At 62.5% G+C, this 57671-nt stretch carries 48 protein-coding genes (1 of these 48 running past the window's edge); 18 read left to right on the forward strand and 30 right to left on the reverse strand.

Features of this window, described 5'->3' with window-relative positions; genetic code table 11:
• Nucleotides 1-301: 301 nt before the first annotated feature.
• Complete coding sequence (locus tag VGD45_RS29065; protein ID WP_331158901.1) at nt 302-1024, reverse strand: DUF899 family protein; 723 nt, start codon at nt 1022-1024, stop codon at nt 302-304.
• A 151-nt stretch (nt 1025-1175) separates the two neighbouring features.
• Nucleotides 1176-1790: a glutathione S-transferase gene (locus tag VGD45_RS29070; protein WP_331158902.1), complete on the reverse strand. Its 615-nt coding sequence runs from the start codon at nt 1788-1790 to the stop codon at nt 1176-1178.
• Between the two features lie 134 nt (nt 1791-1924).
• On the opposite strand from VGD45_RS29070, the gene VGD45_RS29075 reads away from it, so the two are divergent.
• The 3 genes from VGD45_RS29075 to VGD45_RS29085 all read left to right on the forward strand — a co-directional run bounded on the left by VGD45_RS29075 (nt 1925) and on the right by VGD45_RS29085 (nt 4455).
• A complete protein-coding gene (locus VGD45_RS29075; protein ID WP_331158903.1) occupies nt 1925-2398 on the forward strand; it encodes an Lrp/AsnC family transcriptional regulator in 474 nt (157 codons plus the stop codon).
• 69 nt (nt 2399-2467) lie between these two features.
• Nucleotides 2468-3520: a pyridoxal-phosphate dependent enzyme gene (locus tag VGD45_RS29080; protein WP_331158904.1), complete on the forward strand. Its 1053-nt coding sequence runs from the start codon at nt 2468-2470 to the stop codon at nt 3518-3520.
• A gap of 68 nt (nt 3521-3588) precedes the next feature.
• Nucleotides 3589-4455 (forward strand): SDR family oxidoreductase, encoded by an 867-nt coding sequence (locus VGD45_RS29085; RefSeq protein ID WP_331158905.1) that lies wholly within the window; start codon nt 3589-3591, stop codon nt 4453-4455.
• An 81-nt stretch (nt 4456-4536) separates the two neighbouring features.
• On the opposite strand, the gene VGD45_RS29090 is transcribed toward VGD45_RS29085, so the two are convergent.
• The 5 genes from VGD45_RS29090 to VGD45_RS29110 are packed head-to-tail and all read right to left on the reverse strand — an operon-like array spanning nt 4537 to nt 8350.
• The gene (locus VGD45_RS29090) at nt 4537-5709 is read right to left on the reverse strand and encodes a zinc-dependent alcohol dehydrogenase (protein WP_331158906.1); all 1173 of its coding nucleotides are present in this window, start codon (nt 5707-5709) and stop codon (nt 4537-4539) included.
• Nucleotides 5706-6602 (reverse strand): SRPBCC family protein, encoded by an 897-nt coding sequence (locus VGD45_RS29095; protein WP_331158907.1) that lies wholly within the window; start codon nt 6600-6602, stop codon nt 5706-5708. The genes VGD45_RS29090 and VGD45_RS29095 overlap by 4 nt, the downstream gene beginning before the upstream one ends.
• Nucleotides 6603-6638: 36 nt before the next feature.
• Nucleotides 6639-7406 (reverse strand): DUF3618 domain-containing protein, encoded by a 768-nt coding sequence (locus VGD45_RS29100; protein WP_331158908.1) that lies wholly within the window; start codon nt 7404-7406, stop codon nt 6639-6641.
• The gene (locus VGD45_RS29105) at nt 7403-7819 is read right to left on the reverse strand and encodes a phage holin family protein (protein ID WP_331158909.1); all 417 of its coding nucleotides are present in this window, start codon (nt 7817-7819) and stop codon (nt 7403-7405) included. The genes VGD45_RS29100 and VGD45_RS29105 overlap by 4 nt, the downstream gene beginning before the upstream one ends.
• Before the next feature lie 3 nt (nt 7820-7822).
• Complete coding sequence (locus VGD45_RS29110) at nt 7823-8350, reverse strand: hypothetical protein (protein WP_331158910.1); 528 nt, start codon at nt 8348-8350, stop codon at nt 7823-7825.
• Between the two features lie 951 nt (nt 8351-9301).
• On the opposite strand from VGD45_RS29110, the gene VGD45_RS29115 reads away from it, so the two are divergent.
• Nucleotides 9302-9544 carry a hypothetical protein gene (locus VGD45_RS29115; protein ID WP_331158911.1) on the forward strand — a complete coding sequence of 81 codons (243 nt, stop codon included), beginning with the start codon at nt 9302-9304 and terminating at the stop codon, nt 9542-9544.
• A 326-nt stretch (nt 9545-9870) separates the two neighbouring features.
• Entirely contained in the window at nt 9871-10299 is a 429-nt protein-coding gene (locus tag VGD45_RS29120) for a hypothetical protein (RefSeq protein ID WP_331158912.1), read from the forward strand.
• A gap of 24 nt (nt 10300-10323) precedes the next feature.
• On the opposite strand, the gene VGD45_RS29125 is transcribed toward VGD45_RS29120, so the two are convergent.
• Nucleotides 10324-11718 (reverse strand): peptide MFS transporter, encoded by a 1395-nt coding sequence (locus VGD45_RS29125; RefSeq protein ID WP_331158913.1) that lies wholly within the window; start codon nt 11716-11718, stop codon nt 10324-10326.
• A gap of 187 nt (nt 11719-11905) precedes the next feature.
• Here VGD45_RS29125 and VGD45_RS29130 point away from each other — a divergent pair, with 187 nt between their 5' ends.
• A complete protein-coding gene (locus tag VGD45_RS29130; protein WP_331158914.1) occupies nt 11906-12895 on the forward strand; it encodes a LysR substrate-binding domain-containing protein in 990 nt (329 codons plus the stop codon).
• A gap of 65 nt (nt 12896-12960) precedes the next feature.
• Here VGD45_RS29130 and VGD45_RS29135 read toward each other — a convergent pair whose 3' ends face one another.
• From VGD45_RS29135 to VGD45_RS29150, 4 genes are all read right to left on the reverse strand, one after another.
• Nucleotides 12961-14334, reverse strand: a complete 1374-nt coding sequence (locus VGD45_RS29135) for an aspartate aminotransferase family protein (protein ID WP_331158915.1) — start codon at nt 14332-14334, stop codon at nt 12961-12963.
• Nucleotides 14335-14387: 53 nt separating this feature from the next.
• Nucleotides 14388-16472 (reverse strand): TonB-dependent receptor, encoded by a 2085-nt coding sequence (locus VGD45_RS29140; RefSeq protein ID WP_331158916.1) that lies wholly within the window; start codon nt 16470-16472, stop codon nt 14388-14390.
• A 61-nt stretch (nt 16473-16533) separates the two neighbouring features.
• Complete coding sequence (locus VGD45_RS29145; RefSeq protein ID WP_331158917.1) at nt 16534-17706, reverse strand: serine hydrolase; 1173 nt, start codon at nt 17704-17706, stop codon at nt 16534-16536.
• A 137-nt stretch (nt 17707-17843) separates the two neighbouring features.
• The gene (locus VGD45_RS29150) at nt 17844-19229 is read right to left on the reverse strand and encodes a P1 family peptidase (RefSeq protein ID WP_331158918.1); all 1386 of its coding nucleotides are present in this window, start codon (nt 19227-19229) and stop codon (nt 17844-17846) included.
• A 204-nt stretch (nt 19230-19433) separates the two neighbouring features.
• Here VGD45_RS29150 and VGD45_RS29155 point away from each other — a divergent pair, with 204 nt between their 5' ends.
• Nucleotides 19434-20075 (forward strand): hypothetical protein, encoded by a 642-nt coding sequence (locus VGD45_RS29155; RefSeq protein ID WP_331158919.1) that lies wholly within the window; start codon nt 19434-19436, stop codon nt 20073-20075.
• Here the strand turns inward: VGD45_RS29155 and VGD45_RS29160 are convergent, their stop codons facing one another.
• From VGD45_RS29160 to VGD45_RS29180, 5 genes are all read right to left on the reverse strand, one after another.
• Entirely contained in the window at nt 20076-21455 is a 1380-nt protein-coding gene (locus VGD45_RS29160) for an FAD-containing oxidoreductase (protein ID WP_331158920.1), read from the reverse strand.
• A gap of 40 nt (nt 21456-21495) precedes the next feature.
• A complete protein-coding gene (locus VGD45_RS29165) occupies nt 21496-21957 on the reverse strand; it encodes a hypothetical protein (RefSeq protein WP_331158921.1) in 462 nt (153 codons plus the stop codon).
• 110 nt (nt 21958-22067) lie between these two features.
• Nucleotides 22068-22811 carry a GntR family transcriptional regulator gene (locus VGD45_RS29170; RefSeq protein WP_331158922.1) on the reverse strand — a complete coding sequence of 248 codons (744 nt, stop codon included), beginning with the start codon at nt 22809-22811 and terminating at the stop codon, nt 22068-22070.
• Nucleotides 22812-22863: 52 nt separating this feature from the next.
• A complete protein-coding gene (locus VGD45_RS29175; RefSeq protein ID WP_331158923.1) occupies nt 22864-26646 on the reverse strand; it encodes a translocation/assembly module TamB domain-containing protein in 3783 nt (1260 codons plus the stop codon).
• Nucleotides 26643-28424 carry an autotransporter assembly complex family protein gene (locus tag VGD45_RS29180; RefSeq protein ID WP_331158924.1) on the reverse strand — a complete coding sequence of 594 codons (1782 nt, stop codon included), beginning with the start codon at nt 28422-28424 and terminating at the stop codon, nt 26643-26645. The genes VGD45_RS29175 and VGD45_RS29180 overlap by 4 nt, the downstream gene beginning before the upstream one ends.
• 153 nt (nt 28425-28577) lie before the next feature.
• Between VGD45_RS29180 and azu the strand changes: the two genes are divergently transcribed.
• Nucleotides 28578-29039: an azurin gene (azu, locus tag VGD45_RS29185; RefSeq protein ID WP_331158925.1), complete on the forward strand. Its 462-nt coding sequence runs from the start codon at nt 28578-28580 to the stop codon at nt 29037-29039.
• A 4-nt stretch (nt 29040-29043) separates the two neighbouring features.
• Here the strand turns inward: azu and VGD45_RS29190 are convergent, their stop codons facing one another.
• The 4 genes from VGD45_RS29190 to VGD45_RS29205 all read right to left on the reverse strand — a co-directional run bounded on the left by VGD45_RS29190 (nt 29044) and on the right by VGD45_RS29205 (nt 36892).
• On the reverse strand, nt 29044-30549 hold the full coding sequence (locus VGD45_RS29190) for an MFS transporter (protein WP_331158926.1): 1506 nt from the start codon (nt 30547-30549) through the stop codon (nt 29044-29046).
• On the reverse strand, nt 30546-32363 hold the full coding sequence (locus tag VGD45_RS29195; protein WP_331158927.1) for an alpha-amylase family glycosyl hydrolase: 1818 nt from the start codon (nt 32361-32363) through the stop codon (nt 30546-30548). The genes VGD45_RS29190 and VGD45_RS29195 overlap by 4 nt, the downstream gene beginning before the upstream one ends.
• A gap of 25 nt (nt 32364-32388) precedes the next feature.
• A complete protein-coding gene (locus VGD45_RS29200) occupies nt 32389-35169 on the reverse strand; it encodes a TonB-dependent receptor (protein ID WP_331158928.1) in 2781 nt (926 codons plus the stop codon).
• A gap of 103 nt (nt 35170-35272) precedes the next feature.
• Nucleotides 35273-36892, reverse strand: a complete 1620-nt coding sequence (locus VGD45_RS29205; protein WP_331158929.1) for an alpha-glucosidase — start codon at nt 36890-36892, stop codon at nt 35273-35275.
• Between the two features lie 229 nt (nt 36893-37121).
• Between VGD45_RS29205 and VGD45_RS29210 the strand changes: the two genes are divergently transcribed.
• From VGD45_RS29210 to VGD45_RS29220, 3 genes are read left to right on the forward strand one after another with little or no spacing between them, the layout of a single operon-like run.
• Nucleotides 37122-37757 (forward strand): 2Fe-2S iron-sulfur cluster-binding protein, encoded by a 636-nt coding sequence (locus VGD45_RS29210; RefSeq protein ID WP_331158930.1) that lies wholly within the window; start codon nt 37122-37124, stop codon nt 37755-37757.
• On the forward strand, nt 37754-38743 hold the full coding sequence (locus tag VGD45_RS29215; protein WP_331158931.1) for a xanthine dehydrogenase family protein subunit M: 990 nt from the start codon (nt 37754-37756) through the stop codon (nt 38741-38743). Before VGD45_RS29210 ends, VGD45_RS29215 begins: the two co-directional genes overlap by 4 nt.
• Nucleotides 38743-41034 (forward strand): xanthine dehydrogenase family protein molybdopterin-binding subunit, encoded by a 2292-nt coding sequence (locus tag VGD45_RS29220; RefSeq protein WP_331158932.1) that lies wholly within the window; start codon nt 38743-38745, stop codon nt 41032-41034. Before VGD45_RS29215 ends, VGD45_RS29220 begins: the two co-directional genes overlap by 1 nt.
• Before the next feature lie 139 nt (nt 41035-41173).
• Here the strand turns inward: VGD45_RS29220 and VGD45_RS29225 are convergent, their stop codons facing one another.
• From VGD45_RS29225 to rocD, 3 genes are all read right to left on the reverse strand, one after another.
• Nucleotides 41174-41539: a PRC-barrel domain-containing protein gene (locus tag VGD45_RS29225; RefSeq protein WP_331158933.1), complete on the reverse strand. Its 366-nt coding sequence runs from the start codon at nt 41537-41539 to the stop codon at nt 41174-41176.
• 148 nt (nt 41540-41687) lie between these two features.
• Complete coding sequence (locus VGD45_RS29230; protein ID WP_331158934.1) at nt 41688-42938, reverse strand: DUF1624 domain-containing protein; 1251 nt, start codon at nt 42936-42938, stop codon at nt 41688-41690.
• A 155-nt stretch (nt 42939-43093) separates the two neighbouring features.
• Nucleotides 43094-44296: an ornithine--oxo-acid transaminase gene (gene rocD, locus VGD45_RS29235; protein ID WP_331158935.1), complete on the reverse strand. Its 1203-nt coding sequence runs from the start codon at nt 44294-44296 to the stop codon at nt 43094-43096.
• A gap of 128 nt (nt 44297-44424) precedes the next feature.
• On the opposite strand from rocD, the gene VGD45_RS29240 reads away from it, so the two are divergent.
• Nucleotides 44425-45189: an N-formylglutamate amidohydrolase gene (locus tag VGD45_RS29240; RefSeq protein WP_331158936.1), complete on the forward strand. Its 765-nt coding sequence runs from the start codon at nt 44425-44427 to the stop codon at nt 45187-45189.
• Here VGD45_RS29240 and VGD45_RS29245 read toward each other — a convergent pair.
• The 4 genes from VGD45_RS29245 to dgcA form a co-directional block, all read right to left on the reverse strand.
• The gene (locus VGD45_RS29245; protein ID WP_331158937.1) at nt 45186-46847 is read right to left on the reverse strand and encodes an amidohydrolase; all 1662 of its coding nucleotides are present in this window, start codon (nt 46845-46847) and stop codon (nt 45186-45188) included. The two genes, VGD45_RS29240 and VGD45_RS29245, sit on opposite strands and share 4 nt — an antisense overlap.
• 15 nt (nt 46848-46862) lie before the next feature.
• A complete protein-coding gene (locus VGD45_RS29250; RefSeq protein WP_331158938.1) occupies nt 46863-48122 on the reverse strand; it encodes an FAD-dependent oxidoreductase in 1260 nt (419 codons plus the stop codon).
• 13 nt (nt 48123-48135) lie between these two features.
• Entirely contained in the window at nt 48136-50775 is a 2640-nt protein-coding gene (locus VGD45_RS29255) for a M1 family metallopeptidase (RefSeq protein WP_331158939.1), read from the reverse strand.
• Between the two features lie 91 nt (nt 50776-50866).
• Nucleotides 50867-51847, reverse strand: a complete 981-nt coding sequence (dgcA, locus tag VGD45_RS29260) for an N-acetyl-D-Glu racemase DgcA (RefSeq protein ID WP_331158940.1) — start codon at nt 51845-51847, stop codon at nt 50867-50869.
• A 154-nt stretch (nt 51848-52001) separates the two neighbouring features.
• On the opposite strand from dgcA, the gene VGD45_RS29265 reads away from it, so the two are divergent.
• Nucleotides 52002-52619, forward strand: a complete 618-nt coding sequence (locus tag VGD45_RS29265; protein ID WP_331158941.1) for a TIGR02466 family protein — start codon at nt 52002-52004, stop codon at nt 52617-52619.
• Here VGD45_RS29265 and VGD45_RS29270 read toward each other — a convergent pair.
• The gene (locus VGD45_RS29270; RefSeq protein WP_331158942.1) at nt 52616-54292 is read right to left on the reverse strand and encodes an FAD-dependent oxidoreductase; all 1677 of its coding nucleotides are present in this window, start codon (nt 54290-54292) and stop codon (nt 52616-52618) included. The genes VGD45_RS29265 and VGD45_RS29270 overlap by 4 nt on opposite strands.
• Nucleotides 54293-54305: 13 nt before the next feature.
• On the reverse strand, nt 54306-54845 hold the full coding sequence (locus VGD45_RS29275) for a DsbA family protein (protein WP_331158943.1): 540 nt from the start codon (nt 54843-54845) through the stop codon (nt 54306-54308).
• 187 nt (nt 54846-55032) lie between these two features.
• Between VGD45_RS29275 and VGD45_RS29280 the strand changes: the two genes are divergently transcribed.
• The 5 genes from VGD45_RS29280 to VGD45_RS29300 form a co-directional block, all read left to right on the forward strand.
• Nucleotides 55033-55902 (forward strand): DNA ligase, encoded by an 870-nt coding sequence (locus VGD45_RS29280; RefSeq protein ID WP_331158944.1) that lies wholly within the window; start codon nt 55033-55035, stop codon nt 55900-55902.
• A gap of 51 nt (nt 55903-55953) precedes the next feature.
• Nucleotides 55954-56232 carry a type II toxin-antitoxin system Phd/YefM family antitoxin gene (locus VGD45_RS29285; RefSeq protein ID WP_331158945.1) on the forward strand — a complete coding sequence of 93 codons (279 nt, stop codon included), beginning with the start codon at nt 55954-55956 and terminating at the stop codon, nt 56230-56232.
• 8 nt (nt 56233-56240) lie between these two features.
• Entirely contained in the window at nt 56241-56651 is a 411-nt protein-coding gene (locus VGD45_RS29290; RefSeq protein WP_331158946.1) for a type II toxin-antitoxin system VapC family toxin, read from the forward strand.
• Nucleotides 56652-56714: 63 nt separating this feature from the next.
• Nucleotides 56715-57173 carry a PH domain-containing protein gene (locus VGD45_RS29295; RefSeq protein ID WP_331158947.1) on the forward strand — a complete coding sequence of 153 codons (459 nt, stop codon included), beginning with the start codon at nt 56715-56717 and terminating at the stop codon, nt 57171-57173.
• Nucleotides 57163-57671, forward strand: the start of a protein-coding gene (locus VGD45_RS29300; RefSeq protein ID WP_331158948.1) for a PH domain-containing protein. 1000 nt of this gene lie beyond the right edge of the window; only the first 509 of its 1509 coding nucleotides appear in the window; it begins with the start codon at nt 57163-57165; the stop codon falls past the right edge of the window. The genes VGD45_RS29295 and VGD45_RS29300 overlap by 11 nt, the downstream gene beginning before the upstream one ends.

Consider the following 57671-nt stretch of genomic DNA (forward strand, 5'->3'; position numbering starts at 1 on the left):
TCAGCTCAGCCTTCCGACCTCACCAGCCGCCGAGCTGCAAACCGTCGCGCGGCGGCGGCCGCCAAATGTCCGCCCGCCCACCCCGACCGCGCAGAGCCAGGACCGTGGTAACTTGAAACGGCCACCGGACTCAGAGTGGCAATTTGGAACAACCGCGGGTTTCAGCAGCGGCCCTTCGGCTGAAGAACCAGCGCACATCTGCGCTTTCTTCCGCCCGCAGGGAAAAAGAAAATAAAAATCACATTCCCCCTCTCCCAACGGGAGAGGGGGCCAGGGGGTGAGGGTCTTCTTTAGCGCAACTTCACCGCGGATATTCGAGACTGGGGTACCAATCGGGTCTGCGCCCTTCGGGGGTGCAGTCGAGGACGGTCCAGATGGGCATCAGGTCGGGTGCGCCGCGAGGGTCTTGGCCGGGGTCGGCTTGGGCGAAGCCCATTTCGCCGGCCCAGAAATGACGGATCACGCCGTCGCGGCGGGTGAATACGTTGATAGCCGCGGTGTCTTCGAACTCCGGTGTGTTCGCGAGATAGTCCTTGCTGTATTCGCCATCCGTATCCGAATACAACTTGAGATTCCGCCAGCCGCGCGCCTTGGTGAACTCCAGCACTTTCTCGAGCGGCGACTGCGCGATGATGGCGAGTGCGACGTTCTGCTCGATGTCCTGCGCCTCTCCTTCCCACGCACTCAGCAATGAAGTGCACATGGGGCATGGCTTGGCCCGTTGAGGGCCGAACATGTAGCTGTACACGACGAGCGTCTGCTTGTCTCCGAACAAGTCAGCGAAGCTCACCGGCCCACGCTCACTCTGAAAGCGATACTTCTTTTTCACCTCGCCGCCCGGCGGCAACGCGCGACGCATCTCCGCCACGCGTTCGATGTGACGCCGCAGCTCGATTTCTTCCGCCAGCAGCGCCGTACGAGCCTTGCGATATTCGGCGCTCTCGTTAGGAAGGCTGATCTTGCTCCGAGCCGCCAGTTCCGCGGCAGGGACGAGAGCTTGAGGTTTGGTCTGTGTTTGGGCCATGTCGCGTCTCCTTCGAAAAAGGAACAAGGATCGACGCCCGAGCCCGCCCCGGTGCCAATCCTTCATCGTCCTCATACCCTAAGGACGGCCCGCGGCCGCCCAAAACGACAGCCGCCCGGAATTTATTTCGGCCTAGCCGGCGAAAAGCCGCCTAGTCGTGCGTCTGTCCCCACAGCGGTGTCGCCAACATCGAGGGTCGGTTGCTGAACTCATCGAACCACCGCGTCAGTCGCGGGCGGGGCCGGAACGTGGGTAGCTCGCGAAATTCGAGCCAGCTGAGCGCGGTAGCGAGGGCGATATGGCCGACGTGCAAGGGCGCATCGATATCGAGCGACTGTTCCAGCCAGTCATAACTGGCGAGTAACTTCTCGACATAGCCATCGCGCAGCGGCGGATACCGCAGTTCCTTGGGCCGACGTTGCGTTTCCCAGCGAATCGCGATGCCCGCATCGGCCACCCCCTGCGCGACCGCCTGCAACTGCAACGCTCGCCAGCGAGCCTCGCCATCGGCAGGAATCAGTTTGGGACCGGCATGCAAAGTATCCAAATAAGCGCAGATCACATCGGAATCGAAAATCGCCGGCAACCCAGGCCGCAGCAGCACGGGCACTTTCCCCAAAGGATTCGCCGCGAATACCTCTTCATTCCGACGCAGCGGGCTGGTCTCGTGATGCACGACCTCGATCCGGTCAGCCAGCCCGGCCTCATGAGCGAACACCAGCGCCTTGCGAGCATAAGGAGAATGAGTTTGATAGAGCAGTTTCATCGGCAGATTCACCACGGTAGCGACGTGAGCTAGGATGGTAAGAGCACCGACGCGCGCAACGGCCGCGATTCGGTCCGGCGCGATGCGGCTTTTCCGCGGAGTCGGGCTACATTCATCACATCAAACTGCACGACATGGATCTGGACCGCTTCGACCGCCAACTGCTGAACCTGGTACAGCAGGACTCCTCGCAAACCGCCGAGCAACTGGCCGAGCACGTGGGCTTGTCGCCCTCGGCGATTCAGCGCCGGTTGAAACGAATGCGGGAGCAAGGTGTCATCATCCGTGACGCCTCCGTCCTCGATCCACGCGCCGTGGGAAGGCCGACCTTCTTCGTCGTGTCATTGGAGATCGAGCGCGAGCGCCCGGAATTGCTGGCGCAGCTGCGCGAGTGGCTGACAAAGCGCGTCGAGATCCAGCAGGTGTTCTATGTCACCGGCGAAACAGACTTCGTGATCATCGCCACCGCCCGCGACACGGAAGCCTTCGACGCGATGATGTCGCAGTTGATGCAGGAGAATCCCAACGTGCGCCGCTTCACCACCAACGTCGTGCTCGGCCTGGTGAAGCAGGGACTGACGATTCCAATCCCACCAACGGAGGAATGAGCTGTTTCGCCGCCACCGAGCGGCAGGATTTGCGGCTTGTCAGCGCCACGCGGCGTTCATAATCGGCGCATGAAAAACCTCGCAGATCTCTGGCGCCTGCTCTGGCCGCAGGCCGAACCCACACCGCTGCTCGAGCTCCCTGCACTTGCCAGCCTGACCGGTGTCGGCCGCGTGTTCGTCAAAGTCGAAGGCGAACGCCCGCTCGGCAGCTTCAAATCGCTCGGCGGCATGACAGCCGGCGTGCGCGCACTGGCGCAGGCGAGCGGCATCGATGATCCGCGCGATTTGTTTTCTGACGCCAGATCGCTGCCCCGATTGATCTGCGCGAGCGAAGGCAATCACGGCCTGGCAGTCGCCGCAGCCGCGCACAAAGCCGGAACCAGAGCCATCGTCTACCTTCCGGCGGAAGTTACCGAAGCACGCGCCGCGCGAATCGAAGCGCAGGGCGCAGAAGTAATGCGCGTCAGTGGCACGTACGACGACGCGGTGCTAGCCGCTGAAGCAGCCGCCGAAAGAGGCGACGGCTTGCTGATCTCCGACACCTCCAGCGATCCGAACTCCGCTGTCGTGAACGCCGTGATAGAAGGTTACGGGCTGTTAGCACAAGAGCTCATCGCACAATTTCGCGAGCCGCCTCGCGAATCACCCTCTCATCTGTTCGTGCAAGCCGGCGTCGGCGGCCTTGCGGCAGCCATGGTCGAAGGATTGCAATCGCTGTTGCGCGCACCCGCCAGATTCATCGTCGTCGAGCCCGAATCAGCGCCCTGTGTCGCGCAAGCGCTGGAGCTCGGACAACTCACGCGAGTCGACGGACAATTACATACATCCGCTTCGATGCTGGCTTGCGGCGTTGCCTCCGCCCCAGCGCTGCGGATTCTGCAGCGGCACGCCGTTTCGACGATGTCGGTTTCCGAAGCCGAGTTGCGAATGGGCAGGGCCGGATTGCGCAACGTCGGCGGCCCGAGCACGACGACCTCCGGAGCTGCGGGCGTCGCCGGCTTGTTGCGCGCGGCGGCCCGCCCCGAGCTGCGGGAATTACATCGCCTCACATCCGACAGCGTCGTGCTGCTCATCGCCAGCGAGCGAGATTTATCAATCGTCGGCAGGCCCGCCGACGATTGACCGGAACTTTGCGTTCCACTGCTCGATTTTTCGGACTCAACGTTCGCCGTTTGCAGGCAGGAGCCGTCATGAGTTCGCAAAAAGAGTTTCCCAAACCGCCCTTCCCCAAGCAGTCCCAATCCCTGCCCGGCTCGAGCAAGGCCATGAAGCCGGAGCCGGACTACGGCGAGGACAGCTACAAAGGTGCGAATCGTCTGACGGATAAGAAGGCGCTGATCACCGGCGCGGACTCCGGCATCGGTCGCGCCGTCGCACTCGCGTTCGCACGCGAAGGCGCGGACGTCGTCGTCAGCTATCTCAACGAGCACGAAGACGCCAAAGAAACACAGCGTCTGGTCGAGTCGGCCGGCCGCAAATGCCTGCTCGTGCCAGGCGACATCGCGCAAGCCGAACATTGCCGCACGCTGGTGAAAAAATCGGTGGAGGCGCTCGGCCGGATCGATATTCTGGTCAACAACGCCGCGCATCAAATGACATACGACGCGCTGGAGAAGATCCCCGACGAGGAATGGGACAAGACGCTGGCCACGAACCTTTCAGCGATGTTTTACATCACCAAAGCGGCCATGCCTCACATGAAGCCTGGCAGCAGCATCATCAACACCGCCTCGATCAACGCGGATGTTCCCAATCCCACGCTGCTCGCCTACGCGACGACCAAGGGCGCGATTCAGAACTTCACCGCGGGACTGGCTCAGTTGCTCGCCGAGAAAGGAATTCGCGCCAACACCGTGGCGCCCGGCCCGGTCTGGACGCCGTTGATCCCAGCGTCCATGTCCGAGGACAAAGTGCAGAACTTCGGATCGCAGGTGCCGATGAAACGGCCGGCGCAGCCCTGCGAGCTGGCGACCGTGTACGTCATGCTGGCGAGCGATGAGGCGAGTTATGTTTCAGGCGCGACGGTCGCGGTGACTGGCGGCAAGCCGCTGCTCTGAGGATTCCATCGCGCAGGCGCGACCAGACAAGCAGGATCCGGTCGCGACCGGCGCGCCGCCGGCCTCATTACGAGGCCACGGTCAAGACGATAAGTTGACCACCACTTTCACGCATTCGTCCTGCTTGTCGCGGAACATCTGAAACGCATCCGGCACTTCGTCGATGCTGACGCGATGGGTGATGATCATGGTCGGATCGATCTCGCCCCGTTCGATGCGCGCGAGCAGCGGTTTCATATAGCGCTGCACGTGAGTCTGTCCCGACTTGATGGTCAACGCCTTGTTGACGATGGCGCCGAGCGGAATCTTGTCGGCCATTCCGCCATACACCCCAGGCACCGACACGGTGCCGCCGTTGCGACAGGCCTGGATGCACTCACGCACCACGCCCGGCCGGTCCGTCTCCATGCGGAATGCCTGCTTCACCTTGTCATAGGCATGTTGAACGCCATGCATGTGCGCCTCCATGCCGACCGCGTCGATGCACGCATCCGGCCCGCGCCCGCCAGTCAACTCCTGCAGGGTGTCGAGCGTATCTTCTTCGTCGTAGTTGATGGTCTCAGCGCCAGCACGTCGCGCCAGGGTCAGCCGCTCCGGAAAACGATCGATGCCGATGACCCGAGCAGCCCCGAGCAACTTGGCGCTCATGATTGCAAACAAACCGACGGGGCCGCAGCCCCAGACCGCCACGGTATCGCCTTCCTTGATATTGCAATTCTCGGCGGCCATATAACCCGTGGGGAGAATGTCGCCGAGAAACAGGGCCTGCTCATCGCTGACCGAATCGGGAATCTTCAGCGGTCCCACGTCCGAGAACGGCACGCGCACATACTCGGCCTGGCCGCCCGCGTAGCCGCCGAGCAGATGCGAATAGCCGAAGATGCCGCATGGCGAGTGGCCCCAGAATTTTTCGGCGAGGCGCGCGTTCGGGTTGGAGTTCTCGCATAGCGAGTACATCTCCTGCTCGCAGAAGAAACAATTGCCGCAAGCGATGGGGAACGGCACCACCACGCGATCGCCGGCGGACAGGTTGCTCACGCCGGAACCGGTTTCCACCACTTCGCCCATGAACTCGTGGCCGAGGATGTCACCGCGCATCATGGTGGGCACATAGCCGTCGTACAGATGCACGTCCGAGCCGCAGATCGCCGCCTTGCGCACCTTGATGATGGCGTCGCGCGGATTGATCAGCCGCGGATCCGGCACGTCCTCGACACCGACCTTGTGAACACCCTGCCAGCACACCGCTCTCATGACTCACTCCTGCTGAACGCGCGACCCACCAGGCTGCGAGTGCCTGACGGCTGGCCGCGCGTCGTGGCGATCTCGCCGGTCTCGATCAGTTGTTTCAAACGTCGCAGATCCTCCATCACCATGGCTTCGGGCCCGTTGGATATGAGTTGCCCCACCTTGGCCGCCATGGGCCCACCCGGCAGGCCGTAGTAGATCTCGATCTTCAGCAACGTGCCTTTGCCGCCGGGGGGCGACTCGAAGCGAACGCTGCCGCAATGGTTGATCTGCGATCCGGGGCAGGTATTCCAGGAAATGAACCGACCCGGCTCGTCCTCGACGATCTCGGAGCGCCATTGCAATTTCACGCCGCCGGGCGCGTGGGCCAGCCACTCGGATGTTTTCTCGTCCAGCTCCTTCACCGAATCCAGGTGCGTCATGAAGCGCGGCAGATTCTCGAGCTTGCGCCAGTAGGCATACACCTGCTCCGGCGGGCTGTTGATCATCAAGCTGGCCGTGATCGGCACATCCTGAGTCGCTTCCGCAAAGGACGATCGCACGTCCACCTTGCTCGCATACAAATCCAGCGCCGCGACACTAGCCACCGCCGTCGCCGTCGCGGCAACGCGAGTCGGATTCGAGTCCGGCGAACGCAGCGACGCACCGAGCAACGCCAGATCCATCACATCGCCGACGACGCGAGACATTGCAAACGTCGCCGGAGCGCGCCCTGAAAGCAATCCCACGCCGCTGACGAGCTCACGCATGCCACACATTCGTAGCAGCGTGCTTTGATCTCCCACTCCGATCATGCGTCCTACCGTTTTGGGCGCAAGCAGCTCCGCCACGCCCAGCCCGACACTGAACCATCCCAGCGAGCGGTCCAGGGCGGGACGTTGAGCAAACGATGCAGCCATGTTTGTATCCTCGTCGCCTGATCGATGAAATGGGGCCTAGTGCGTCTCACGCGGTTCGTCAGGGCCTCGTTGCATGCGGGCCTGAGAGGACTTCACCGCCTGACGTAAGTTCTCGTACTCGCGCTTGCCTGCTTCCTTGGCCCGCGCCATGGTGCGGTCGTGTACCGGGCCCACATATTTGTTCTCGTATCGAGTCGTCGGCAGCGCCGCTCCCAAGAGCGCACCTGCCGCCAATGCCAACGCACCGAGCGCGACGGGCTGCTCTCGCACCAGATCGCCCAGGCGCGAACCGCCATCGCGGGTGTAGCTCTGCACCGTTCGCATGGATCTCGACACCCCGCCCTCGACCTTGCGTCTCATTTCATGCGCGGCGTTGCGCACTCGGCCGTGAGCCGTGGCGTCCCAGTCCTCGCGCTCGAAATCGGTCCGATAATCGCCGCGATAATCGTCCGGATCCCGGCCATACCGGGAATAGCCACGGCCCGACTGAGCGCGGTAGCGCGACAGATCCTGTCCCTCGCCGCCGACATCCTCGGAGGAGCGGGATCTCGCCACCGAAGCCACCAGCCAGACGAGCCCCGCCGCGGTCAGCGCGATGGGCACGGGATTGCGACGCACCGTATCGGCCGCCTCGCGCAGCAGATCCATGCCGTTCTCCCGCACGAATTCCATGGACCGATCCATCAGCTCGGCAGGAGACAGGCGCTGCTGAATCTCATCGAGCGTGCGATCCAGACTCGCGCGAATCTGTTCGCCCTCGCGCTCCAGGTCGGCAGCGCTGCGCTCATCGGATGTGGCGTTCATGGAGTCCTCCGCGCGACCACGGTCGCATCTTTCTGTAACGATTCCTGAGTTCGATCGAATTCCTCGCCGAGATGGGACCATTTGCGCTGGCCTGCCTTGAGCAGGAGCCATCCGGCAATCAGCAAGACGATGCTGACGATCAGCGCCGCCTGCCACGGACGCATGACTTCAGCGAGCGCCAGCACCAAGGTCGCGACCAGAGTGAGCGCGCCCGCGAGCAGCACGCCGGCTGCGATCGCGAACGGCGCGACGCTCATTTTCACGTCGCGCAGCGCGCTGCGGGCTTCTGCTTTGGCGAGCGCGATCTCGTTCTTTGCCAGGGCGAGCGCCTCATCCATCAAACGCGTCAGCAGACTGGTCACCGACCCGGATTCTGCGACGCCTGGACCACCGGACACGGGCGAGGACGCCATGGCTCACACTCCTCTCTGGGGGGCTCCCGGAGAATCGGGCGTCGCGGACGAGCCGTATAACGACGGATTCTCCACCGCCTCGTTGACCTCGGGGACTTCGCCCCATTCCTGTGCTTCGGACTCCGCTGCCTCGCCGAGATCCTCGGCCGCAGTTTCCTCGCCAGTCGCCTTCATGAAGCGCGCGATCATCAGACCGAGCGCGGCGCTGCCCAGCAGAAACATTCCCGGATGATCGGTCGCGACGCGCCGTATGTCGCGATATAGATCTTCGATACTGTCCTCGCGCAAGCGCGTCGCAAGAGTTCCCACACCGTCGGCCAGCCTGGAGGCATAGCTCGCCAGTGTCGGTTGCGATTGATCGAGCTGCGCGCCCGCGAGGTCGATGGCGTCGGCGATTTCCGCGATCTGGTCCGCCGCCGCTCGTTTCCCGCTCTCGATTTTTTCCTTGCCGTCCTGTTGTAAACGGCTCTTCAAATTGGCCGCTCGGCCACGCACTCCTGAAGTGGTAGTGCTGTCGGTGGATTCGTTCATACGCTGCTCCCGTTGAGCTCTCATCGCCGCCAGACGATTCTCAATCAGTGCCCGCGCAGGAAGGTTCCGTGCAAATGCAATGGGCCGATGGGCATAAACATATGAGAGCGGGCCGGCAGGCGCCCCGCGCTGGAAGACGGCAGTGCGCGTGATCTTCTTACATCCGTTCCATCCAGGGGCCCGCCGGTTGCCTCCCCGCATTACCGCGTAGTCGTTTTGTGATTTCCGAGATCCCGGACGGCTCCGGCCAGGATCCGGATGGAGCTCGCGGCCGAAGTAGACACCCTGGATCCATTGCTCCGCGGCGGTCAGCCCCCGGCCCGCGGATGCTGAACGACTGCAACCAGCGACACCGCGAGGGCCAGGTTGGCCGGGCCACCGGACCGCCTGCCTGGCGTTTCGATCCGAAATTTCACGCCGCGTCGCGTCCGCGAGCGCATGAAACACCCGGCCAACATCTATTTCGGCTTGCGCAGCGACATTTCTTTTGCATTTTTACCGGTCCGACGGCGCAAAAAGCGCGGTCTGTTCCGGATAAATCACTTTAGATGCTTGCTCTGCAGGAAATATTTCGGTAGTAGCAGGCCGCGGCGACATATGTTTGTCGTCTGCCTCATGTTATATACAACTTCCCTGCCATGATTTGGTACGATATCGAAGTGATAAGTAGCATTGCACACGCCCCCCCGTTGGAAGATCGGTTGGAACATGTCCACTTCGAGCCCCGAGTCGGCGGCGAATCAGCGACGTTTCTTAACGGGATTGCGCGCCCGTTGAACGAATCGTCAGCGACCCACAGTCAAGAACGGACCTAACGATTTCATCAAGCGGCCGTCAATCGGCAAGCCGATACTCGAGTATTTGGCCTGCCCGATGAGCAGATGAGTTCACCACCGCGGAACTTGTCGAGGCGGCCGTGGATTTCAAGCGGCGTTACCCAGAGGACTAACCATGGCAACTAAAGCAAAACGATCCAAGACCACCCCCGCCAAGAAGAAGAGCAGCAAGGCGACTTCGCGCGTCCGTTGGACGAGCCAGAACGACCGTGAGATGAAGGGCCTGATCAAGGAAGGCACCCCGGCTCGCGCCATCGCCAGCAAACTGAAGCGCACCGAGGCGGCCGTCCGCCAGCGCATTCACAAGCTGGGCCTGTCGCTGCGCTCGTCCAAGAAGAAAGCCGCCCGCCGCAAGTAATCCGCAGCAGGTTGTGACATCGGAGTGTGGCCGGTTGCACCTGCCACACTTCGTTTCCGGGCCCGGCAGGCCGCCTGACTCTCGCCCCTCGCCCCGTTTACCATTTGACCCTTGACATGAGCGCGCTTATAGTCCGCGCCATGTTCCGATTCGCCAAACGTACGCAGCAACAACAACCGCGCTTGTTCGCGGCGGTTGCGCGTGCGCGCGTTCGGACCCTTCCGGGCTCTCTCCAGCCCTAGATTCCAAACAAACGTCTCCCGCAACCCCGCCCATCGGCGGGGCTTTGTCGAGCTTCGCTGGTAACCACCTTCAGGAGCTTGACCATGATTCATTTCAGCAGCGACGCCGAGATCGAGCGCATCGGTCTGGGAGTCTTCGAACGAACCCTGCCCAAACCCGAGTGGACCCATGCGGCGCACTTCGCGGCCGCGTTCTGGGTGTTATGTCGGCCCGGCATGAACGCGGAAGCCGATATGCCCAAACTGATCCGTGCTTATAACCTCGGCACCGGGGTGCCAAACACGGATGCGGGCGGCTATCACGAGACCATTACGTTGGCTTCATTGCGCGCGGCGCGCGAGTGGCTGTCGAAGCGAGGGGAAACGCCCTTGCACGAGGCGTTGAACGGGCTGCTTGCGAGCAAGTACGGGCGCTCCGACTGGTTGCTCGAATACTGGTCGAAGCCGGTGCTGTTCTCGGTGATGGCGCGGCGCGCCTGGATCGATCCGGACCTCAAACCGTTGCCGTTCTGATGTTTCTGACGAGGCGGCCTGGCGTCAGGCCGCCGGTTTTGCATCGAGATCCAGCACGCGGATAAACATTCCTCGGAGCACGATCACGCTGAGCGAGCCGAGGACCGCGACTAGCACGTGGATCAGCCAGAAGAACACCGGGCCGACCGGCTCATAGAAACGCGCCAGCCAGCCGCTGGCGATGCCGCCGACGAACAGGCCGAGGTAGTAGGACCCGACCATCATAGCGTTGACGGCAGCAGGCGCCGCGCGCGACACGAGCGCGAGCGCAATCGGCGCGACATAGAGATATGCAGCGGCGCAGATGAAATGAAACGCGATCGGCCAGTACACCGGCACGGCGCCTTCGCCCGCCAGCCACTGGCCCGCGCTCAATAGAAAACAGGCAAAAGCAAAGAATCCGCAACCGAGCGCGATCTTCGCCAGGTCGCCTGGCTCCGCGTCGCGCTGCGCCTGACGCCGCCACAACAACATCACCAGCGGCGCGAACAGCAATACGGTGAGCGAATCCAGCGCCTGGAACCAGGTCACCGGCAGCGTCAGCCCGAACGGCAAGGAACGATCGACCTCGTCGCGCAACCACACCGGATAGGTGTTCCATACCTGCGTCTGCACGGTCCAGAACAGCGCAGTGATGGCGAGCAGCACCAATATCACGATGACTTTGCGCAGATCGCCCGGTTGCAGCTTGGGGCGCTCCTCGACCGCCGAGGCGCTCGGCGCATCGGAAGGCAAATATCTGGCGCCGGACAGATAAATGACGATGCCGATCAACATACCGATGCCGGCGGCGCCGAAGCCGTAGTGCCAGCCATAGAACTCGCCCAGCGTGCCGCACACCAATGGGGCAACGAAAGCGCCGACGTTGATAGCGGTGCAGTACGTCGTATAGGCGCTGTCGCGGCGGCGATCGTCCTTCGAGTACAGCGCGCCCACCTGGGCGGCGAGGTTTCCTTTGAGCAATCCCGAACCGACGATCAACGCGGCGAGCGCGGGCAGGAACGCCGCTTCGAACGCCATCAAGAAATGTCCAACGGCCATCGCCGCGGCGCCGATCAACACCGCCCGCTTGCGGCCGATGACCCGGTCGCCGAGCAGGCCGCCGAAGATGGGCACGAAATAAACCAGGCCGATATACAGGCCGAAAATCTGCGCCGCGAGCGCTTGCGTGGACAACGTGCCGAACACCGCCTCGATGGCGGAGCGCAGGCCGGCGAAGCCGATCACCTGCTCGATCACACCGGGCTGCAGCAGATATCCCGACATGTACAGGACCAGCAGCGCCTGCATGCCGTAGAACGAAAATCGTTCCCAAGCCTCGGTGAAGGCGATATACGCCAGACCGCGCGGATGGCCGAAAAATTCGGCGCTGGACGCCTGCGATGCGATGCCCTGACCGGCCTCGGCGATGGTATTCAACGGCACCCCTTCGCGTTAAAACGGAGCAAATCAGCTCTCCCCCGAGTATCGATGTTGTCAGCGTACCGCGCCGGCGAGCAGTGCCAAAGCCAGCCCGCTTGGTGCCGTTTTCGCACCGGCCGTGACACAATCCGGGCAGGTTGTTAAAAGACATCTTCCCTGGGGAGGATGTGCCGAGTTGACCAGAATGAGCGAGGAAAAAATCGCACACCAGCCTGCGGCCACCTTGCCGTCGCGCAAGGCGTTGCCGCCATTCGAGGCGCTGCGCGCCTTCGACGCCGTGGCTCGGTTGGGCGGTGTGCGCAAAGCGGCCCAATATTTGTGCCGCGACCACGCGGTCGTGAGCCGCCACCTGCGCGCCATCGAGGATTGGACCGGCACCAAGCTGATTCAGCGCACCCCCGGCGGCGCGGTGCTGACCGAAGACGGCATCCGATATCACAAGCAGGTCGCGGCCGCGATCGACATGATCGCCGGCGCGACCGTCGATCTGATGAAGCGCGGCGACGATCACCGCCTGCACATCCGCTGCATGCCGGGCTTCGCCCTGCTCTGGCTGTCCAGCCGCCTCGGCGAGTTCGAACAGGCCAATCCCGGCATCGACATCGAAGTGCGGCCGCTCGATCGCCTGCCGGACGTGCTCGCGCATCACACCGATGTCGAAATCCGCCTGGTCGCACCCTATGCGGACCGCGTCGAGCTCGCAGCCGAGCTGCGCAGCGCCGAGATCGTGCACACACCCGTGCTGGCGGTAGCCAATCGTGACTATCTGGCCCGCGCCGCGCCCATCAACGAGCCGCGGGATCTGCTCACACACCAGTTGTTACATGAAGAAAACTTCAATCGCTGGCGCAACTGGCTCAGCGTCCACGGCATCCACGAGGACGTCGAGCTGAGCGGCACACGCTTGTGGCAGGGTCATCTCACATTGGACGCGGCCCGGCACGGCCGCGGCATCTCGCTGACCAACTACGTGATCGTGGCGGACGACCTGGCGAGCGGTCGCCTGGTGGACGTGGGCGAAGGCAAGCCCGCGTTTCTGCCGCAGGCCATGGGCATTTATTACTTCATCGCGCGCGAGAAGCGCTGGGATTCGCCGGTGATCCGCAAGTTCCGGCAGTGGATGATCGCCACCATCAAGAAACAGCACCCGCACCTGAAAGCGGGTACGGCATAAAAAATCGATTGGAGTAAAGAAAGCGGGCGCGGACGACCCTCCGTCATCCGCGCCCGCAAACGACCTTACCCGAGGTCAAACTTCTGAGCGGTCGCATCCAGCGCTTGGCGCGCCTTCTCGACGATCTCATCGACCTGCGCCCGCGTGATGATCAGCGGCGGGCTCAGCACCATCGACTGATACACCGCTCGCATGATCAAGCCGTTGTTCGCGGCCACGTCGCGACAGAAATTCGCCGCGTCGTCCTGGGCGGTGAAGATTTCGCGAGTCTGCTTGTTCTTGACCAGCTGAATGGCCGCGATCAAACCGACGCCACGAATCTCGCCGACGATGGGATGCGACGCCGCCAGCTCCTGCAGGCACTTGCGGAAGTACGGCGCGATCTCTTCCCGTACGCGCTCGACGATGCCTTCCGAACGTATCAACTGAATATTCGCGATCGCGACGGCGCATGCCGCGGGATGACCCGAGTACGTGTAGCCGTGCGCGAGCGCGCCGCCTTCGTTGATTTCCTTCCAGATGCGATCGTGGATCGCGACGCCGGCAATCGGCAGATAGCCCGACGACAGACCCTTCGCCATCGGCATCAGATCCGGGTCGATGCCATAGGTCTGCGAACCGAACCACTGGCCGGTGCGACCGAAGCCGCAAATGACTTCGTCCGCGACCACCAGCACGTCGTACTTGCGGCAGATACGCTGAATCTCGGCCCAATATCCCGGCGGCGGCTCGTACACTCCGCCCGCGCCCTGCACCGGCTCACCGATGAACGCCGCCACGTTGTCGGCGCCGAGCTCGAGAATCTTCTTCTCCAGCTCGGCGGCAGCTCTCAGCCCATACTCTTCCAGACTCAGCCCACCGCCCTGGGTGTAGTAGTGGTGATGCGGAATGTGCGCGAAGCCCGGCAGCAACTCGCCGTCGAGCGCATGCATGTGAGGCATGCCACCGAGACTCACGGCAGCGAGTGTGCTGCCGTGATATCCCAACGTACGCGCGATGAACGTGCGCTTGGTCGGCTTACCTTTGACGCGCCAGTAGTGACGCGCGAGACGGATGACGGTGTCGTTCGCCTCCGAGCCCGAGTTCGTATAGAAGAAACGTTTCAGACCCGGCGGCGTGACTTCCGCCAGCACCTTGCCCAGCTCGATCTGCGACGGCGTCGAGGTCTGGAAGAAGCTGTTGTAGTACGGCAGCGTCTGTAACTGCTGAGTCGCCGCATCCACCAGTTCCTTGCGTCCGTAGCCGACGTTCACGCACCACAGACCGGCCATGCCGTCGAGGATCTTGTTGCCGTCGCTGTCCCACACGTACGCGCCTTCGGCCCGCGTGATGACACGCACGCCCTTGCCGGCCAGCGCCTTCTGGTCGGTGAAGGGATGGACGTGGTGAGCCACGTCCAACGCCCGGTAGTCCTGAGTGCTTCTGAAAGTCTGAGCCATTGCGTCTCCACACAATCATCCTGTCAGGGGCCGAAGGCCCCTGACAGCTGAAATCAAAACTGATAGCCGACCTTGACGCCCACTTCACGCGGCCGCGTGCGGTTGGCGTTGGTCCAGTCGTGATACGGATCGATCCACTTGTTCTCGTTGGTGAGATTGGTGCCGAACAGCTCGACGCTGGCCTGACCGATCTTCATGCCCAGACGCGCCGCCAGCAGCGAAATGTCGTCCGAGAACTGCGGCGTGTTCTCTCGCGGGAAGCTGCTCAGGTCGACGTAGCTCACCTTGTCGCGATAGCTGTAGTCGACGCGGAAGAAGCCCGGCATCGTCGCGCTCCAGTCGAAGTCGTAATTGGCGCCGAGCGTGTAGCTGATCTCCGGCACGTAGTCGACCGGATCGCCCGGCAGGTTGGTCGCGCCAAGCGCCTTCACTTCGGTGACTTCGCTGTCCAGGTAAGTGGCGGTGGTGTTCAACGTCAGCCTCTCGGTCGGCCGCAACGTCAGCCCCACTTCGACGCCTTTCACTTCGGTCTTGCCGATGTTGCTGGTCAGCTGAGACGTCTGGCCGGTCGCCGGATCGAACACCAGGCCACGACGCAGCATGTCTTTGTAGTCGCTGTAGAACGCCGCGATTTCGTACGCGAGCAGGCCGTCGGCCAGGATGCCCTTGCTGCCCAGCTCGTAGCTGACCAGGGTTTCCGGCTCGAAGTTCGGCGCCGGACCGCGATTGAAGCCGCCGCTGCGGAACCCGGTGCCCACGCTCGCGTAGATGTTGATGTCATCCGTCGCCTTGAACGACGCATAGACGCGCGGATCGACCGAGTCGAACGAATCCTTCTCGACGAACGTCAAGCCGTCCCAGTTCTCCTGGTCGTCTTCGAAGTAGCGTACGCCGCCGCCGATCTCCCAACGCTCGGCGAAGCGGAACGAGATGTCGCCGAACACGGCATACGACTGGTACGTGTCCCGATCGTAGTACTCGAGGTCGCCGAAGTAAGCGCCCGCGAACAGCGTGTCGTAGCTCGAGTAGAGCGAAGTGCTGAGCGAGCGATAGAACGCGCCGAAGGTGTAGTTGAAGAAGTTGTCGCCCGCGGAACTCAAGCGCAGCTCCTGAGTGAACTGGTGGGCGCGCGTGCGACGAGCGTCGGTGCCTTCAAGCGCGCCTTCGTAGATCGTCTCCGGGCCGCCGATGTACGAGAACGGATAATGATGATTGTGATCGATATAGGTGCTGGAGCTGAGCAGTTCGGCCGGGCCCAGGTCGTACTTCACATCGAGATTGTACAAGTCGTACTTGAACTCCTTCGGCACCAGGCGACGCGAGCGGTCGACCGCGACCGTCACGGTGCGATCCGGCTCTTCATAGCCGAGACCGAGCTCGCTCTCGTTGCGGTGGATCATCACCATGCCTTGCACCGACAGCGCCTCGGTCGGCTTCCACAGCATCTTGGTGCGGACCACGCGCAGGTCCTGGTTGTTGCCGTCTTCGATGCCCGCTTCCGGCTGATCCTGCCAGCCGCCGCCTTCCTCGGCGTGAGCGGCGATGCGAATGCCGAACTTGTCGGTGACGAGGGGCGCGTTCAACACGCCGGTGACCACTTCACGCGAGTCGCCGCCACTGATGAACGATTCCTGCGCTTCGATCGACCCGCCGAACTCGGAGAGATCGGGCGACTTGGTGATGTAACGCAGGGCGCCGGCCACCGTGCCCTGGCCGTACAACGTGCCCTGCGGGCCCTTCAGCACTTCGACGCGCTCGAGATCGATCGGACGCGCGTCGAGTTGGTCGAAGCCGGTGAGCGTGATGGGCGCTTCGTCGAGATACACGCCTACCAGCGCATCGCTGCCGTATTGATTGCTCAAGCCGCGCATGAAGATCTGATAGCTGCCCGGACCGTCCTCGCGCAGCGCCATGCCGGGCACCGCGAACGCGATGTCCTGGATGTTGGTGAGACCCTTCTGCGCAATTTCCTCGCCGCCGAGCGCGGTGATGGCCACCGGCACGTCGACCAGTCGCTGCTCGCGCTTTTGCGCGGTCACGATCACCTCTTCGACCGCCAGTTCCTGCGCCATCGTGCTGACGGAGGTGGTTGCCCCTACCACCGCCAGTGCCGTGATGTATCTAATTCGCTTCGCCATGTTGCCTCCCAACCTTTGATCCCCAGAGTAAAGCCGTTGTGCTAGTTATCCGCGTCGTTCGCTACTTCAGCGCGTTGACCGCGCTGTTGAAAAAGTCATTGTCGGCAATCGCCTCGGCTCCCTTCGGTTTGGAACGGGCACTCAACACCGCCACGATTACCTGCTCGCGCGGATTGATATAGATGTACTGACCGAAGATGCCGCGCGCGCTGAATGCGCCGTCGGCGAAAGAACCATTTGGGCGAGCCACCGGCCACCACATGTAGCCGTAGTCCACCCGCGCATTACCTACTTGCCGAGGCTGCGTCGCTTCGGCGATCCAGCCTTCCGGCAATACGCGCTCGTTGCCGATCACGCCGCCATTCATCATGAACAGGCCGAAACGCGCGTAGTCGCGCAACGTCGCGTTGATGCCGCTGCCGGCCACTTCGAGTCCCTCGGGCGCTTCGAGCCACCAGGTGGCGTCGCTCTGCATGCCGACCCTGGACCAGATTTTTTGTGACAAGTAGTCGGCGCACCACAGACCCGTGGCCGCGCGCACCAGCGCGCCGACGACGTGGGTTTCACCGGTGCTGTAGTTCCAGACGCTGCCGGGCGCGGCGATCCGACGCTGACCGGCCAGATACTTCATGATCGCACCCGGCTGCTGCGCGATTTGCATCTCGAGCATGCGGCGGCGCTCGGACTTCGGATCGGTGTGCGTATCGTCCCAATGCACGCCGGAAGTCATCTGCAGCAGGTGGCGAATCGAGACGCCGTCGTAGCTGGTGCCGCGAAGCTCGGGCAGATAGCGCGTGAGTTGATCGTCGACGCCGCCGATGAGCTTGTCCTGGATCGCCGCGCCCACCAATGTGGTGCTCACCGACTTCGCCATCGACATCGAAATCCAGCGCGTGCTGGCGTCGATGCCCAAGTCGTAATGCTCCAAAGCAATCCGGCCGCGCTTCAACAACAACAGGCCAGCGACGCGATTGCGTGAGAGATAGTCGACGAGGTCGAGCTCCATGCCTCTGGAGTGCACGACCATGTCTTGCAGCTGAATGTCAGCGCGCGGCAGCTCTTGAACCGGACCGCCACGAGCGATCACGCGCGTCGCGAAACCCCAATTCGTTTCGCGAAACAGCTGGAGCTGGACGTTGGGGAGCAGCTTGCCCGCGTAGGCGTCGCGGGCCACGGAAACGGCGGGCTCGGATTCATCCGCACGTCGGCTGCGCACTTCGGCGTCGCGATGCAAGGTGACATTCCTGAATAACAGCGATGGTGCTGTTATATCGCCGGGCCTCGGGGCGCACAGTTGCCAATGCCGACGGCTTCGGTGAGCTGCGATCACCAGGGAATGGCCTCCCTGGTGCGCATCTGTCACTAGTGAAGTTATTGGGCCGACTTCACTCCGATCTGCTGCCAGTGGCCGGGATTGAGGATCAGCTTGCCATCGGCGAAACGCACGTTGAGCGGATAACGCCCGGGCACCGTGAAGTCGCCTTGCGCCACGGGTTGCAACTCCACGGCCGCTTGCTTCTTGATCGCGAAGGCGTCGCGCGCGCCCGTGGCTTGCGCAACGAGCTTGCCGCCTTGCTCGGAGATGCGCACGCTCACGAACTCGCTGAACTTGTAGTCGCCCTGATACTTCGTCACATCGGCGGCAGCCACTTTGAAACGCTTGTTCGGCTGCATGGCGCGCGGCTGCTCGGGCACCGACGACAGAATCGCATCCCACATCACTTCGGAGGCGATCACACCGAGATCCACCGAGGTAAGCGCGCCCTCCTGCTTGTCATCCAATTCGCCCGTGGAAACTGCATAGAGCACGTCGCCGTCGTACTCCGTGGCGAAAGGCTGCAGGCCGCGCGCCATCGAGGTGTGGACTTGTACTGCAATTCGTTGGAGCAACGCCGGCTCCAATGTTTGATTCACGACCACCAGGCTGACGGTGGTGTTGCGACCGGCTTCCTTCGGCGGCTGCCAGCCCGGCTTGCGACTGTTCGGCATGCCGGCGAGCAGCTCGGTGGGACGCAACGTCTTCGGCCAACCTTCGCCCGGGTTGCATGCGACGACATTGCCGTTGCGATCGGTGACCACGCCGAACGCATTCACGACGGTGAACGCCGCGATCTTCACCGGACCGACCTGACGAAACGCACCACCCTGCCCGGAGTGCGCGTTACATCCGAAGAACTGACCGCTGCGAGCCGAACGTCCGGCGCCTTGCGCACCCAACGGGAACACACCAGGCTGGGCTGCACGGAACGCGGCCTGCGCCAGTCGCTTGTCCGGATAGATCTCGTTCAAGCGACGGTCGCCGAAGTCATAAATGATGGCGCCCACGGACAATGCGACGTTGTCCCAATGTCCACCGCGCACTCCGTCGTCCTTCAACGCCGTGGCCGCGGCCGTGGTCGCCTCGAGGCCGTACCAAGATCCGCCCGAGAACACCACGGTATCCAGATCGGGGTAGTTATATCCGAGACGCAGAAAGTCGGTGTTGACCGTGCCCGGCCCGCCACCACGAACATCCACCGCCCCCATCACTTTGCGACCGAAACGAAATACCGTGACGCCGGTCGGCCCTTCGGCGTACTCGCCGGTGCCGATCTCGAGCATGGGCCAGTCGAACTGCAGCTTCTTTTCGCCCGCGTTGGTCACCGGCTGCAGCGAATCCTGCGAGGTTTGGACGGTCCCCGACTCGGAGGCGTGGACAGGACAGGCGGTGACAGCGGCCAGCAGCAGGGCCGCCACGGACGAATGCAAGGTTCGCATCGGGCTACAACTCCGGGCATTTAACAGCGTCAGGCATTGAAGCACAGGCGAAAAAGCCGGGGCGATGCCATCAGGGACGCCGATGGTGCCCTGGGGACACCTCCGAGAGCACCACTTGTGCGGGAGTTCGTGGTGCGGGCAGGCAGCTTATGACTACTCTTGCCGCCGCCACCGATTATTGAACGTGAATGGGGAGCTCATCGAATGGGATTCGCCTTCGGCCTGCTCGTCCTGATCTTCGTGCCGGTCGCGTTCGTGCTCAGCGTCCGGAAATACGCGCGCGGATCGTTCGGTCGACGGGCGGTGACAGTGCTCTGGGTCGCGGCCGCCAGCCTGATCGCCGGCATCTATGGCCTGCTGCGTGCCTGGGAGCGCACGGATATTCTCGACTCCGCATCGATGATCGAGACCAGCGCCATCTTCGGCTTGTCGGCGCTGCTGCCCTTCGCGTTCTTCAGCCTCTATTTGCTGGGCAGATCGTGGCGGGCCTGGCTGGTCCTGCTCGCCGGCCTTCTCGTCGCCCTGCCGGGCTTTTTTCTGTTCGCGTACGCGCTGATGCGTGAAGCAAATATCCATCTGGATGCTGGGACGGCTCGGATCTATGAGCTACGCGGCGTGTCGCCGAAGCATGTGGAAACCGATTCGCCCCTGCCCCGGAACGCCAGTTATTACATTCTCGATACTCGGGAGTGGCCGCCGGATCTACCCTGGCCGCCACAGCTGCGCATCCGGCCCGATGAATACCATGCGCTGTTGGCAAAGAACCGGGCGCTGTTGTTCGTTCGACCGGGCGCGCTCGGCTATGCCTGGGTGGAGCGAGTGCTGCCGACGCCGACAGTGGAATGATCAGCCGACCGGCTGCATGTCGCCGAGCACGGTCGGGATGAGCTCCGATACCGTCGGATGAATGGGCACCGCCTGCTGCAGTTTCGTATAGGGCACATCGGCATTCATCACATCGATGATGCCGTGAATCGCTTCGTCCCCGCCCACGCCCAGAATGGATGCGCCGAGAATGCGCTTGGAGCGCGCATCGGCGATGACTTTCATGAACCCTTGCGTCTCGCCCTTTTCGATGGCGCGCCCCACTTTGCTCATGGGCCGCATGCCGATCAACAGTTGCCTGCCGCTGGCGCGCGCTTGCGTTTCCGTGAGGCCGACTCGTCCCAGCGGCGGATCGATGTACAGCGCGTAGGCTGGAATCCGTTGACTCACACGGCGATCCTCACCGTCGAGCAGGTTGGCGGCGACGATTTCGAAGTCGTTGTATGAAGTGTGTGTAAAAGCGCCGCGACCATTGCAATCGCCGAGCGCGAACACGCCGGCGACGTTCGTTTGTAGATGGTCGTCGACTTTGATGTAGCCACGCGCGTCGACTTCGATTCCAGCGCGGTCGAGACCGAGGTCGTGAGTGTTGGGCACGCGACCGACCGCCAGCAGCACGTGACTGCCGACCACGGTCGGCGAGCCTTGCTTGCAACTCACATGGACTTCGACGCCTTCGGCATGCGGCGCGAGGCTGATACATTCGGCATGAGTACGCAGCGCGATGCCTTCGTTCTGGAGGATGGATGCGATTGCGAGCGACACGTCCTCGTCCTCGCGACCGATCAGTCGCGCGCTCTGCTCCACCACGGTAACCTGCGAGCCAAAGCGCCGAAACATCTGCGCGAATTCCAGGCCGATGTAGCTGCCGCCGACCACCACCAGATGCTTGGGGACGAAATCGACTTGCAGGATGCTGGTGTTCGTCAGGAAAGGAATGTCTTCGACGCCCGGCATGTTCGGCACATTGGCGCGGCCGCCGACGTTGATGAATATGCGTGGCGCGGTGAGCGTCTGTTCGCCGACTCGGATGGTGTTGGCGGATTCGAATCGCGCGTGACCTTCGATGACCGTGCAGCCGCTCATGGAGCGCAGCCAGCTTTCGACGCCGGTGCGCGCATTGAGCGTTACCGTCGCGGCGCGCGCCTGCACGCGTTTCATGTCGATGCCGATCGGGCTGTTTGTGATCACGCCGTAGTCGGCGGCCCTGCGTGCGATGTGGGCGGCATAGGCGCTGGCGACCAGCGTCTTGGTCGGCATGCAGCCGGTGTTGACGCAAGTCCCGCCGAACAGCTTGCGCTCGATCAACGCGACCTTCATTCCGGCTTTGGTGAGGCGACCCGCGAGCGACGGCCCGGCTTGGCCGGCGCCGATGATGATGGCGTCGAAGCTGTGTGTCATCGCTGAGCCCGCCCGCGGAAAATTGCGCCGAAGGGTGCGGTCATCGCAAAGCTAGCACGATGAGGACCGCGCCCGCGATGGCCACCGCATCTTCGATGAACGCAGCCGGAGGATCCTTACCGAATGCCGCCGCCATCCTGGCCCTCGCAGCCGCTCCACCGAAGGTGCCAATGATCGCCCCTATCACGCCGATCGCCGCGCCAACCCAGAGCGATCCAGCGGCCACGCCCATCGCGCCGCCCGTCGCCGCACCCATCAGGATGCGAGTGCCGAACTGCACGGGCACTTTGCGGCTCGGCGTGGAGGGCAACTGGTCGGCGATCAACTCACCGATGGCCAGCACCAGGAAAATCCAGGGCGTCCAGCGATAGCCCAGGAAGGCGAGCCAGGTGCCACTCAAGCCCAACAACCCGTAATGCGCGGCAAAAGACACCGCCGCCGGCGCCGTCATGGCCCGCAGCCCCGCCACGACGCCGATCAACAATGCGAGGAGATACAGCATGGCCCGCCCATTAGATGTAATTGAAACCCGATGCTAATCCAACCCATCCCATCCCTGACCAGGTGAAACTGCAGAAAAGCACGAATAGTCAAGCGCGCGAACGATGGTGGCTACGACCGTTTGTTCGTCCGGCGGCTGTTGCCGCGCTTCTTCGCATTGCTCGGCCCTTCTTCGTCACGGCCTTCCAACGCAGCCCGGACCACGGCAGTGGTACGTTGCATATGGAGCTCGATCAAACGGCAGGCGCGCGGCGCCTTGCGGGCAAGTGCGGCTTCGAGGAGCGCTTCGTGCTCATCGTGCACGTCGGCGCCGGCTTCGGCCTGCGAGATCATTCGATAACGCTCGGAGTGATAGTGGAGCATGCCGCGCAGGCGAAGCAGCCACTTCGAGCCGCATGCGGACACCAGCGCTTCGTGAAAGCGACGGTTGGCGCTTTCCCAGCGCGCCAAAGTCGCCGCGTCATCCCGCTTGCGACTCTCTTCGAGCGCGGCAAGTTCGTCGTAGGCTTGTTTGACGGCGCGCTCCCACTCCGGCCCGCCCTTTTCGATGGCCAGCGACAGCGCCTGAGTTTCGATCAGCAGGCGCGTGCTCATCGTGTCCTGCAACTCCTCGGGCGAGATCTGGGACACCCAGAAGCCGCGCTGGCCCTCGGCCACCGCCAGAGCATCGCCGGTCAATTTCACCAACGCCTCGCGCAGCGGGCTCAAGCCCACGTTGTAGCGCTGGGTCAGCATCTCCATCGCCAGCTTCGACCCCGGCGGCAGCGCGCCGGAAATGATGTCCCGGCGAAGATGCCGATACGTCTGGTCGGCGATGGTCTTGGCGACCGTGGCGTTGTCCGTTTCGCTGTTCATTACGGCCCTCCCCAGGTGACCGCATGATAAGACTCGGGTGCGTTGGCAGCTCTTATTTCTGCGTCCGATACTCGATGCCCGCCCGAGTATCCTCCGGCCCACGCTGCGCCTGTACCGACAAATCTTTAGAAAGCTTGTAGCGCAGAGTGATGACCTCGCCAGGCTCGAACAACCCGACGCCATAACTCAAATACACACGCGGCGAGAGATACTGCCCGACGGTGAGCGCCGCGCCTCCAATCATTTCGTCATCCTTCACAGCCAGCTCATCCGCGCCCAATCGACGGCCGACATTCTTTGCGAGCAACCCACCGGCCGCCGCGCCCAGCGAGCGCGTGGCGGCTTGAACGGCATCGCCTTCGCCCTCGCCGGAGCCGATGTCGTCGAGCGGTTTGCCGGCAACGATGTAGGAAAGCGCATTTGCCTGCCCCATCGGCGGATTCGAGAATACCGTGAGCTCCGGACTCTGCGCATTCCCCCGGATTCGCAGGCCCGCGACGACATCCTCCACCGTGCGCGTCGCCTCGATTCGCAACTGAGGATTGTCGAGCGGCGTGGACGCGTAGAGCAGTTGCCCTTCCTGGATCACGAGATCCTGACCATACGCTTTATAGGTACCGGTGACGTTCACCGTGCCCGAACCCACCGTGTCCGTGCCCGGCCGCTCACGCACGTCGAGCTGACCGGCCACCTTCGCCACCAGCCCGAACCCAGTGAGATTCACTTCCTCGCCGAGCGCCACGACTATGTTGGCGTACAAGGGAATCGCCTTCTCCGCGACCTCCTCTTGCGTCTCCGCATCGACGACCACGACATCGGGCGATGCCGCCTGCGCCTTATCGCCACCACGCGGCAGCTTCTGCAAATTCACATCCGCCTCGGGAATGGTGACCTTGCCTGACAGAGTCATGCGCTCTTCATTACGCACCATGTCCAGATCCGGCGTGATCACCACTTTCGCGCCCGGGATATCCGCCGCCAGGAAACGATCGCCATCGATCTGCATGTTGATCGCGCCGCTCGGACTCGCCGTGCCAGCAAACTTCAGCGAGCCCTTACCCGACTCGATTCCGCCCGACACCTGAAACTCCGTCGCGGAGCTCGGCCGCACATCCACACGACCGTTCTTCAAGTGCAGTCCGATCGCCGGAATATCCGCCGCCAGCTCGGCGGCCGACACCGTGCCTGTGATGGCCGGCTCCTGCACAGTCCCCGTCACGTTGCCCTGCGCATCCAGCCGCCCGTGGACGTTCGCAAGCTGCGGCGCGAATACTGCGAAGGGGGCCAGATCGGGCAGACTCGCATTCAAGCGCCCGTTGATCTGCGCGTTCGGCTGATTGAGCCCTCGCACTTCGCCTTCGCCCTGCAACGAACCGTTCTCTTGCAGCCCCGTGCTGATCGAAGCTCGCGCATCCGGCCCCGACAGGTTGGCCTCCAGCCTGAAATCCCGATACGTCAGCAATGTTTCTTCTTCGACCGGCTCCTCTCCTTCCTCGACCGCCACGTTGCGCGACATGCTGCCCGAGGCGGAGCTCACCGTAGCGTTACCAAACAAGTTGCCCTCGGCGTCGCGCCGAATGTCGCCCCGCCCCGCGATCAATCCCTTGAAGCGCAGCGGCAAGTCCTCGCTGGACATCGAGTTCGCCAAAGCGAGCGGCACGTTGGCCAGCGAATAGCTGCCCTGCATGGAACCGTCCGGCTGCATGCCTCCTTGCATGCACAGCTCGATGTCACGATCCACGAAACAAGCGCGAGAGACATCCACCGCCTTCGATTTCACGACGATGTTGGCGGGCTCTCGCAGGCTGAGACGCGCCGCATCTTTCACATCGAGCACGAGTCGCTGCACAGCGCCCGACCAACCATCCTCCTGGCGACCGCCCTGCACCGCTATGGAGAACGCGAGTGGCTTTCCGGTCGTATTCACTTCCGCGCGGTGCTCAGCGGAGTTGCCTGAGGCGTTCAACTGCATCGAATCGAACTCGAAGCCCGCAGCCGACAAGCCCGCGAGCGTCAATTTGACCGCGCCCTCCGGATCGAGCGGCTTGTTCACGTGGGCATCGAGCGTCAGCTCATTGAGCCGCATCTCGTTCATGTGCAGCTCACGGCCGCGCGCATCGCCGTTGATCGCGATCTCAGGCCACTTGCCCAACACCCGAAAGTTCGCCGTCAGCTCGCCACCGGAGTTCGGCATCCAGTCGTTCAATGAAGCGACATCGACCGTGGCGGTGGCATCGATCTGCTCGCTCTTGGCCGCCTGCACTCGCAGTCTGCTCTCACCCGAGCTCAAGGCCAGCGTGCCCGCCGGCAAGTAAGGCGCCGTAAGCGTCATATCGGCATCGCCTGAGATGGGCCGACCCCGCAACCGACCGCGCAGCTCGGTGAGTTTTAACGTCGCATCCGGCCCCTGTTCGGTCATCTTGCCCTGCGTAGCCAGTTGGAACCGCAGACTGCCCGGCCATTCGACAGCGAACGCGCCTGGATCGAAATTCTGCCCGCGCGCCTCGACACTCCACGCGAGCGCCGGCTTCAGATTCACTTTACCGGTCGCGGCCAGGCGTCCTTTCTTCTGCACGATATCGAACTGTTGCAACTCGACCAGCTCGGGGGTGCCGCGCACTTGCAAAGCAATGTCCGCCTGCTGCTTTTGCGGCCCCAACGTGAGTCGCCCCTTCGAGTTATACAGTTGCGGATTGCCGTCGAAATCCAACTGGCCGTGCGTGTACAGCTCCTGACCGATCCACGCGGGCGGCACGATCACATCGCGCCAGCGCGCGCTCGCTTTGCTGGTCCAGGACTCTTCAGAGAATTGAATATCGGCGTTGGCCATCAACTCGCCGGCTGTCTGGCCGATGCGGAGCAATGTTTCCAGCAGCAGCCGCTCTTCCTTGCGAGTGAAGCGAACCGACTCCAATTCCAGCGGCTCGTCGTTGATCGTCAATCGTCCGGCCACGACGCCATGATTCAACGTACCCTCGCCGTGCAACGATGCAGACAAGCTTTGAAAACTCGAATCGGGCATCAGCTCTTCACGCGGATCGAAGCGCGGCACTTCGAGTTGAAGTTGCCACTGGCGCTCTCTGTCCTGCGCCATCTTCGCGTTCAACTGCGCCTGCAACGGTGCGGACAGGTTGGCCGCGGCGAATGCCTCCGTGTCGTTACCGGAGAGCACCAAGGTGCCGGCGAAAGTCTGCTCGCCTGCTGTCCATCGGAAGCGCCCCGTCCCTTTGCCTACATAGGCTTTGGGTTGCGCGACCCGACCGTCGAACTTCACGAATCCCTGCGGCGCTTGCACGTCCAAGGTTTTGATTTCGAGCGCTTCCTCGGTCCACTGACCCACGAGCTCCGCGCGAGTGACTTCGACCACGGTCGCCTCGGGATTGCGCACCTTCACGTTCCGCGCAAGAAACGAATCCACCGCGATATCGATCGGCGGCTTCAGGCTGAAAGGTTTGGAGGGCTCTGGCGGCGGTTGCGGCTCCGTCGGCTCGTGGGTGAGCACGTCGACACCGCTGATGTCCAACTTGCCCACGTGCACGAGCGTATGCCAAAGATCCGACATCACGAGATCGAGCTCGATCGCCGCGACACTCGCATCGATGCCCGCGGCCGGATCGCGATAACGCAGATCCGCGATACGAAGCGGCCCGGCGATGGTGCCGTCGATGGAGCCGATCGCAAGCTTGTCTCCCAGCACCGCGCCGGCGCGAGCGGCGGCGAATCGCGCGCCCGATTCGGTGTTCAGCACCCACGCGATCGTGCCGACGATGACGACGATCAACACCGCAATGACGATGCCGGTCCACGCCAGAGTCTTCTTGACTGTGCTATTCATAAGTCTGGACCGATGACCAGATGCACCCGCCAGGAATCATCCAGCTCCGTAACGACCGGCTTCGCAATATCCACGCGCACCAGCCCGATCGGTGATTTCCAGCGCAGGCCGAGGCCCGCGCCGACGTTGGCGTCGAAATTCGATTTGAAAGCATCGCCGCCGTCGACGAACACCGCGGCGCCCCAGTTATCCAGGAAGAAGTGCTCGTACTCGGCGCTGCCGACGGCGAGGTACTCGCCGCCGATGACGCCGCCAGTGGCGTTGGTCTCGCCGATCTGTTGATAATCGAAGCCGCGGATGGAACGGTCGCCGCCGGCGAAGAAACGCAACTCGGGCGGCAGCGCGTCGAAATCGTCCACCACCATCGCACCGAAGGCGGCGCGTGCGATCACACGCCCATCGTCACCGACCTTGCGCAGCCATTTTCCTTCGGCGCGCGCTTGCGTGAAGCTCGTGTCCGACAGCAAGGACTCGAAAGCAAAGCGCAGGCCATACAGCAACGAGTAGCCCGACGTGGGGAACTGACGATCGTCGGCTTGTTTGCGGGTCAGCAGCCCTTCGGCGTACAGCAGACTGGTCGAGCCGCGCTGATCGGCGATCTCGAAATCGCCATTCAAATATTGCAAGCCCAAGGTGCGAGTGAAGCCTTTCCAGCGCTCGGTGACCTCGTTGGCAGCCAGGCGCGCCATGCGCGACGTGCTGGTGTCCGTTTCCTCGTCACGATAGCCCGCGCCGATGGTGTAGTTGCGCGGACGCAAGCCGGGCTTTGGCATTTGATACGTGGTGCTGATCTCCTGCAGACGCGACGAATACTCGATCTCGCCGCCCAGCTTGTGGCCGCGCTTGTTGAGCCAGCGCCGCTGCGCGCCGAGCTTGATGCCGGGCCCCGAGTCGGTGCTGAAATAAATATTCGCGCTGTACACGGTCCGCTTGGCGCGAATGAGCATCACATCCACCGGCACCACGCCGTTGGCCGCGTGTTCCAGATCGGGAGCGACGGCAACCGAGGCGAAATAGTCCGCGTCCACCAGCGACTGCTGAAGCGCCAGCAGCTTGTCCGCGGAGTAGTACTCCCCCTCCTCCCAGGTTTTGTATTTCTGCAGAAACGAATCGGGGAACTGCGACTCGGAAAAGCGTACCTCGCCGAGGCGATGGCGCTGACCCGCATCCCAGGCCAGGTCGATATCCGCGGTGTTCGCGCTGCGCACCACCGATACCTTATGGCGCACCAGTTGCGCGGCGAGATAGCCGTCGTTGGCGAGGGCGGCCGCGATCTGCTGTTTACTGCGCTCGTAGGCGCCATGGTCCAGCCGTGCCCCATGCTTGGGCTCGAATTTTTCCAACGCCAGCTTGACGGGCTCGATCGCCGCGGCCTCCGGATTCACCTCGACGCTGGCCTGCTGAACGATGACCGGATCGCCGCGGTTCACGTCGAAAATCGCGTGAAACTTACCGGGCTCGGGCCGTTCCAGGCGGCTCTCGATGGTCGGGTTGTAATATCCGAAGGGTTCGAGCGAGCGCGCGATCTGCTCCTTGCCGCGATCGAACAGCCGCCGCGTCTCGGCCGGCGATACTTCGCGCTCTTCGTATTGCTTCAGCTCGAGATTGGCGCGCGCCGATTCGAGAATTTCATCCTCGATACCGTTGATGGTAACGGTGACGCGATCGGCCCACGCAGTTGCGCCGCACGACAGACTGGCAAACAACACGCCGAGCACGCGCAACCCAACACCGCGCTGTCCACACCCAGAGCCACGGAAAATCCATTCATGAGTCATGGGCCGGGAAGTCGCGGATGAAGTCAGATTTCATTCAATAGGGACGTTTTAGTGCTCCTCTTGTTCCATGGATGCACAGGCGGAACTTGAAAGCCGGGCCGCCGCACCGGACAATCCGTTCCCGCGATCTTAACCTCTTCAGCAGGTAATCCGATGACAATCTCCAGAATTCTCGCTTCCACCGTCATGCTCGGCGCCCTGAGCGTGTTCGCTCCGCTCACCTATGCCAAGACCTGCGAGCTGAGCATCGAAGGCAACGACGCCATGCAGTTCAGCAAGCCGACCCTGGCGGTCGCCGCCGATTGCACCGAAGTGACGCTGACCTTGAAGCATTCCGGCAAGCTGCCCGCCGCCGCCATGGGCCACAACTGGGTGCTGACCGAAACGGCCGCGTTCCAGCCGGTCGCCACCGCCGGCATGTCCGCGGGCCTGCCGAACAACTATGTGCCGAAGGACGACAAGCGCGTGATCGCGCACACCAAGGTGGTCGGCGGCGGCGAAAGCACCAGTGTGACGTTCCCGACCTCGAAGCTGAAAAAAGGCGGCGATTACACCTTTTTCTGTTCCTTCCCCGGCCACTGGTCGGTCATGAAGGGGAAGCTCACGTTCGGCTGATCGATCAAGCGACAGAGCTTGGCGCAAGCGGCGCGGCCGCTTGCGCCGGCTCACGCACACGCAGAACCGCGACGCCGGCCAGGAACAGACTGGCCCCGCCCACCGCCAGGGCATACACGGGCGCACCGCCCATGAAAGTCCGCAGCAGAAAACCCAACACGCTGGCCGCCAGCAGCTGCGGAATCACAATGAAGAAATTGAAGATGCCCATGTACACGCCCATCTTCTCGGCGGGCAAGTTGTCGGACAGCAACGCGTAAGGCAGCGACAGAATCGACGCCCAGGCGAAGCCCACGCCGAGCATCGCAACCAGCAGCCATTGCGGATCGCGAATCACCAGAAACGCGAGCAACCCGGCCGCGCCCAGCCATACATTGATCAGATGGCTCACGCGCAGGCCCCAACGTCGCACCATCAAAGGAATGACCAGAGCGGCGAGCGCGGCGAAGCCGTTATAAGCGCCGAACAACACACCGACCCAGTTCGCGCCTTCGTTATAGGCGGCGGATCGCACGTCGGTGGTGCCGAAATGCACCTGGGTCACGGCCGCCGTCGTGTAGATCCACATGGCGAACAGTGCGAACCAGGAAAAGAACTGCACGACCGCCAGCCGCCGCATGGCTTCCGGCATGTCGTGCACGTCGGTCATGATGGACGTGAACATATTGCTCGACCGCGAGCTGCTGAGAATCAGCAGCGCGACGCCGTAGACCGCGATGCCGCCGCCGAGCAGATACAGCTGCCGATCCCAACCGAACATATATATAGAGAGCAACCCGAGCACGCCCGCGCCGACCCAGATTGCTCCGTCGCGCCGTGACCGCGAAACATCGAGCGGCCGGTGGCGCACCACGCCCGCGTCATCGAAATTCTTGAGCTGCTCGGGTGGATACTCACGCGTGCTGAACACCGTCCAGCTCACCGCGCCCAATAACATGGCGCCACCGAAGTAGAAGGAATATTTCACCGTATCCGGGATCTCACCCGCTCCGGCGGTGTTCTCGACGCCGAGCCGCGTCAGGATCCAGGGCAACGTGCTCGCGATGACCGAGCTCACGCCAATGAAAAAACTTTGCATGGCGTAGCCCGTCGGCCGCTGCGGCGGCGGCAATTGATCGCCGACATACGCGCGAAACGGCTCCATCGATACATTGATGGATGCATCCAGGATCCAGAGCAGACCGGCGGCGACCCACAGCATGGGCGAGTTCGGCATGCACAGCAGCGCCAGACTCGCCGCGAGCGCGCCGAAGAAAAAATACGGCCGGCGACGCCCGAGTCGCGTCCAGGTACGGTCGGAGTAGTAGCCGACGATGGGCTGCACGATCAGACCGGTCAGCGGCGCGGCCACCCACAGCATCGGAATCTGATCCAGATCCGCGCCGAGGGTCTGGAAAATGCGACTCACATTGGCGTTCTGGAGAGCGAAGCCGAATTGAATGCCCAGAAACCCGAAACACATGTTCCAGATTTGCCAGAACGACAGCGTGGGCTTCTGCATGCGGCTCATGTCGCATCTTGCGCCGCGCACACCACGTAGCTCAAGGGCTCCAGCGTCACGCGATAACTTCCTGGCGCTGACGGCCGCGGCGCGCAGGTTCCTTGCAGCGAAGTGAAGGCGCGAGTGCGAACATCGACTTCGACGTTAGCCTGCAAGGGCTCCGTGGAAGTGTTGAAAGCGATCACGATCTCACGTTCGGTCTGGGGATCGATGCGCGAGACCGCGAACAGGCCCGGCTTCTCCGAGTAGTTGCGCACGATCTGTTTGCCTCGACGCAAGGCTGCGTGGTCCTTGCGAAGCGCCGCCATCTCCTTGATGGCTGAATACAAGGGATGATTGCGGTCGAAGTTGCTCTGGGCAGTGGTCGCCTTCGTCCCCAGCAGCACATTGTCGTTGTAAACGGCGACGCGGCTCGGAAACATGTCTTCGCGCGCATCCTGATCCACGCCGTCACCGGCAAAGCCTTGCTCGTCGCCCGCATAGATGACGGGCACGCCACGCAAGGTGAACATCATCGCGTGCGCCAGCAAGGACCGTTGTAGAACCTCCGCATCGCTCGCGCCTTGCAGATGCTTGCGGGCGTAAAATCCAAAGCGACCGGCGTCATGATTGCTGATGAAGGTCGGCAACTGGAGCGCGGTGGCTTCGCCGCCTTCATACAGCGAATCGCCATTGAATAAAGCCGTCAGCTTGTCCGGCCCCGCGTTCTTGGTGAGCGTTTCGAGCACTGCGGCCCGGAACGCGAAATCCAGCACCGTCGGCAGCTTATCGACGCGCGTGTGCCGGGCCAGCGTGGCCACGTCGATATTCTCGGCGAACACCTCGCCAAAGATATGGAAGTTCGGAATGTTACGTTCCTTTGCCTTGGCCAGCATGGCCGGCACGAAGGCTTGCCAGAACTCCGGATTCACATGCCTCGCCGTGTCGATGCGGAAGCCGTCGACACCGAACTCCTCGATCCAGCGCCCGTAGATATCGACAAAGCCCTGCACGACGCGCGGGTTCTGGGTCATGAGATCGTCGAGCCCGACGAAGTCTCCCATGATGCTGCTCTCGCCGCGGAACGTGGTGTCGCCCCGGTTGTGATACCAGATCGGATCGTTGAGCCACTCGGGCACTTTCACCTTGGCTTCGTGTGGACGCACGAAAGGCTCATAAGCGTAGTCGGCGCGCTTGAGCTTCGCGAAGTTCGCTTCAGTCTGTACGCGCTCGCCCAGAAATCCTTCATTGATCGCCGAGCCATCGGTGCCGCCGGCCCGGCTGTAGGGATAGTCGGCGGGCGAGCGAAACACACACGCCGTGTTCGAGCACTGCCGATAGGAAATGACGTCCGCCGTATGGTTGGTGATGATGTCCAGATACACCTTCATGCCGCGGGCGTGGGCGGCATCGACGAACGCCTTCATGTCCTTCTGCGTGCCGAAGTGGTCGTCGACGCGCGTGAAGTCAGTGATCCAATAACCGTGGTAACCGGCGCTCTCGTTGCCCGGCGGACCTTGCACGGGCTTGTTCTTGTAGATGGGGCCGAGCCAGATCGCCGTCGCGCCGAGGCCTTGGATGTAATCGAGCCGTGAGATCAGACCCTTCAGGTCGCCGCCGTGATAGAACCCTTTGTGCGTGGGATCGAAGCCGGTCTCGAGCCGGTCGCCCTTGAGCCCGGCGCGGTCGTTGGCCGGATCGCCATTCTCGAAGCGATCCGGCAGCAGGAAATAAACGACTTCGTCTTGAGGCAGTCGCTCGCGGAAATCATTGGCGTCGGCTGCTTGCGCAGCCGACAGCCAGAGCAACCATGAGCATGCCAGCAACCGGGCAGACCGTCGCATCGCCATCTCTTGTCCCACGCAAACGTCACAGCCGATAGTTGATGCCGAGCAGATATTGCCTGCCGTATTGCTGGAAGTCCTGCTGCCGCGTCTCGATCACCGAGTAGGCGATGTACGGCTCGTTGGTGAGATTGTTGACCTGCAAGAGGATGGACAACCCCTGCAGGACGCCTGGGCCGAACTCATATCCGAGCTGCGCATCGGTGATCTGATCGCCCTTCACGTACTTGAAGGCGCGGTCGTTGGCGAAATTGGTCACCTCACCGATGTACTCGGAGCGCGATCGGGTCGCGACGCGCGCCGAGAAACCCGCGTTCTCGTAATACACGGTCGCGTTCCACACGGTCTTTGAAAGACCCGGCAGCGGAATCGTGCCCAGTCCGTTGCCGCCGGTGAACTGATTGTTCGGCGGATCTTCGATGCTGATGCTGCTCTCGGTCCTGGACACGCTCAGGAGGGTGCCGAAACCGGTCAGCGCTTCGGTGAACAACTCACCGGTCAGCGCCAGCGACAGCTCCAGACCTTTGAGGTTGCCGCCGTTGCCATTCACCGGTCGTGTAAAGCGACCCGTGGTCGGGATGACCATGCCCGGATCGTCGAAGTAATCCGGCGGCAAGGTCGCCAGGAAGTCGGAGAAATCGTAGTCCGCAATGGTCTGGCTGTAGATGTAAGTCTTCAAGTCCTTGTAGAAGCCCGCCAACGACACATACGCGTTCGGGCCGAGATATTTTTCGTAAGAAATGTCGTAAGCGTACGCGCGCCACGGATCCAGCCGCGGATTGCCGCCGGAGCCACCGGGAAGACCCGTTGCCTCGTCGTAGCCAATCTCGCTGGAAGCCTTGAGTTGATCCATGCGCGCACGCGCGATTTCCTTCGCCACACCCACGCGGACCGCCTGCTCGGCCGGCAGAATGAAAGCAAGGTTGATGGCCGGCAGCACATCCGTGTAGTCCTTGCCGTCGCTGAAGGGCTGGGCCACGCCATTCTCCAGGCGCAGGGCCTCGGAGCTCTGGTCGGTCTGCACCACCTGCACCCCGAGATTGCCGCGCAAAGTCACATTCGAGGACAGCTCGTAATCGAGATTGCCCTTCACGTAGCCGGTCGTGACTTCCTCGGTGACTTCCCAGTTCTTGCCGACCAGGTAGGCGAAGTCCGGGTCATCCGGCGTGCCATACTCGATCGGATTGTAATAGGCGCCAAGCACGCCCAACACGTCCCAGGCCAGCGTGCGATTCGCATTGGCGTAGCCGAGGTTGGTGGGCGCCAGCAAATGCTCCGACCCCACCTGGAAGTAAGCATTGTCGCGCGTCGAGAGATTGGCTTCCGGCTGTACCTTGTCCTTGGTGCGATCCGAATAATTGAAGCCGACCGACACATCGGACAGGAACCCGCCGAGCTCGCGAACGACGTCGATGCGCGCCGACTTCAGCTCGTCCTCGATATGCGGAATCTTGCTGTAGCCAGCACCGTAGATCGTGGGCCCGAGCCGGACCGCATTTGGATCGGCGTAATCGAGATTGAAGTTCAAAGTCGGCATATCATGCCGCGATAGGCTGAAGAAGCCGGAGTCCGGAATGTTGGACGTGCCGCCGAGCACGTACTGGCCGTTGGTTTCGTATTGTTCTTCGTCGCGCTCCGCCTTGGAATAGCTCAGGTCGGCGATGAAGGTCCAGTCGCCGGCCAGCCATTTGTTATTCCAGCCGGTGGCGAAGATTTCATCCTCGGTCTTGAACAGGAAGTTGCGAGCCAGCGGCACGCGGTTGACCAGGCCGCCGCCGATCACAGTGTTGTCGGCGACGATGGGGTTGGCGAAACCGTCTCCGGCGATCGGATAGTTGCCGAGATTGACTTCGAGGCTGCGCGCGTTGTCGGTCTGCTTGCGCTTGGTGTAATACAGATCGAGCACGGTTTCGTAACCATCGCTCGGGCGCCACTGAATGGCGGCCATCGCGCCGTCGCGGCGGTTCTCGCCCATGTCGGCGCGGATCTTCATACCGTTGGTGACAAACAGCCCATCCGCCACTTCGGGGTGATAGTTGAACTCATCGACGTCCGGATCGTTCGCATGCCACGGCTCATATGTTCCCGCGCCTTGGATCGCGAGCGGCGACTCGAGGTGCGCGAAGCCGAATGTCACACCCAGCGTGTTGTCCAGAAACTGATCGATGTACGAGAAGCTGGCGCGATAGCCCATGTCGTCGGCATCGGCACCCATGTCGTCCTGCGAATTCATTTCGCCGCGCACGTTCATGACGATGGCGCGACTCGTCACATCCAGCGGCCGCGTGGTGCGCAGATCGATGGTGCCAGCCAGACCCTGGCCGACGAGTTGCGCATCGGGCGTTTTGTACACCACCACGGCGCTCAACAGCTCGGACGGATACTGATCGAATTCGATGCTGCGATTGTCGCCGGTGCTCACCTGCTCGCGACCGTTCAACAGAGCAGTGGTAAAGCCCGGATCGGTGCCGCGCAAGCTGATCGCGGAAGCGCGGCCTTCCGCGCGCTGCGATGTCAGGCCCGGCAGGCGCGACAACGAATCTGCGATACTGGTGTCAGGCAGTTTGCCGATGTCTTCGGCGGAAATCGCCTCGACGATGCTGCCGGAATCGCGCTTGAGCTCGATGGCTTCCTCGATGCCGGCCCGGATGCCGGTGACCACGACGGTCTCGAGCTCGCCGGCATTCGCTGCGGCGTCTTGCTGGGCGTGTGCGGCCGTGGCGCACAGTAGCGCCATGCTGATCGCGGTGCTGCTGCCCAGAGTGCGCGCTACAGCGCGCGCCAACGGCTTTGAAATTGCGTTCACTTTGCCATCCCCCATGTGCTCTTCAATGAACGATCTTCTTTAGTACGATCTTCGAGCATCGTAGGACTGCGACTGCTCTGGGAACAACGCTATGCATACGTATTCATGATGGAACCTGCGCGAACACCACCCCGTGTCCCGGCAACGTGAGACGCGCGCCTCTCAGCTCTCCCGCCAATATCCCGACGCTGTCGATCTGCCGAGCTCCTGAGGGCAACTCAACGTCGGCCTGCCTCGGTTCGGGCGAGAGGTTGAACGCAGCGAACAAGCGCGAATCGCCGCTGCAGCGAGTGAACGCCAATAGCGGCTCCGGCACATCGATGAACTTGATGTCACCCCAGCGCAACGCCGGATGACGCTTGCGCCAATGCAGGAATGCGCGAGTGTTGTTGAGCACTGAATACCGGTCCGTCAGCTGAGCCTCGACATTCAGCGCACGATGCTCCGCAGGCGCCGGCAGCCAGGGCCGAACCGAGCTGAAGCCGGCGTGCTCGCTGCCATTCCATGGCATGGGCGTGCGGCATCCATCGCGCCCTGGGAAATTGGGCCAGAACGCGATGCCATAAGGATCGCGCAGCGACTCGAATGGCACGCTCGCTTCGCTCAGGCCGAGCTCTTCGCCCTGATATAAACAAACCGAGCCGCGCAGCGAGCACAGCAACGCGATGAGTTGGTTGGCAAGATGCCGTGACGGGTTCTGGCCGCCCCAACGAGTGACGACGCGACGCACATCATGATTGGAGAACGCCCAGCACGGCCAACCTTCCAACAGCTTCGCCTCGAAACCTTCGACGACTGCTCGAATATGCCGAGCCGAATACTCTTCGGAGAGCAACTCGAAGCTGTACCCCATGTGCAAGCGACCGCCGGCCGTGTACTCCGCCGTCGTCGCAATCGAGTCTTCAGAAGAAATCTCCGCCAAGGAAGCCGTATGCGGATACTGATCGAGCAGCGCCCGCAGCTCGGCGAGAAACTGCAGATTCTCCGGCTGCGTGTTGTCGTAACGGTGGTATTGATAAGCGTACGGATTTTCTGGGCTGAATCCGCGAGTGCGGCGCTCGCCAGCGGGCTTCGGCGGATTATCTCGAAGCTGCAGATCGTGATAACAAAAGTTCACCGCATCGAGCCGCAGGCCATCGACGCCCTTATCCAACCAGAAGCGCACGTTATCCAGCACGGCCCGGCGCAACGCGGGCTGATGGAAATTCAAATCCGGCTGTGACGACAAGAAGTTGTGCAGGTAGTACTGCCGCCGCCGCGGCTCCCAACGCCACGCAACGCCGCCGAAAATCGACAGCCAGTTGTTGGGCGGCGTGCCGTCCGGCTTGGGATCGGCCCACACGTACCAGTCCGCTTTGGGATTGTCGCGGCTCTGGCGGCTTTCCCGAAACCACTCGTGCTCGATGGACGTGTGACTGAGCACCTGGTCGATCATCACCTTCAAGCCGAGCTCGTGCGCGCGCGCCAGCAGGCGGTCGAAATCGGCCATGGCGCCGAACAGCGGATCGACCGCACGATAGTCGGCCACGTCGTAGCCGAAGTCCGCCATGGGCGAGCGAAAGAACGGCGCGATCCAGATCGCATCCACGCCGAGGCCGGCCACATAGTCCAAGCGTTGCAAGATGCCGGGCAGATCGCCGACGCCGTCGCCGTTGCTGTCAACGAAGCTGCGCGGGTAGATCTCGTAGATCACCGCGCCACGCCACCATGGCGGTACTGTCATTGACCCCGGCCCCCTTTGCTTTTCGACGCGCAAAGATTACTCAAAGCACCCCGCCGAGCTCGACGGTCTGCATACGTATTCATTGGACATGATTGCAGCCAGAGACGGGACGACAGGATGGGGCAACGGCGCGACAGGAACAGGCAAGGCCCCGGGGAACTCGCTCACGCATGATCCGTTGAATCGTGTCGCTCGCTCGCCCACCCGTCAGCCAGCTCAGGAATCCGCCATGAGTGACGAACCTTCGTTGAGTATCGACCGCCGCACCGTGTTGAAAAGCGGTGTCGCAGTCGGCGTGATCGCAAATCTGCCCGCCATCGCCGACGGCGCCGAAGTCAAAGTCGCACAGCCAGTCAACGTAACCGTCAACCTGCGCATCAACAATCAGACACATGCGCTCACGCTCGACACACGCACGTCGCTGCTGGATGCCCTGAGAGAACAGTTGGGAATGACGGGCACCAAGAAGGGCTGCGACCACGGCCAATGTGGCGCCTGCACCGTTCTGGTGAATGGCCGACGCATCAACTCCTGCCTGACGCTGGCCATCATGCATGACGGCGACCAGATCACGACCATTGAAGGCGTGGGCGCACCGGACGATCTGCATCCGATGCAGGCCGCCTTCATCGAGCACGACGCTTTTCAATGCGGTTATTGCACGGCGGGCCAGATCTGCTCGGCCATCGGCATGCTCAAAGAAGCGGCGGATGGCTGGCCCAGCCATGTGAGCGCCAACCTCACGGGTGGCGTCACATTGACCGATGCGGAAGTCAGCGAGCGCATGAGCGGCAACATTTGCCGATGCGCGGCTTATCCGAACATCGTTGCTGCAATTCAAGCGGTACGAGGTGGCGAAGCATGATGCCCTTCACATACGAACGAGCGCTCGATGCGAGCAGCGCCGCGAAGGCCGCCGCGCAGCCCGGCACGAAATACATCGCAGGCGGCACCAACCTGCTCGATCTGATGAAACTCGAGATCGAGAAACCCGCGCATCTCGTGGACATCACACGCCTGCCGCTGCGACAGATCGAGGCCACCGGCGACGGCGTGCGGATCGGCTCACAAGTGCCGAACAGCGACCTTGCCGCGCATCCTTTGATTCGTGAGCGCTACCCCGTGCTGGCAAAAGCGTTGCTCGCCGGCGCATCCGGCCAGTTGCGCAACAAGGCGTCCACGGGCGGTAACCTGTTGCAACGAACGCGCTGTTATTACTTCTATGACGCCGAGAAACCCTGCAACAAGCGAGAGCCCGGCTCGGGCTGCGCAGCGTTGCAAGGTTTCAATCGCATTCACGCCATTCTTGGCGCCAGCGATTCGTGTATCGCCGTGCATCCATCGGACATGGCGGTCGCACTCACCGCGCTCGACGCCTCGATAGAAACGCTATTGCCGGACGGCTCGAAACGAACGTTGCCCATCGGCGATCTGTATCGACTGCCCGGCGACACACCTCACATCGAAACGACGCTGAAGCCCGGCGAGTTGATCACGGCCGTGGTCTTACCCGCGCCGCCCGCCGGCAATCAGACTTATCGCAAAGTTCGTGACCGTGCTTCGTATGCCTTCGCGTTGGTCTCGGTCGCTGCGATCGTGCGCGTCGATGCAGGACGAGTGCGTGACGCAAGAATCGCAATGGGTGGCGTCGCGCATAAGCCATGGCGTGCAGTCGAGGCAGAGAAGACGCTGCGAGGCAAGCCCGCATCCATGGCGAGCTTTGCGGCGGCGGCGCAAGCCGCGCTTCGCTCAGCCAAAGGTCATGGCGGTAACGATTTCAAGATACCACTCGCGCAACGCGTGCTCACACGCACGCTGGCGGATGTGGCCGGCATCGAAGGAGCAGCGTGATGGTCAATCGCTCGCCTCTCAGTCCTGCCATCAACCCGGTCGAGGAAAACCGCGGCGGATTGATCGGCAAACCCATGAACCGCGTCGACGGCCCACTGAAGGTCACCGGCCGCGCCAAATATTCCTACGAGTATCGAGGCCTCAAGGACACGGCCTACGGATTCATAGTGGGCGCAGGCATCGGCAAAGGTCGCATCTCGGGAATAGATACGTCACGCGCCGAAGCAGCGCCGCGCGTGCTTGCCGTGCTCACGTATCAGAACGCACCCAAACAGGCGCCGCCCCATCCTCGCGAGAATGGCGCGAACCGCTTCGACCGCTCCGAGCCGTTCTTGTTCTCACCCGACGTTCGTTATTACGGCGAGCCGGTGGCGCTGGTGATCGCCGAAACGTACGAGGCCGCGCGGCATGCGGCCGGCCTGGTGGAGGTTCGCTATGTAAAGGACGCGCAGGCGAAATTCGATCTGGCCGCCAGCCAATCGCAGGCGTACAAGCCCAAGGGCGTCAATGCCGGCATGAAGACGGACACCGCCGAAGGCGATTTCGATGGCGCGTTCGCCGCCGCACCGGTAAAGATCGATGTGACTTATCACCTGCCTCACGAGCACAACATGCCCATGGAGCCGCATGCGACCCAGGCGGTGTGGGATGGCGACCAGCTCACGCTGTATTCGGGCCAGCAGATTGCAGCCACGGCGCATTCGTCGATTGCCAAGACGCTGCAGATTCCACCCGAGCGGGTACGCGTCGTCACGCCGTTCATCGGCGGCGGCTTCGGCTCCAAAGTGCCGCTGCATGCCCAGGCCGTCCTGGCCGCTTTGGGTGCGAAGGTCGTGCGGCGGCCGGTGAAGGTCGCGCAAACTCGTCCGCAGATGTTCGCCAACACCAATCATCGGCCCGAGTGTTTGCAGCGGATGCGTCTCGGGGCCACGAAAGATGGCGTGTTGACGGCGATCGCTCATGACGTATGGTCGCAGACCACGCCATTCGACGAGTTCATCGAACAGACGGCCGCGTTCAGCCGCGTGATGTACGCAGCTCCCAATCGCGCGCATCGTCACTGGGGCGTGATACTGGACTTGCCGTCCTCCGACATCATGCGCGCTCCCGGCGAGGAGCCGGGCAGCGTGGCGCAGGAATGTGCAATGGACGAGCTGGCCGTGGCGCTCGACATGGATCCGATCGAGTTGCGGATCAAGAACGAACCGAAGGACGACCCCGAGACGCACCTGCCCTTCTCCAGTCGTTCGCTGGTCGAGTGCTATCGCGAGGGCGCGCGACGCTTCGGCTGGTCGACGCGGCCCAAACGCCCCGCCACGCTGCGCGATGGCCGCTGGCTGGTGGGCTATGGTGTCGCGAGTGCAATGTTTCCTACCTATATGCGTCCATCCGCAGCTGCTGTCCGAGTCAACGCCGACGGCACAGCCGTTGTGAAAATGGACATGACCGATATCGGCACCGGCAGTTACACCGTGCTCACGCAGGTCGCTGCGGAGAGCCTCGGTCTTGCGCCTGAGAAAGTCACGGTCGAGCTTGGCGATAGCAAACTGCCGAAGTCCTCGGGCTCAGGCGGCTCGTTCGGTGCGGCGAGTGCTGGATCGGCGACCCTGCTCGCTTGCGAGCATGTGCGCGCTCAGATCGCGCAGTTGGCCACGAAGGATCGGCGCTCACCGCTAGCCGGAGCCGATGCAGCCACCATCGCTTTGCGAGATGGCCACGTCGTTGCAGGCGATAAATCCGAACCGTTGTCAGCCGTACTGTCGCGTCTGGCGCCCGCGGGCGTCGAAGGCAAGGGCGAACATCAGGGCGCTCAACAGCCCGCCAAATATTCGTCGCACGTATTCGGAGCGCAGTTCGCCGAAGTCGGCGTAGACATCGACTCGGGCGAGATTCGCGTACGACGGATGCTCGGCGTGTTCGGTAGCGGACGCATTCTCAACCCGAAGACCGCGCGCTCCCAACTGATCGGCGGCATGATCATGGGCATCGGCGCGGGCCTCACCGAGGAGTCCATCGTCGACCCGCGCGACGGCTCCTTCGTGAATCACGACCTCGCCGAGTATCACGTGCCGGTGAACGCCGACGTTCCGCAAATCGACGCTATCTGTCTCGAGGAGCAGGAGCCTTACGCCAATCCGCTCGGCATCAAGGGGCTCGGCGAGGTCGGCATCGTCGGCGTGGCCGCCGCGCTCGCGAACGCCGTCTATAACGCCACTGGCATCCGCGTTCGGAAATTCCCCATCACGCTCGACAAGGTGCTCGGCGGCCTGCCGGACACCGGTTCCACCTGATCCAAAAAAAAACGAGCGACCCTCGTTCCGGGGGTCGCTCGCACTGCGCTGGTGAATGCTCAGTCGCAACTCACCAGCTATCTCACCTTCGATACTTACTCAGTCCTGACCATGAGGTCTCCACCCGAATGGGAGGGATTTATTCCCAGTAGCGGGGTGAACGGTAGTAATCGAAGGCTCGATCCCGATAAGCCAGTCCGTCGTCCTTGGTCAACTCGGCAATCGAGTCGGCCGGCGCGGCCTGCAGCTGATCCTTGGTCAGATTGACCACGTAGCCGCTCTCGTCTTCCTCGTACTTCAACAGGCTCCACGGAATGGGATGGTACTTCTCCTTCACGCCGAGGAAGCCACCGAAACTGACGGCGGCGAACATGATGTTGTTGGAGGTCTTGTCCAACACGACATCTTCGATCTCGCCGATCTTCTTGCCAGAAGGATCCTTCACCGCGGTGCCGATCACCTTCTTGGCGCGTATCGCCTTGGTGTGTCCGCTTGCAGTAGGCATGGCATGCTCCTTTGGGTTGGCTTTGCCCACTCAATGACTGGAGCTCCACGGAGTTCCTGGGAAGTCGCTGGCCCGCCGTCGGAGCGGACCCGACGGCGAAATTACACATCGCGATGCGGACGTTGCCGTCGCGCTGTAGACGCGTCGTCTACAAGTAACTCAGCCACCAATCGCGGCGCTCACGCTTCACTCGCGCAAACCACGAAGCGACTGGGTAGAGCATCAGCAACACGGCCACCCACGTGACGTAGACCACCGGAAGCGTGTAGCCGTACCCCACTTTCGCGCCAGCAAATCTCGAGAGGAAATCGAAGTACCAGAACGCCGGCAATCCGCCGAGCACGCCGATGAGCAGCGCGACGCTATGCGCCACATAGATGTGGAGCACATAGGTGAACAGCGGCGTGCGGCCGAACGCAAGCAGGAACGTCCGCAATGGTCCGGTCAACCGCTCCAGCGCAAGGAACAACAGCATTGACACGCCAAGCGTCGCCAGCACGTACAGCAGCGACGGCGGATATTTGGAAACATTGATGAACGACAACACCGTCATGATCGCGCTCGACTTGACTGACCAGGACGCCGGATCCCCATAGCCATTGATCGCGCGCAGCACGACGAATGCCGCAAGCAAACACAGCGCGAGCGTAAGCACACTGCGACGCCGACGCTCGGAGGGCTGACGGAAAATGAAACCCAAGCCGTAGCCGAGACACATCACACCGAACCACGGGATTACCGGATACGGAATGAAACCGCGCAAGAACAAAGTCGGGCCCGGCTGCATGGTCATGAACCAGGCCTGCGTCCACGAGCCGAGCCGCGCGGCATCGACCAGCGACGCCGCCCATTGATGGCCAACTACTATCACAGCACCGATGGCCAGCACTGCGGTTGCCGGCAGGCGCACCAGCGCCGCCATGAGCACCATGCTCGCACCGATGGCCCAGATCACCTGCATGAATGCCAGCGGCGGTCCCCAGTTGAGGCCAAAGCCGATGACGGTGAACTCGAGGAGAATCAGCCACAACCCCCGCGTCAACAAAAACGTGCTGAGCTCCGTCGGCGATTTGCCGTTAGCCCGCTGCATGAAAATGGACACGCCGGCAAGAAACACGAACGTGGGCGCGCACAGGTGCGTGACCCAACGCGTCATGAACAGGATGGGAGTGGTCTGGGTCAGATCCGTCGGACTGAATACGAACGCGGGCTCATGCACGAAGTCACGCACGTGGTCCAGCACCATCAGCACGATAACCAGACCGCGCAGCAGATCGATGGCGTCCAGGCGCAATGCACCCGAGCGGGTCAGCGCGGTTTGATTCGCACTGGTTAACGCGGCATCGTTGCGGCCGACGAATTCAGGCGCAACAGCCGACGCCTGGGCGCTTGGGTCCATGCTGACACTCCATATGTCGAGGGATCCCCGGAGGAATCTCCGGGACCTTCATTGGCGCATATTCCAAGCGCCCACTGTACATACTTTGGTCAGCGTTGGTGACTTGCGCAAGCCATTGCGCGGCGAGACAAATGGGCAATGAGCGCGAGAATCGCTTACTTGAACACGTCCGCCAGCGCCTCGCAGGCGAAGTCGATCTCCGAGCGTTTGATGAGCAGCGGCGGCGCGAGCCGCAACGTGTTGACATGCGTGTCCTTGGCCAGCAGGCCCTTGTCACGCAGTCGCTCACAATATTTGTAGGCGCCGCCGGCGTGCGGGTGCAGCTCCACCGCGACCATCAGGCCGCGACCGCGCACCTCACGTATCAGATCGCTGTTGATGATGCGAAGCTGCTTGAGGAAATATTCACCCTGCACTCGCGCGTTCTCGATCATTCCCTCTTCGACGAGCACTCGCAGCGCCGCGCGTGCAATGGCGCACGCCAGCGGATTGCCGCCGAACGTGCTGCCGTGCGTGCCCGGCTGCAACACTCGCAGCACGTCGTTGTTCGCCAGCACTGCGGATACGGGATAGAAGCCGCCTGATAACGCCTTGCCCAGCAAGGTGAGATCGGATTGGATGTCTTCGTGCTCCTGCGCGAGCAGCTTGCCGGTGCGCCCCAGCCCGGTCTGGATCTCATCGAGCACCAGCACGACGTTCTTTTCGCTGCACAGCTCACGCACGCGCTTGAAGTAGCCCGCCGGCGGAATCAGCACGCCTGCCTCGCCCTGAATGGGCTCGACCAGGAACGCCACCGTGTTGCTGTCGATGGCCGCCGCCAGCGCATCGAAGTCGCCGAACGGGACTGTCTTGAAGCCCGGCGCGAACGGGCCGTAGTTGCCGTGCGCCAGAGGATCGGTGCTGAAACCGATGATGCCGAGCGTGCGGCCATGAAAATTACTGGAACACGTGATGATGTTCGCTGCGTTCGGCGCCACGCCTTTGACTTCGTAACCCCACTTGCGCGTCACCTTGAGCGCCGACTCCACGGCTTCCGCACCACTGTTCATCGGCAGGATCATTTTTGCGCCGGTGAGCTTTTCCAGATCCTGATACAACAGCGGCAGCTGATCGTTGCGGAATGCACGAGATGTTAGCGTCAGCCGTTGCGCCTGTTCCGTCATGGCGGCGAGGATCTTCGGATGACAATGACCTTGATTGAGCGCCGAGTAAGCCGACAGACAATCGAGATATCGCTTGCCTTCGGTGTCCCAGACCCAGACGCCTTCGCCGCGAGTCAATGTGATGTCCAGCGGCTTATAGTTGCGCGCACCGAGACGGAACTCGATGGCGTACAGATCGTTAGCAGATAGATTCATGGCGGCGAACCGGCGTGTGCCAAAATGGCTGACCTTTACCAGTAACCTCGCGCACGCTCCCCGAGCAAGGTATAAGTGATTATCAAGGATTACAGGGGGGCCGCCCCTCGATGTCAATGATCTGCTAAATGCTGTCCGAAGCCCGCGCAATCGAATGGCCCGCGGCGGTTGAAGTCCTGAACGAATCGGGCCGCTCGCCCTTCGTGCTGATCTGCGAGCACGCGTCCAATTACATTCCGCCCGAGTACCGGCAGCTTGGCCTGCACGATAAGGAACTGGCTCGTCACATCGCCTGGGACATCGGGGCCGCGGATGTCACGCGCGCATTGTCGAAGCGCCTGAATGCTTCGGCGTTCCTGGGCCGCTACTCCCGGCTGCTGATCGATTTGAATCGCCCGCTGCATGTCGCCGACAGTATTCCGTTGCGCTCGGAGGCCACGGACGTTCCTGGCAATCTCTCGTTGGATGCCGCGGAGAGGGAACGCCGTCAGCAAATGATCTTTCATCCCTTTCAGGATCGGCTCCGCGCGCATCTGGAGCAACGCACGGCCGACGGCCGGCGCAATGTGTTGGTAGCCGTGCACAGCTTCACGCCCGTGTACCTGGGCCAGCAACGCTCGTGGCACGCCGGTGTGCTGTTCGACAAAGCGCAAGCGCTCGGCCAGGGGCTCATCGCGCAGCTGAGCAAGGATCCGCTATTGAACGTCGACGCAAACGTTCCTTATGGCGTGAGCGCCGAGGCTGATTACGCGCTGGTCGTGCATGGCGATCAGTTGGGTAACCCCGCCGTGCTCATCGAGATCCGCAACGACTTGATTGCGGATCCCGATGGCGTCGAAGTCTGGACGGCTAAGCTGGAACAGGCGCTGCGCTCGGTCGAATCGTTGAGTTAACGCGCGACGTACACCTCGCGCCCGCCCACCACGGTTCGGACAACTTTCACATTGGCAATCTCGGTCGGCGGCACGGCGAACAGATCTTTGGACAGCACCGCGAAGTCCGCCAATGCGCCCTGCTTCAGCACGCCCACCTTGCTTTCTTGAAAGCCCGCCCAGGCATTCTCCGCCGTATAAGAGCGCAGCGCCTCCGCGACCGTGATCTTTTCCTGCGGCTGCCAGCCGTTCGGATTGGCGCCGTCGAGGGTGCGACGCGTGACCGCGGAGTAGATGCCAGTCAGAGGATCGAGCGGCGCCACCGGCCAATCGGATCCGAACGTGAGATGCGCGCCCGAATCGATCAGCGAACGGAACGCATACATGCCCTTGAGCCGCTCCGCCCCGATGCGCTTTTCGGCCCAGCGACCATCGTCGATGGCGTGATAGGGCTGCATGGATGCGACCACCCCCAATGGCTTGAAACGCCTGATCGCGGCAGGCGTGAGATGCTGTGCGTGTTCGATACGGAAACGCCAGGCTTTCTTCGGCCCGGACTGCTCCACTTTCTCGAAAGCGTCGAGCAGCCAATCGTTGGCGCGGTCGCCGATCGCGTGCACGGTGACATGTAAGTCAGCCTTGCTCGCCGCCACGATCTGCGCGCCCAACTGCTCTGGATCGATCATCGTCAGGCCCGTGGTGTTGGGCGCATCGTCATACGGCTTGTGGAACCAAGCCGTGGTCGAGCCAAGCGAACCGTCGACGAAGCCCTTCAGCGCGCCCCAGCGCAACCATGCGTCACCCGTGCCGTTGCGCTTCTTGTACTCGGCAGCCTTCCCCCACTCGGCGAGCGGCACGAAGGAATAAATACGCAGCCGCAGGTTGTCACTGGCCTTGGTGCGTCGATAGAGATCGAGCACGCGCCAGTCTTCCACGCCGCCCATGTCGTGCACCTGAGTGACGCCACGAGCGACTGCATGCTCCATGGCGCGCTCCAGTCCTTGCTGCAGCTCTTGATCCGACAATGGCGGAATCGCTTTGCTCACGAGCGACATGGCCGCATCTTTGAGAATGCCGGTGGGTCGGCCGTTCTTGTCTCGCACGATGGCGCCGCCGGCGGGATCGGGCGTTTTCTCATCGATGCCCGCGAGCTTCAGCACGAGCGAATTGGCCAGCGCCATGTGACCATCCAGCCGCGACACGAATACGGGCGTATTCGCCGTGTCCCGGTCGATCCAATCGCGCGTCGGCAACTCGCCGCCCCATGTCTCGTGATCCCAATTGCCGTCCTTGAGCCACTGTCCTTTGGGAGTTTTCGCAGCCGCTCGAGCGATACGCTGAACGAACTCCGCTTTAGTCGCAGCGTCACGCAGGTCGACCTGCGCCAGCGCGAGGCCACCGTTGATGAAGTGCACGTGATTGTCGATGAAGCCTGGCACGACGAACCCACCTTTCAGGTCCACGGCACGCGTGTTCGCATTGCCTAGCTTACGCACGTCGACGTCGTTGCCCACCGCGACGATGCTGCCGTCATCGATGGCCAGCGCCTGGGCCTTGGGTTGTCGAGCGTCACCGGTCCATACGTTGCCGTTGAAATAAATGGCGTCGGGCGCTGCCAAGACGCTCGCCGAGCGCAACAGGACCGCGGCCAGCGTGGCCTGGATGATTCTTCGTGGCACGAAAGCTCCCTGGCGCTAGCCCTGATATTTGTGAGCCGACAGCGCAAACCGCGGCTCGGGCCTGGGCAGCTTACCGGTTGTGAGGTTGGCGACATAGCTCCCGACCGCGGGACCATGCTTGAAGCCATGACCTGAGCCGCCGCCCACCAGCAGCACGTTCTGCCACTTGGGATGCCTGTCGATGATGAAGTCGCCGTTGTCGCTGTTCTCGTACTGACACACGCGCGATTCGGACAGCGGACGTTTGGCCACGCCGGGGAAGCGCCTCGCCAGGTACGCGCGCACTTGTTTCAAGCCTTCTGCCGAGATGATGCGATCGTTCGTATCTGGATCGACACGCGGGCCGTGCGCGTCGATGGCGATCTTGAAGCCGCGTGACTCCAGCGACGGGAAGCCATACGGAATGCCCGGCTCGTCGGCGTCCACCCACGCCGGCAGTTGCGGCGGATCGAATCTCACATCGCCCGCTTCCGGCGCGAAGAAGAACACTTCCTGTCGCGTCGGCACAATGCGAGTACCGATGACGTCGGGGAACAGCTTCGGCAGCCAAGGGCCGCAGGCGAACACGAACTGCTTGGCGCGCACCGTTTCGCCGCTCGTGCTGGTGATGACGTCCAGGGCTGCGCCAGACTTTGGCGGCTGAATCGCCAGCTGCTTGTACGTTCCTCCTTCGGCGACAAACTCTTTCACGACAGTCTGCACGCCGCGCCGCGCCATGATTGCACCCATCGTCGGTTGCAGAACTCCGAACTGAATGCCGTCGAGCCCGAGCTGCGGATATCGCTTCAGCAACTCCGCGCGCTCGATTCGCTGCATGGGAGCACCGAGCTTTTTATTGAGGGCGAGACTCGTGGCCAAGGTAGCCGGCTCCTGCCGATAGATATAAAGCGCGCCAACCGGCTGGAAGATCGGCAGCTCGGCCTTCTTGGACAACGCAATCCAGTCTGGCAGCGATTCCCACGCGAAGCGGGTGTAGATCTCATCGCCGCCGTATTCGGTGCGCGTCAGCCGCGATTCACCGCCCGACGAGGCGCGTGCATGACTCGGCCCCCAAGCATCGACCAGCAACACCTTCTTGCCTTGCTCGAGCAGCTTCCACGCCGACCAGGAACCGAACACGCCCGCTCCGATCACGACCACGTCCCATCGATCGCCCGCGCGCGGCGCTGGAGGAGTTTGAGCCGCGGCTCGATTACCGGCGACGACCGTGGCGGCAGCCAGAGCGCCCGCCAGCGAGCCGACCACGGTGCGACGGGTGATCATTTGTTTGGTCACGACCTCAGCTCCGTTATTGTTGTACTTTCCAGGCCGACGCATGCTCGCGCAGCCAGGCATCGACTTGAGGCAGGCGTTCGCGACGCACCTCGTCACGGCACGTCATCGTCGAGCGAGCCCGATTCAAGCTTTCTCGGCCAGCGTCGCCAATTTTCTCTTCGACGAATTTCTCCAGCCGCGGCGTGAGCGTGAGATCGACCGCCCGGCCGGCAACTTCCTGCGCCAGCGTGATTCGAGCAAACGATTCCATGCGCGCGGCCAACGCGTCGTACTTCGATGTGACGAAGTCGAACGTCAGGGTCGGATGGAACTCGGCAACCCGCTGAATGATGTTGCCGACCAAGGGCGCGGGCACCGCTTCACTCAGGGTGAGATCCAACATGCGCCGCGCCAGCGCCGGATCCTGCACGCCAGCCGCGGCCAGCAGGAGAACCCGCCGCTGCGCCGAATCCTTGGTGCTCGCCGCGAGTCCAAGCAACTCTTCGAGGACCGTTACATCAGCCGTGGCGCCTACGGCATTGATGATGGCTTGCCGCATTCCGCCGCTGACGAGCGAAGGGTCCGCACGCGCGCCCCGGAACCGACGCAGCGTCTCCTTCTCGGTCGCCGGATCGCGAAGCCTGCCGAGCAGCTCGACCAGCTCCGCGCGCGCAATGCTGGCGTTGGCCGATTCACCATCCTGCTGCAACCAGCCCAGCTCTTGCAGCGCGCTGCTAAGTTTCCAGCGAGCAAATGCGCGGAACTGCTCATGCTCGGGCCGCCCCTGATACACCTTGTCGAGAGCGGCGAACGATCGGGTCAGATGCAGCCAGATCACCGGATCCGAGGATGCAGGCGCTTTCAAGGCGAGATTCAGATAACCGCCGAAAGGCGTGTAGCCGCCTTCGGCCAGGTTGTAACCGTCGTTCATCAGCCCCAGCTGATCCTGGGGCGGCAGTCGCGCGAAGCTCTTGTCCAGTTGCGAGAACGAAGCCGCGTCATAGCGCGTTCGATAGTAGCCGGCCTCGCCCAGATTCAACTTCACCGGGCCGCAACCCTCCAATGTGAGCTCAGAAGTAGTGGCGCCGCGCACGACCTGCCGGGCAACTTTGTTGGAACCCATCACCGTGCCGGTCACAGGCACGCGCCATTCTTTCGGCTGTTTGGACTTAGCGTCCAGACCGAAGCGCCCCTGGCGCAGCGAAACGGTCGTCTTCCCGCCCGTACACTTCGAGGAGATCACGTCGATCAACGGTACGCCTTCTTGCACCGTGAAGTCGCGTGCGATGGCCGCGACCGGAAAGGGCGAAGTCACTTCCAGCTCGCGCCACAAATCCTCGGTGACCGCGTTGCCATAAGCGTGCTTGCGAATGTGGGCGCGAATCGCGTTTTTGAACGCATCCTCACCCACGTAGGCCTCGATCATGCGTATGACCTGCTGACCCTTCTGATAGGTGATCTCGTCGAACGACAGCTCGGCCTCTTCATACGTCCGCACGGGGCGCACGATGGGATGCGTGGAATCCCGCGCATCCAGGCGCATCGCCTGTTCACGACTTTCCGCGTCCATGCGCCAGACGTTCCATTCGGGTTTGTAGTGGTTGGTGGCTTTGCTCGCCATCCAGGTTGCGAAGCCCTCGTTCAACCACAGGTCGTCCCACCACTGCATCGTGACCAGATTGCCGAACCACTGATGCGCCACCTCGTGCGCCACTACGACGTAAACATTCTGGCGGTCACGCTGTGTGGCCAGATTCGGATCGACCAGCAGGTACGGCTCGAAATAAAAAATCGCGCCCCAGTTCTCCATCGCGCCGAAACTGCCGGCGCCCGGGAAGGCGATGTTGTCCAACTTCTTCAGCGGATAGTCGACGCCGAAATAATCGTTGTACAACTTCAAGGAGTCGGCGGTGGCCTGCAGCGCGAAGCGGCCTTGCTCAGCTTTGCCGGGCTGCGTGTAGACAGCGATTTCGGCGCTACCCGCCTGGGACGCGACTCGATCGAACCTGCCCACGGTAAAGAACAACAAATACGAGCTCATGCGCGGCGATGGCTCGAAGCGCACTTTCGATTCGCCCGATGGCAGCGTGTCGCGCCGGGCGACGGGCATGTTGGAGATTGCGTCGAGGCCTGCCGGAATCGTGAGCTCCAGTTCGAAGATCGCTTTGAGATCCGGCTGATCCCACAATGGCGCGAACTTACGCGCGGTGCCGATACAGCACAGATGCGTGAACAGCATCTGCTGGCGCGAGCCATCGGGCGATTGCTGGTCGACGCGAAACACGCCCTCGATGTTTTCGGCGATCGAGCCGGTGTACTCGACCTGCAGCTCGTGCTGGCCCTTCGACAGAGGTTTGTCGAAAGTGAACAGGGTGCGATGTCTGGCCAGGTCCGTGCCGATCTTCGGGGTGGCGCCGCTTTTGAGCCGCGCTTTGGAGATATTCAGGTCCCGGGTGTGCACGACCACCTGAGCCGTCGGTTTCAGCACCTCGAAGCGCAGCGTCGCTTGGGCGGTGAAGCCGGTGTTGTCCTTATTGGGGTGCGCCGAGATCAGGTAGTGCAGCGGCCGTGTGTCCGCCGGCAATCTTTCCAAACCGTCGCCGGAGATCGAGGCATCGGCTCGAGCAATCAGTAAGAACAGCAGGCTGACAAAAGCCAGGGCGCTCTTTTCCATGCGTCTCCCCTCCCCGTGCCGGCGCAGGTGCTCGCGGTTGCCGGCCCGCTCGATTTAAGAGCGCGCCCGGGGCACTGTCAATGGACCCTCCTCAGCCCCACAAGGCCGGCGACGGCCACGACATCACGCCGGTGCGATCGTATTGAATCGCATTCGGCCAATCTTCCGCTTGCAACAGCGGCCCGTCCAGATCCACGACCTCGCACAATTGCGCGAGCACCATGCCCGGCGCCATGCCGAGCGAGCCGGTGACCATGCAGCCGACCATCAATCGCATGCCCGCCGCTCGCGCCGCGTTTGCAAGCTCCAGCGCAGCCGTCAAACCGCCGGTCTTGTCGAGCTTGATGTTCACGAAATCGTAGCGGCTCTTCAGTCGCGCGAGATCGTCGATGCTGTCGATGGCCTCGTCGGCACACACCGGAATGGGTGAGCGCTCCGCCTCCAGATCGTCGTCACCGTCCACCGGCACTGGCTGTTCGAGCAGATCGACTCGCAACTCCGCAAGCCTCGGACCGAGCGCATAGAGCGTCTTCACATCCCAGGCCTGATTCGCGTCCACGATCAGCCGCGAGTTCGGCGCGCCTCGCCGCACGGCCTGCACGCATTCCAGCGGGTGCTCGTTGTTCACTTTGATTTTCAACCACCGATAGTACGCCAGCTCTCTCGCCGCCTTCTCGTAAGCTTCGACCGGACGAATGCCGATCGTCAGGGCGCTCGCAATCTCACGCGTGTTGCCAATGCCAGCCAGGTCCCACGCGCGACGGCCAGTGCGCTTCGCCTCCAGATCCCACAACGCCGCGTCCACCGCATTGCGCGCGCCGCCAATCGGCAGCACCTTCAGCAATTCAGCACGCGTAATGCCCGCCTCGATTTCGGCTCGCACCGCTTCGAGCTGCGCCAGCATGCTATCCAACGTTTCACCGTGATAATCGACGCCCGCCGCTTCGCCGCGGCCCACGAGTTGGGCATCCTGCAACTCGACGACGATGACCTCACTGGTCGTGTAGGTGCCGCGTGCAATGACGAAAGGTTCGCGCAGCGGCCAGAATTTCTTTTGAACGGTTAGTTTCACACTGACTCCTGTCTCAACTTGCCCGCACACGATCTGCCTTACGTCGCCCGCCGCGCCTGCAGCAGCGGCGGGACGTCAAGGATACAGAAAATTGTTTCCCACCTGGCGGGATTCCACCGCGACCCAGCACGCTCATCGGGTAGAATCCCGGCCCATGACGATTCAAGCATTGTTTCCGACCTATATTTACAACGCCCCCTTGCAGAGAGGCGATTGGCGAAAGCTCAATAAGCAGTTGTTGCGTGAGTGCCTGCAGTTGCAGATGGATGACGAGGCCGGCAGGAAGTGGTCGAAGAATAATTATCCGGGCGGCTACACCTCTTATCACTCCGCGCATCGCATGCAGCAGATCTCGCCGACGTTCGCCCAACTCGAGCAGCGGCTGAATCGACATGTGAATGCGTTCGTGAAGACGCTGGAACTGGATATGGAAGGCCGGGAGCTGGCGATGACGGACTGCTGGGTGAACATCATGCCGCAGCAGGTCGCGCACAGCATGCATCTGCATCCGTTGTCGACGATCAGCGGCACTTATTACGTGCAGACGCCGAGAGGATGCGCGGGGCTGAAGTTCGAAGATCCGAGGCTGGAAAAATTCATGGCCGCGCCACCGCGACGCGCCGACGCGAGCCCGGCGAATCGGCTGTGGTCCGTGGCGCCCGCCGAAGCGGGCAAAGTCGTGTTGTTCGAAAGCTGGCTGAGACATGAAGTGCCGGCGAACCCCGTCGCCGGCGAGCGCATCAGCATCAGCTTCAACTACAATTGGTTTTAACCGAGCACCGACGGCAACTCTCGCAGCACCCGGTGCACGAACTGCACGCAGATCGATCCCTCACCCACGCCTGAGGCGACACGCTTGACGCTGCCCGAGCGGACATCACCCACGGCGAACACGCCGGGCAAGCTCGTCTCCATCAGATAAGGCGGCCGACTCATCGGCCAGCGGGCGGCGGTCAGCTCTTCTTGCGTCAAATCCGCGCCAGTACGCACGAAACCTTTGTCGTCCAGGTTCACGCAGTCCTTCAGCCACTCGGTATTCGGCGCGGCGCCGGTCATGAGAAACACGTGACGAATGCTCCGCGTCTCGCTCTGGCCGCTGCGAGCATCGGTCCAGGTGACGCGCTCCAGCTCGCATTCGCCATCGAGCGCGGTGATCTGCGTGCGAGTATGCAAAGTGATATTGGGCGACTCTTCGATCCTTCGAATCAAATAGTGCGACATGGTTTCGGCGAGCCCGCCGGCGCGAACCATGATGTGCACGTGACGACATCCGCCAGCGAGAAACACCGCCGCCTGGCCAGCCGAATTGCCGCCGCCCACGACGATGATTTCTTCGTTCTGACACATCCGGCCTTCCAGATGCGTGGCGGCGTAGTACACACCGATCCCGGTGTACTTCTGCAGGTTCGGCAGATCCGGCTTGCGATACTGCGCGCCGGTGGCGATCAACACCGTGCGGGCGCGAGCGATGCGCCCATCCGCCATCTCGACGCGATAGGGCCAGGTGTCACAATGCAGGGTCACCGCGTCGCACGCGACGTTGAACTTGGCGCCAAACTTTTGTGACTGCACCAGCGCGCGACCGGCCAGCGCCTGACCGGAAATACCGGTGGGAAAGCCCAGATAGTTTTCGATACGCGAGCTGGTGCCGGCCTGACCGCCCGGGGCGAAGCTGTCGATCACTCTCACATCCAGACCTTCGGACGCCGCATACACCGCGCCCGCCAGCCCCGCCGGCCCAGCGCCCACGACCAGCATGTCATGAACCGCTGACTCATCGATCTCGGGATTGATCTCCAGAAACTCCGCGACCTGTCGCAGGCTGGCCTTGCGTAGCGCGCGCCCGCCCCGACCGATCACGGCGGGAACGTCGTTCAACGTCAAACCCGCTCGTTGCAACAGGCCCTCGGCTTCTTCGTCCACTTCCGCATCGAGATAAAAATGTGGATGCGCATTGCGCGCCAGGAACTCACGCAGCATCAGCGTGTGGCCGCAGTAGCGCGAGCCGATCAAAGTCATCTCGCTGTTCGGCGCCGAGATCAGACCCATGCGACGCAGAATGAAAGCGCGCATGAAAATCTCGCTGAGCTCCGCATCGGTCTGCACGACCACGCGCAGATCGCTATCGGTGATCACCAGCACCTCGCCGGCCTCACGCACTTCCACCCGAACGAAGCCCGGCACGCCGCGCAGCGTGCTCATCTCGCCGGCGAAATCGCCCGGCCCCAGCGGCCGAACGACCTGCTCCTCGAAGCCCGGAATCGTGGCCTGCAAGCTGCCGGCCAGCACGACGATCATCTTGCGCTCGTGATCGCCGGGTTCGATCAGCACCTGGCCGGCGGTGGTCTCCATGTGCACGCCGTGCGGCTCCAGGCGCGCGATCTGCGCCTTGGTGAGCCGAGGAAACATTTGCTCGGCGCGCTTTTCGTAGAGCTCGTTTGGCATGGCGGGTACCGTGCTATTTGCGCAGCGTCGCTGCGACTTTGTCGAACAACGATTGCATGCCGGCGGACACGTCGTGAATCACGCCGTTGAGGAAGATGCCGGGCGTGCCACGCACCCCACTGCGCCGGCCGCCATCGATGTGCTCGCGAATCCGCTGGCGATAGATCTCATCGTCCATTTCGGCCGTGTAACGCGACATGTCGAGATTCAGTCGCTCGGCGTAGCTGTGCAACTGCGCGCTCTTCAGATGCAGCTGATTGGCGAACAGCAGGTCATGCATTTCCCAGAACTTGCCCTGCGCTGCCGCCACTTCGGCAGCCTCGGCCGCGCATAGCGCGTGCGGATGCACTTCCTCGAGTGGGAAATGCCGGAACACGATGCGCACCTGATCCGGAAAGTGATCCAGTAGCAATTTCAGCGACGGCGCCGCCTGCTTGCAGGTGGGACATTCGAAATCGCCGTACTCGACCACGGTGACCGGCGCGTGCTGGGGCCCGAGCGTGTGATCGATGTTGGTGACTGGGACAATCAAGTCCCGCTGCTGGTGGTTCATGCATCCTCCCGCGCCGACGGTTGTGGGCGCCCCATGGACGATACTACCGCCCTTCGCATCCGCCCAGAGTGGACAGGCGTGCTTTCACGCGCCTAGCACCTGCCGCGTGCCCAGGCATCGGCAATTTCTGGGCAATCCGCCAGAAATGCGGTCATTTTGGGCACGCGACCGATGCTCTGATAGCCGCATGCACGCCAGGTACACATCTCTTGCGATGGTCAGCATCGTCGTCGAATCCGCACTCATGGCCGGTGCGCTTTGCACGCCCGCGCTCGCGATCGGCGCACCGCCGCCGCTGCTGCTCGCCAACGACTACGAAGATGCGGTCATCGATCTGTCACGCTATTGGGTTAGCGAAAAGTACGACGGCGTGCGTGCGTACTGGGATGGAGAGCGACTGCTTACGCGCGCCGGCAATGTCATCCACGCCCCAGAATGGTTCACGCGGGACTGGCCTACGACACCGCTGGATGGAGAGCTCTGGGCAGGCCGCGGCCGATTCGAGCAAGTCACATCGACCGTACGCGACCTCGATCCCGATGACGCTGCCTGGCGCGCCATTCGGTTCATGGTCTTCGATCTGCCTGCGCACGTCGGCATATTCAACGATCGTCTGGCAGCCCTGCGGGCTCTGCTCGCCTCGATGCAGATCGATTGGTTGCAAGCAGTCCCTCAATCCCGAACGACCGACGATTCAACGCTGCATCGTCAATTGCACACCCTCACCGCCGCCGGCGGCGAAGGCCTGATGTTGCATCGAGAAGATTCTCTATACCGCGCCGAGCGCAGCGACGACTTGTTGAAGCTCAAGCCCTACCAGGATGCGGACGCCCAGGTCATCGCGCATCTGCCCGGGCAAGGTAAATACCTCGGCATGCTCGGCGCGCTGGTCGTCCGCGACGCCAACGGCGCCCATTTCCGCATCGGCACCGGCTTCACCGACGAGCAGCGCCGCGACCCACCGCCCATCGGCAGCTGGGTGACCTACAGCTACCAAAATCGGACCGCGCGCGGCATTCCCCGCTTCGCTCGATTCCTACGTGCACGACCGGATTAGTCCAGGCATGGAGCGCTTGATCTTATGTACATCTGAATGTACATTTTCGGCATGGCGCACAGTTATGCCATCGCCGAGGCACGAGCCAACTTGCCCACCCTCATCGACGAGGTGGAGGCGGGCGTGGCCGTTGAATTGACTCGTAGAGGCAAGGTAGTCGCAGTCATGGTCTCAGTCGCCGAATATCAACGCCTGCGTAGCAAGCGCGTTTCCTTTCAGGAGGCTTATCAGCAGTTCCTGAAGAAACATTCCCTGGCCGAGGTGGGGCTGGAGCCTGGCTTCGCCCGCAAGGTCCGCGATCGCAGCCCCGGTCGTAAAGTCGATCTGTAACCGGCGTCATGCTGCGCTATCTGCTCGACACCAACGTGGTGTCGCAGCCGGCGTCGAAAATGCCGGCCGCAGGCGTCGTGCGCCGGCTTCTGGCGAGCTCGGCTCAGTGCGCCATCCCCGCCCCCGCCTGGCACGAACTGCACTTCGGTTGCAAACGCATGCCCGCCGGCAAACGCCGCGAGGCGCTGGAGGATTATCTGGCGGACGTCGTTCGCGCCTTCGACATCCTGCCCTACGATGCGAAAGCCGCGAAGCTGCATGCGACCGAGCGAGCACGACTCGAGGGCCTGGGCATCACGGTCCCGTTTGTGGACGGTCAGATCGCTGCCATCGCCCAAGCCAACGAATTGATTCTGGTCACGGCCAACGTCCGTGATTTCGAGCCATTCACCGCGCTGGCAGTCGAGGACTGGACCTGAAGCGAGGCCGGGCCGCACCGCTGGGTTAGAATCGACGCCTCTCCCCTCGCAGGACGGGCGCCTTTGCAGCTCTCACACGTCGACCCGGCGATCATCGGCGTCTGGCGTTGGCATGCCGCCATCGCGACCTCGTTTTTCACGGCGGCGGTCGCGGCATTCACTTTGCCGGCGGCTGGACTTTTGTTTCCCCTGGCGCCCGCACTGGTGGCGATCGGCGGCGCGTTCTGGATCTGGCGCTGGCCGCCGCTCTCCTATCGCTACTTGAGATTTGGGGTCGACGATACAGGCATCGCCATCGAGAGCGGCGTGATCTGGCGGTCGCGGGTCGCGTTGCCAAGAGTTCGCATCCAGCATACTGACGTGTCGCAAGGGCCGCTCGAACGACGTTACGGCATCGGAACGTTGAAGCTGTACACCGCGGGCAGCCGGCACACCAAGATCGAGTTGCCCGGCTTGAATCACGACGAAGCCATCGCTCTGCGCGACGCGCTGCTCGCCGAAGGCGGCGCAAGTGGCGTCTGAAGCCAACTTCCAGCCGAGCCTGCGGCTGCACGCACTCTCGTGGTTGTTTGGCTTGAGCGGCGCCATCCGACAGATGGTCCTGCCGTTGATCGCTCTGCTGTTCTTCAACGTGCGAGACGACACGCCTGGGCCTCTCGGCCCCTGGATCGTGCCCATCATTCTCGCCGCGCTGCTGATTCGAGCAGTATGGGTGCAACTGACGTTTCGCTATGGCTTCAGCGCGAGCGGCCTGGTCATTCACGAAGGCGCGATCTTCCGTAACGTGCGGCACATCGAATATGCCCGCATAGAGAACATCGACACCGAGCGCGGCCCGTTGCATCGCCTGCTCGGCGTCGCTGAAGTGCGCGTGCAAACCTCCACCGGCGGCAAACCGGAAGCCTCGATCAGCGTGCTCGACCTAGGCGCGGTTCAGCAGATGCGCGAGCGCGTTTTCGCAGAGGTCAGACCGGCCGAGACCATCGCTGCCGCACCCGAGGAGCACACGCTGCTCCACCT

Origin of the sequence: Steroidobacter sp. (assembly GCF_036402275.1) — a bacterium.
GTDB lineage: Bacteria > Pseudomonadota > Gammaproteobacteria > Steroidobacterales > Steroidobacteraceae > Steroidobacter.

What these genes read in the sequence shown, in the direction of transcription:
- VGD45_RS29290 (WP_331158946.1), top strand. Translation starts at nt 56,241, where the DNA reads ATGCTGCGCTATCTGCTCGACACCAACGTGGTGTCGCAGCCGGCGTCG.
- VGD45_RS29195 (WP_331158927.1), bottom strand. Translation starts at nt 32,363, where the DNA reads ATGCGACGGTCTGCCCGGTTGCTGGCATGCTCATGGTTGCTCTGGCTG.
- VGD45_RS29140 (WP_331158916.1), bottom strand. Translation starts at nt 16,472, where the DNA reads ATGGCGAAGCGAATTAGATACATCACGGCACTGGCGGTGGTAGGGGCA.
- VGD45_RS29280 (WP_331158944.1), top strand. Translation starts at nt 55,033, where the DNA reads ATGCACGCCAGGTACACATCTCTTGCGATGGTCAGCATCGTCGTCGAA.
- VGD45_RS29105 (WP_331158909.1), bottom strand. Translation starts at nt 7,819, where the DNA reads ATGGCGTCCTCGCCCGTGTCCGGTGGTCCAGGCGTCGCAGAATCCGGG.
- VGD45_RS29075 (WP_331158903.1), top strand. Translation starts at nt 1,925, where the DNA reads ATGGATCTGGACCGCTTCGACCGCCAACTGCTGAACCTGGTACAGCAG.
- VGD45_RS29065 (WP_331158901.1), bottom strand. Translation starts at nt 1,024, where the DNA reads ATGGCCCAAACACAGACCAAACCTCAAGCTCTCGTCCCTGCCGCGGAA.
- VGD45_RS29100 (WP_331158908.1), bottom strand. Translation starts at nt 7,406, where the DNA reads ATGAACGCCACATCCGATGAGCGCAGCGCTGCCGACCTGGAGCGCGAG.
- VGD45_RS29170 (WP_331158922.1), bottom strand. Translation starts at nt 22,811, where the DNA reads ATGAACAGCGAAACGGACAACGCCACGGTCGCCAAGACCATCGCCGAC.
- VGD45_RS29180 (WP_331158924.1), bottom strand. Translation starts at nt 28,424, where the DNA reads ATGACTCATGAATGGATTTTCCGTGGCTCTGGGTGTGGACAGCGCGGT.
- VGD45_RS29230 (WP_331158934.1), bottom strand. Translation starts at nt 42,938, where the DNA reads ATGGACCCAAGCGCCCAGGCGTCGGCTGTTGCGCCTGAATTCGTCGGC.
- VGD45_RS29190 (WP_331158926.1), bottom strand. Translation starts at nt 30,549, where the DNA reads ATGAGCCGCATGCAGAAGCCCACGCTGTCGTTCTGGCAAATCTGGAAC.
- VGD45_RS29095 (WP_331158907.1), bottom strand. Translation starts at nt 6,602, where the DNA reads ATGGCTGCATCGTTTGCTCAACGTCCCGCCCTGGACCGCTCGCTGGGA.
- VGD45_RS29090 (WP_331158906.1), bottom strand. Translation starts at nt 5,709, where the DNA reads ATGAGAGCGGTGTGCTGGCAGGGTGTTCACAAGGTCGGTGTCGAGGAC.
- VGD45_RS29070 (WP_331158902.1), bottom strand. Translation starts at nt 1,790, where the DNA reads ATGAAACTGCTCTATCAAACTCATTCTCCTTATGCTCGCAAGGCGCTG.
- VGD45_RS29275 (WP_331158943.1), bottom strand. Translation starts at nt 54,845, where the DNA reads ATGAACCACCAGCAGCGGGACTTGATTGTCCCAGTCACCAACATCGAT.
- VGD45_RS29115 (WP_331158911.1), top strand. Translation starts at nt 9,302, where the DNA reads ATGGCAACTAAAGCAAAACGATCCAAGACCACCCCCGCCAAGAAGAAG.
- VGD45_RS29255 (WP_331158939.1), bottom strand. Translation starts at nt 50,775, where the DNA reads ATGGAAAAGAGCGCCCTGGCTTTTGTCAGCCTGCTGTTCTTACTGATT.
- VGD45_RS29265 (WP_331158941.1), top strand. Translation starts at nt 52,002, where the DNA reads ATGACGATTCAAGCATTGTTTCCGACCTATATTTACAACGCCCCCTTG.
- VGD45_RS29175 (WP_331158923.1), bottom strand. Translation starts at nt 26,646, where the DNA reads ATGAATAGCACAGTCAAGAAGACTCTGGCGTGGACCGGCATCGTCATT.
- VGD45_RS29155 (WP_331158919.1), top strand. Translation starts at nt 19,434, where the DNA reads ATGGGATTCGCCTTCGGCCTGCTCGTCCTGATCTTCGTGCCGGTCGCG.
- VGD45_RS29205 (WP_331158929.1), bottom strand. Translation starts at nt 36,892, where the DNA reads ATGACAGTACCGCCATGGTGGCGTGGCGCGGTGATCTACGAGATCTAC.
- VGD45_RS29240 (WP_331158936.1), top strand. Translation starts at nt 44,425, where the DNA reads ATGCTGTCCGAAGCCCGCGCAATCGAATGGCCCGCGGCGGTTGAAGTC.
- VGD45_RS29130 (WP_331158914.1), top strand. Translation starts at nt 11,906, where the DNA reads ATGAGCGAGGAAAAAATCGCACACCAGCCTGCGGCCACCTTGCCGTCG.
- azu (WP_331158925.1), top strand. Translation starts at nt 28,578, where the DNA reads ATGACAATCTCCAGAATTCTCGCTTCCACCGTCATGCTCGGCGCCCTG.
- rocD (WP_331158935.1), bottom strand. Translation starts at nt 44,296, where the DNA reads ATGAATCTATCTGCTAACGATCTGTACGCCATCGAGTTCCGTCTCGGT.
- VGD45_RS29150 (WP_331158918.1), bottom strand. Translation starts at nt 19,229, where the DNA reads ATGCGAACCTTGCATTCGTCCGTGGCGGCCCTGCTGCTGGCCGCTGTC.
- VGD45_RS29120 (WP_331158912.1), top strand. Translation starts at nt 9,871, where the DNA reads ATGATTCATTTCAGCAGCGACGCCGAGATCGAGCGCATCGGTCTGGGA.
- VGD45_RS29135 (WP_331158915.1), bottom strand. Translation starts at nt 14,334, where the DNA reads ATGGCTCAGACTTTCAGAAGCACTCAGGACTACCGGGCGTTGGACGTG.
- VGD45_RS29165 (WP_331158921.1), bottom strand. Translation starts at nt 21,957, where the DNA reads ATGCTGTATCTCCTCGCATTGTTGATCGGCGTCGTGGCGGGGCTGCGG.
- VGD45_RS29270 (WP_331158942.1), bottom strand. Translation starts at nt 54,292, where the DNA reads ATGCCAAACGAGCTCTACGAAAAGCGCGCCGAGCAAATGTTTCCTCGG.
- VGD45_RS29160 (WP_331158920.1), bottom strand. Translation starts at nt 21,455, where the DNA reads ATGACACACAGCTTCGACGCCATCATCATCGGCGCCGGCCAAGCCGGG.
- VGD45_RS29225 (WP_331158933.1), bottom strand. Translation starts at nt 41,539, where the DNA reads ATGCCTACTGCAAGCGGACACACCAAGGCGATACGCGCCAAGAAGGTG.
- VGD45_RS29220 (WP_331158932.1), top strand. Translation starts at nt 38,743, where the DNA reads ATGGTCAATCGCTCGCCTCTCAGTCCTGCCATCAACCCGGTCGAGGAA.
- VGD45_RS29215 (WP_331158931.1), top strand. Translation starts at nt 37,754, where the DNA reads ATGATGCCCTTCACATACGAACGAGCGCTCGATGCGAGCAGCGCCGCG.
- VGD45_RS29085 (WP_331158905.1), top strand. Translation starts at nt 3,589, where the DNA reads ATGAGTTCGCAAAAAGAGTTTCCCAAACCGCCCTTCCCCAAGCAGTCC.
- VGD45_RS29210 (WP_331158930.1), top strand. Translation starts at nt 37,122, where the DNA reads ATGAGTGACGAACCTTCGTTGAGTATCGACCGCCGCACCGTGTTGAAA.
- VGD45_RS29285 (WP_331158945.1), top strand. Translation starts at nt 55,954, where the DNA reads ATGGCGCACAGTTATGCCATCGCCGAGGCACGAGCCAACTTGCCCACC.
- VGD45_RS29080 (WP_331158904.1), top strand. Translation starts at nt 2,468, where the DNA reads ATGAAAAACCTCGCAGATCTCTGGCGCCTGCTCTGGCCGCAGGCCGAA.
- VGD45_RS29110 (WP_331158910.1), bottom strand. Translation starts at nt 8,350, where the DNA reads ATGAACGAATCCACCGACAGCACTACCACTTCAGGAGTGCGTGGCCGA.